Source organism: Thalassospira sp. UBA4513, from assembly GCF_002388495.1.
Classification (GTDB): domain Bacteria; phylum Pseudomonadota; class Alphaproteobacteria; order Rhodospirillales; family Thalassospiraceae; genus Thalassospira; species Thalassospira tepidiphila.
Window position 1 is genome coordinate 20,336 of sequence record NZ_DGMR01000011.1, and the last position, 57,671, is coordinate 78,006.

General features: G+C 53.8%; 49 protein-coding genes (1 of these 49 cut by a window edge). 22 read left to right on the forward strand and 27 right to left on the reverse strand.

What is annotated here, in order from left to right:
• Positions 1–476, forward strand: a 476-nt coding sequence (locus B2T33_RS04380; protein WP_286791243.1) for a methyl-accepting chemotaxis protein, incomplete at its 5' end; no start/stop codon positions are given.
• 253 nt (positions 477–729) lie between these two features.
• Positions 730–2,430: a methyl-accepting chemotaxis protein gene (locus B2T33_RS04385; protein WP_197145149.1), complete on the forward strand. Its 1,701-nt coding sequence runs from the start codon at positions 730–732 to the stop codon at positions 2,428–2,430.
• A 95-nt stretch (positions 2,431–2,525) separates the two neighbouring features.
• Here B2T33_RS04385 and B2T33_RS04390 read toward each other — a convergent pair whose 3' ends face one another.
• The 7 genes from B2T33_RS04390 to B2T33_RS04420 form a co-directional block, all read right to left on the reverse strand.
• Positions 2,526–3,104, reverse strand: coding sequence for a YceI family protein (locus tag B2T33_RS04390; RefSeq protein WP_197145150.1), 579 nt, complete (start codon positions 3,102–3,104; stop codon positions 2,526–2,528).
• 1 nt (position 3,105) lies between these two features.
• The gene (locus B2T33_RS04395) at positions 3,106–3,660 is read right to left on the reverse strand and encodes a cytochrome b (RefSeq protein WP_197145151.1); all 555 of its coding nucleotides are present in this window, start codon (positions 3,658–3,660) and stop codon (positions 3,106–3,108) included.
• A 105-nt stretch (positions 3,661–3,765) separates the two neighbouring features.
• On the reverse strand, positions 3,766–4,359 hold the full coding sequence (locus tag B2T33_RS04400; protein ID WP_197145152.1) for a YceI family protein: 594 nt from the start codon (positions 4,357–4,359) through the stop codon (positions 3,766–3,768).
• Between the two features lie 300 nt (positions 4,360–4,659).
• Complete coding sequence (locus B2T33_RS04405; RefSeq protein ID WP_120224964.1) at positions 4,660–5,109, reverse strand: DUF2155 domain-containing protein; 450 nt, start codon at positions 5,107–5,109, stop codon at positions 4,660–4,662.
• An 8-nt stretch (positions 5,110–5,117) separates the two neighbouring features.
• Positions 5,118–5,360 carry a hypothetical protein gene (locus B2T33_RS04410; RefSeq protein WP_008891461.1) on the reverse strand — a complete coding sequence of 81 codons (243 nt, stop codon included), beginning with the start codon at positions 5,358–5,360 and terminating at the stop codon, positions 5,118–5,120.
• A 132-nt stretch (positions 5,361–5,492) separates the two neighbouring features.
• Positions 5,493–5,945 (reverse strand): outer membrane lipid asymmetry maintenance protein MlaD, encoded by a 453-nt coding sequence (mlaD, locus tag B2T33_RS04415; RefSeq protein WP_008891460.1) that lies wholly within the window; start codon positions 5,943–5,945, stop codon positions 5,493–5,495.
• 201 nt (positions 5,946–6,146) lie between these two features.
• Positions 6,147–6,509 (reverse strand): NADH:ubiquinone oxidoreductase subunit NDUFA12, encoded by a 363-nt coding sequence (locus B2T33_RS04420; RefSeq protein WP_008891459.1) that lies wholly within the window; start codon positions 6,507–6,509, stop codon positions 6,147–6,149.
• Between the two features lie 949 nt (positions 6,510–7,458).
• Here B2T33_RS04420 and B2T33_RS04425 point away from each other — a divergent pair.
• From B2T33_RS04425 to B2T33_RS04435, 3 genes are all read left to right on the forward strand, one after another.
• Positions 7,459–11,163, forward strand: coding sequence for a vitamin B12-dependent ribonucleotide reductase (locus B2T33_RS04425; RefSeq protein ID WP_008891457.1), 3,705 nt, complete (start codon positions 7,459–7,461; stop codon positions 11,161–11,163).
• A gap of 98 nt (positions 11,164–11,261) precedes the next feature.
• The gene (locus B2T33_RS04430; protein WP_286791244.1) at positions 11,262–11,831 is read left to right on the forward strand and encodes an isochorismatase family protein; all 570 of its coding nucleotides are present in this window, start codon (positions 11,262–11,264) and stop codon (positions 11,829–11,831) included.
• 130 nt (positions 11,832–11,961) lie between these two features.
• Complete coding sequence (locus B2T33_RS04435) at positions 11,962–12,171, forward strand: DUF3185 family protein (protein ID WP_286791245.1); 210 nt, start codon at positions 11,962–11,964, stop codon at positions 12,169–12,171.
• An 87-nt stretch (positions 12,172–12,258) separates the two neighbouring features.
• Here the strand turns inward: B2T33_RS04435 and B2T33_RS04440 are convergent, their stop codons facing one another.
• Positions 12,259–13,311, reverse strand: coding sequence for a helix-turn-helix domain-containing protein (locus B2T33_RS04440; protein ID WP_286791246.1), 1,053 nt, complete (start codon positions 13,309–13,311; stop codon positions 12,259–12,261).
• 300 nt (positions 13,312–13,611) lie between these two features.
• Here B2T33_RS04440 and B2T33_RS04445 point away from each other — a divergent pair, with 300 nt between their 5' ends.
• Both B2T33_RS04445 and B2T33_RS04450 read left to right on the forward strand, forming a co-directional pair.
• On the forward strand, positions 13,612–14,439 hold the full coding sequence (locus B2T33_RS04445; RefSeq protein ID WP_286791247.1) for a DODA-type extradiol aromatic ring-opening family dioxygenase: 828 nt from the start codon (positions 13,612–13,614) through the stop codon (positions 14,437–14,439).
• Positions 14,440–14,486: 47 nt separating this feature from the next.
• A complete protein-coding gene (locus B2T33_RS04450; RefSeq protein ID WP_197145156.1) occupies positions 14,487–14,909 on the forward strand; it encodes a secondary thiamine-phosphate synthase enzyme YjbQ in 423 nt (140 codons plus the stop codon).
• Between the two features lie 18 nt (positions 14,910–14,927).
• Here B2T33_RS04450 and B2T33_RS04455 read toward each other — a convergent pair whose 3' ends face one another.
• From B2T33_RS04455 to B2T33_RS04465, 3 genes are all read right to left on the reverse strand, one after another.
• Positions 14,928–15,548, reverse strand: a complete 621-nt coding sequence (locus tag B2T33_RS04455) for a TetR/AcrR family transcriptional regulator (protein ID WP_286791248.1) — start codon at positions 15,546–15,548, stop codon at positions 14,928–14,930.
• 86 nt (positions 15,549–15,634) lie between these two features.
• The gene (locus B2T33_RS04460; RefSeq protein ID WP_286791249.1) at positions 15,635–17,305 is read right to left on the reverse strand and encodes a phosphoethanolamine transferase; all 1,671 of its coding nucleotides are present in this window, start codon (positions 17,303–17,305) and stop codon (positions 15,635–15,637) included.
• A 90-nt stretch (positions 17,306–17,395) separates the two neighbouring features.
• Positions 17,396–18,289: a DMT family transporter gene (locus B2T33_RS04465; RefSeq protein ID WP_286791250.1), complete on the reverse strand. Its 894-nt coding sequence runs from the start codon at positions 18,287–18,289 to the stop codon at positions 17,396–17,398.
• 269 nt (positions 18,290–18,558) lie between these two features.
• Here B2T33_RS04465 and B2T33_RS04470 point away from each other — a divergent pair, with 269 nt between their 5' ends.
• Complete coding sequence (locus B2T33_RS04470; protein ID WP_286791251.1) at positions 18,559–19,023, forward strand: RidA family protein; 465 nt, start codon at positions 18,559–18,561, stop codon at positions 19,021–19,023.
• Between the two features lie 65 nt (positions 19,024–19,088).
• Here B2T33_RS04470 and B2T33_RS04475 read toward each other — a convergent pair whose 3' ends face one another.
• Positions 19,089–19,943, reverse strand: a complete 855-nt coding sequence (locus B2T33_RS04475; RefSeq protein WP_286791252.1) for a LysR family transcriptional regulator — start codon at positions 19,941–19,943, stop codon at positions 19,089–19,091.
• A 152-nt stretch (positions 19,944–20,095) separates the two neighbouring features.
• Here B2T33_RS04475 and B2T33_RS04480 point away from each other — a divergent pair, with 152 nt between their 5' ends.
• Positions 20,096–20,719, forward strand: coding sequence for a LysE family translocator (locus B2T33_RS04480; protein WP_286791253.1), 624 nt, complete (start codon positions 20,096–20,098; stop codon positions 20,717–20,719).
• 85 nt (positions 20,720–20,804) lie between these two features.
• Complete coding sequence (locus tag B2T33_RS04485) at positions 20,805–21,722, forward strand: NAD-dependent epimerase/dehydratase family protein (protein WP_286791254.1); 918 nt, start codon at positions 20,805–20,807, stop codon at positions 21,720–21,722.
• A gap of 5 nt (positions 21,723–21,727) precedes the next feature.
• On the opposite strand, the gene B2T33_RS04490 is transcribed toward B2T33_RS04485, so the two are convergent.
• Entirely contained in the window at positions 21,728–22,054 is a 327-nt protein-coding gene (locus B2T33_RS04490) for a DMT family transporter (RefSeq protein ID WP_062957772.1), read from the reverse strand.
• Between the two features lie 265 nt (positions 22,055–22,319).
• On the opposite strand from B2T33_RS04490, the gene B2T33_RS04495 reads away from it, so the two are divergent.
• A complete protein-coding gene (locus B2T33_RS04495; RefSeq protein WP_286791255.1) occupies positions 22,320–23,510 on the forward strand; it encodes an FAD-dependent oxidoreductase in 1,191 nt (396 codons plus the stop codon).
• Between the two features lie 222 nt (positions 23,511–23,732).
• Here the strand turns inward: B2T33_RS04495 and B2T33_RS04500 are convergent, their stop codons facing one another.
• The 3 genes from B2T33_RS04500 to B2T33_RS04510 all read right to left on the reverse strand — a co-directional run bounded on the left by B2T33_RS04500 (position 23,733) and on the right by B2T33_RS04510 (position 27,455).
• The gene (locus B2T33_RS04500) at positions 23,733–25,307 is read right to left on the reverse strand and encodes a DUF5677 domain-containing protein (protein WP_286791256.1); all 1,575 of its coding nucleotides are present in this window, start codon (positions 25,305–25,307) and stop codon (positions 23,733–23,735) included.
• 67 nt (positions 25,308–25,374) lie between these two features.
• Positions 25,375–26,787: an ATP-binding protein gene (locus B2T33_RS04505; RefSeq protein ID WP_286791257.1), complete on the reverse strand. Its 1,413-nt coding sequence runs from the start codon at positions 26,785–26,787 to the stop codon at positions 25,375–25,377.
• A gap of 8 nt (positions 26,788–26,795) precedes the next feature.
• Complete coding sequence (locus tag B2T33_RS04510) at positions 26,796–27,455, reverse strand: response regulator (RefSeq protein WP_286791258.1); 660 nt, start codon at positions 27,453–27,455, stop codon at positions 26,796–26,798.
• A 162-nt stretch (positions 27,456–27,617) separates the two neighbouring features.
• Here B2T33_RS04510 and B2T33_RS04515 point away from each other — a divergent pair, with 162 nt between their 5' ends.
• Positions 27,618–27,920 (forward strand): PepSY domain-containing protein, encoded by a 303-nt coding sequence (locus tag B2T33_RS04515; protein ID WP_286791259.1) that lies wholly within the window; start codon positions 27,618–27,620, stop codon positions 27,918–27,920.
• Positions 27,921–28,067: 147 nt separating this feature from the next.
• Positions 28,068–28,601, forward strand: a complete 534-nt coding sequence (locus B2T33_RS04520) for a cytochrome b/b6 domain-containing protein (protein ID WP_286791260.1) — start codon at positions 28,068–28,070, stop codon at positions 28,599–28,601.
• Positions 28,602–28,743: 142 nt separating this feature from the next.
• Here the strand turns inward: B2T33_RS04520 and B2T33_RS04525 are convergent, their stop codons facing one another.
• Both B2T33_RS04525 and B2T33_RS04530 read right to left on the reverse strand, forming a co-directional pair.
• Positions 28,744–29,298, reverse strand: a complete 555-nt coding sequence (locus B2T33_RS04525; RefSeq protein ID WP_286791261.1) for a sugar O-acetyltransferase — start codon at positions 29,296–29,298, stop codon at positions 28,744–28,746.
• A gap of 134 nt (positions 29,299–29,432) precedes the next feature.
• Positions 29,433–30,401 (reverse strand): alpha/beta hydrolase family protein, encoded by a 969-nt coding sequence (locus B2T33_RS04530; protein ID WP_286791262.1) that lies wholly within the window; start codon positions 30,399–30,401, stop codon positions 29,433–29,435.
• A gap of 179 nt (positions 30,402–30,580) precedes the next feature.
• Between B2T33_RS04530 and B2T33_RS04535 the strand changes: the two genes are divergently transcribed.
• Positions 30,581–31,213: a TetR/AcrR family transcriptional regulator gene (locus tag B2T33_RS04535; RefSeq protein WP_286791263.1), complete on the forward strand. Its 633-nt coding sequence runs from the start codon at positions 30,581–30,583 to the stop codon at positions 31,211–31,213.
• A gap of 18 nt (positions 31,214–31,231) precedes the next feature.
• Here the strand turns inward: B2T33_RS04535 and B2T33_RS04540 are convergent, their stop codons facing one another.
• Both B2T33_RS04540 and B2T33_RS04545 read right to left on the reverse strand, forming a co-directional pair.
• Complete coding sequence (locus B2T33_RS04540; protein WP_286791264.1) at positions 31,232–32,278, reverse strand: patatin-like phospholipase family protein; 1,047 nt, start codon at positions 32,276–32,278, stop codon at positions 31,232–31,234.
• 106 nt (positions 32,279–32,384) lie between these two features.
• Positions 32,385–33,515: a LysR family transcriptional regulator gene (locus B2T33_RS04545; protein WP_286791265.1), complete on the reverse strand. Its 1,131-nt coding sequence runs from the start codon at positions 33,513–33,515 to the stop codon at positions 32,385–32,387.
• A gap of 166 nt (positions 33,516–33,681) precedes the next feature.
• On the opposite strand from B2T33_RS04545, the gene B2T33_RS04550 reads away from it, so the two are divergent.
• Complete coding sequence (locus B2T33_RS04550; protein WP_286791266.1) at positions 33,682–35,091, forward strand: hypothetical protein; 1,410 nt, start codon at positions 33,682–33,684, stop codon at positions 35,089–35,091.
• 1 nt (position 35,092) lies between these two features.
• Here B2T33_RS04550 and B2T33_RS04555 read toward each other — a convergent pair whose 3' ends face one another.
• Complete coding sequence (locus tag B2T33_RS04555) at positions 35,093–36,046, reverse strand: LysR family transcriptional regulator (RefSeq protein WP_064780688.1); 954 nt, start codon at positions 36,044–36,046, stop codon at positions 35,093–35,095.
• A 200-nt stretch (positions 36,047–36,246) separates the two neighbouring features.
• Between B2T33_RS04555 and speB the strand changes: the two genes are divergently transcribed.
• From speB to B2T33_RS04575, 4 genes are read left to right on the forward strand one after another with little or no spacing between them, the layout of a single operon-like run.
• Positions 36,247–37,263, forward strand: a complete 1,017-nt coding sequence (gene speB, locus B2T33_RS04560; protein ID WP_286791267.1) for an agmatinase — start codon at positions 36,247–36,249, stop codon at positions 37,261–37,263.
• Positions 37,264–37,322: 59 nt separating this feature from the next.
• Entirely contained in the window at positions 37,323–38,300 is a 978-nt protein-coding gene (locus B2T33_RS04565) for an ABC transporter substrate-binding protein (RefSeq protein ID WP_008891428.1), read from the forward strand.
• Positions 38,301–38,340: 40 nt separating this feature from the next.
• A complete protein-coding gene (locus B2T33_RS04570) occupies positions 38,341–39,135 on the forward strand; it encodes an ABC transporter permease (protein ID WP_063087223.1) in 795 nt (264 codons plus the stop codon).
• A 14-nt stretch (positions 39,136–39,149) separates the two neighbouring features.
• Positions 39,150–39,950 (forward strand): ABC transporter ATP-binding protein, encoded by an 801-nt coding sequence (locus tag B2T33_RS04575; protein WP_197145182.1) that lies wholly within the window; start codon positions 39,150–39,152, stop codon positions 39,948–39,950.
• A 335-nt stretch (positions 39,951–40,285) separates the two neighbouring features.
• Here B2T33_RS04575 and B2T33_RS04580 read toward each other — a convergent pair whose 3' ends face one another.
• The 3 genes from B2T33_RS04580 to B2T33_RS04590 are packed head-to-tail and all read right to left on the reverse strand — an operon-like array spanning position 40,286 to position 48,650.
• The gene (locus B2T33_RS04580; protein WP_286791268.1) at positions 40,286–40,753 is read right to left on the reverse strand and encodes a hypothetical protein; all 468 of its coding nucleotides are present in this window, start codon (positions 40,751–40,753) and stop codon (positions 40,286–40,288) included.
• Positions 40,746–46,967, reverse strand: a complete 6,222-nt coding sequence (locus B2T33_RS04585) for a DUF637 domain-containing protein (RefSeq protein WP_286791269.1) — start codon at positions 46,965–46,967, stop codon at positions 40,746–40,748. Before B2T33_RS04585 ends, B2T33_RS04580 begins: the two co-directional genes overlap by 8 nt.
• 15 nt (positions 46,968–46,982) lie before the next feature.
• Positions 46,983–48,650 carry a ShlB/FhaC/HecB family hemolysin secretion/activation protein gene (locus B2T33_RS04590; protein ID WP_286791270.1) on the reverse strand — a complete coding sequence of 556 codons (1,668 nt, stop codon included), beginning with the start codon at positions 48,648–48,650 and terminating at the stop codon, positions 46,983–46,985.
• Between the two features lie 779 nt (positions 48,651–49,429).
• Between B2T33_RS04590 and B2T33_RS04595 the strand changes: the two genes are divergently transcribed.
• Positions 49,430–52,537, forward strand: a complete 3,108-nt coding sequence (locus B2T33_RS04595) for an FAD-binding and (Fe-S)-binding domain-containing protein (RefSeq protein ID WP_286791271.1) — start codon at positions 49,430–49,432, stop codon at positions 52,535–52,537.
• An 8-nt stretch (positions 52,538–52,545) separates the two neighbouring features.
• Positions 52,546–52,854, forward strand: a complete 309-nt coding sequence (locus B2T33_RS04600; RefSeq protein WP_286791272.1) for a Dabb family protein — start codon at positions 52,546–52,548, stop codon at positions 52,852–52,854.
• Positions 52,855–53,098: 244 nt separating this feature from the next.
• Here the strand turns inward: B2T33_RS04600 and B2T33_RS04605 are convergent, their stop codons facing one another.
• The gene (locus B2T33_RS04605; protein ID WP_286791273.1) at positions 53,099–54,226 is read right to left on the reverse strand and encodes a hypothetical protein; all 1,128 of its coding nucleotides are present in this window, start codon (positions 54,224–54,226) and stop codon (positions 53,099–53,101) included.
• A 309-nt stretch (positions 54,227–54,535) separates the two neighbouring features.
• On the opposite strand from B2T33_RS04605, the gene B2T33_RS04610 reads away from it, so the two are divergent.
• The gene (locus tag B2T33_RS04610; RefSeq protein WP_286791274.1) at positions 54,536–55,885 is read left to right on the forward strand and encodes a hypothetical protein; all 1,350 of its coding nucleotides are present in this window, start codon (positions 54,536–54,538) and stop codon (positions 55,883–55,885) included.
• 124 nt (positions 55,886–56,009) lie between these two features.
• Here the strand turns inward: B2T33_RS04610 and hydA are convergent, their stop codons facing one another.
• Complete coding sequence (gene hydA / locus B2T33_RS04615; RefSeq protein ID WP_286791275.1) at positions 56,010–57,413, reverse strand: dihydropyrimidinase; 1,404 nt, start codon at positions 57,411–57,413, stop codon at positions 56,010–56,012.
• Positions 57,414–57,429: 16 nt separating this feature from the next.
• Positions 57,430–57,671, reverse strand: the final stretch of a protein-coding gene (locus B2T33_RS04620) for a cysteine desulfurase-like protein (RefSeq protein ID WP_286791276.1). Its footprint extends 1,009 nt past the window's final position; 242 of the gene's 1,251 nt are visible here — the last part of the coding sequence; the start codon falls outside the window, past its right edge; the stop codon is at positions 57,430–57,432.

The following is a 57,671-nucleotide window of genomic DNA, read 5'->3' on the forward strand; positions in this document are numbered from 1 at the left end:
CCAACCTGCTGGCCCTGAACGCCACCATCGAGGCGGCACGTGCCGGTGATGCAGGCAAAGGCTTTGCCGTGGTCGCAAGCGAGGTCAAAAACCTTGCCAACCAGACCGCCAAGGCGACCGAGGAAATCAACCAGCAGATCCTCTCGGTTCAGAATGAAACCGGCGAAGCGGTTGAGGCGATCCGCCTGATTTCAGAAACCATCGCGCAGGTCGCCGATAGCTCAACCGCAATTGCGGCTGCTGTCGAAGAACAGCACGCCGCGATTGGCGAGATTTCGCGTAACGTTCAGCAAGCCGCTGATGGCACCAGCGAAGTCTCCCAGCGGATCGAGACCGTCAACCAAAATGCCGGTCGCGTATCGTCTGGTACCAGCCAGTTGGCCCAGTCGGCCGAAAAACTGGTCGACGAAGCAAAGTCGCTTGATGAGGCGGTTGAACACTTCCTTGCCGATCTGCGCAAACGCGCAACCGACTGATCCGCATCAACACGCAAACCATCCGAAAGGCTAGGGCAGAAATGCCCTAGCCTTTTTTGATGGCTCCGAAACTTATAAAGGACATTCAGTCAAAAACTTAAACCAATATTACCCGCCCATCAGTAAGTGCCATTTCGACGTTTCACTATCCGCACAACTACACTTTTGGCTAATCTCTCTTGCATGCAGATCAAAAGCACACCAATATATTCGTATATTTTGATCAACAAGCCGCGTCTGGCGGAGGAAACACATGCTTGGCAATCTAAAGATTGGTTACAAAATCGTCATCTTGTCTGTCATCGCGCTTGTGGGCGTCATCGTCGTTGGCGGGCTTCAGCTCTCCACTCTGCGCGATGCACTCCTTGAAGATCGCAAGGACAAGATCCGGTCCACCACCAACTACATCACTTCAATCGCGCAGTCCTATCAGGACAAGGTTGATGCTGGTCTTCTTAATCAGGAAGACGCGATCAGCCAATTCTACGAGTTGGCCGGTGCTGGCAAATATGACGGCAAGATCGGATATTTCTTTGTCTTTGCGACCAACGGCATAACCGAGATGCACGGCGCCAATCCAGCACTTGTCGGCAAAAGCCTGAACGACGCACAGGATTCCCAAGGCAATTATTTCATCCGCAATCTGATCGCGTCCGGTAACAAGGCAGGCGGCGGTTTCTCGTCCTACTACTGGCCCAAACCCGGTGAAGATGAAAAACTGACCTTCGAAAAGCTGTCCTTTGCCGAACCCCTGCCATGGGGCTCAATCATCGGTACGGGTATCTATATTGATGACGTCGATGCGGCTTTCCGTGAACAGGCAACATTTGTTGTCATCATTGGCGGTGGCATTCTGTTGATCCTGACCCTGGCCGGGCTGGCCATTGGTCGCGATATCACCGGCGGACTTAAAACCCTTTCCGCCCGGATGCGGATTATCTCGTCAGGCGATCTCGAAGGCGAAATCGAAGGCCAGGGCCGCAAGGACGAAGTCGGCGACATGGCACGCACCGTGGTCTCCTTCCGCGAGCAGGCGCTTGAAAACCGCAAGCTTCAGGAAAATCAGCGTGCGCTTGAAGAACAAGCCGAAGAAAATCAGCGTAAAGCCGTGATGGAAATGGCCGATTCTCTTGACGTCAAGGTCAAGGGTCTGATCAGTTCGATCTCCAGATCGATCAAGGACATGCAATCGGCCACCGATGAAATGCGCAGCGCAACCAACATGAACAGCGAATTGTCGGCTGCTGTTGCCTCGGCAACCACCCAGACATCAAGCAATGTTCAAACAGTCTCCGCCGCGACCGAGGAACTGTCCGCATCCTCCGATGAAATCGCCCAACAGATTGCAACCTCGGCAAATATCGCCAATCAGGCCAATGAACAGGCGACCCGCACCAACCAGACCGTCACCGGCCTGTCCGAGGCCGCCCAGCGGATCGGCGACGTCGCAAGTCTGATTGGTGACATTGCCGAACAAACCAACCTGCTGGCCCTGAACGCTACCATCGAGGCCGCCCGTGCGGGTGATGCAGGCAAGGGCTTTGCGGTTGTGGCAAGCGAAGTCAAAAACCTTGCCAACCAGACCGCCAAGGCGACCGAGGAAATCAACCAGCAGATCCTGGCTGTTCAGAACGAAACCACCGAGGCGGTTGATGCCATCCGTCTGATTTCTGAAACCATCGCCCAGGTCGCTGACAGCTCAACGGCGATTGCGGCTGCGGTCGAAGAACAGCACGCCGCCATCGGCGAGATTTCACGCAGCGTTCAGCAGGCAGCTGACGGCACGCGCGAAGTATCCGAACGCATCGAGACGGTTAACAGCAACGCTGGCAAGGTATCTTCGGGCACCAACCAGCTTGCCAGTACGGCCGAAAAACTGGTCTCCGAGGCAGTCGCCCTTGATGACGCTGTTGAGGCCTTCCTTGATAACTTGCGCAAAAGCGCAACCAAATAAACGCACACACCAAGTAATTCAGGACACGTGCAAAAAAGCCGCCCCGGAGCATCTCCGGGGCGGATTTCTTTTCGGATGGTCAAGCGTGTGCCCAGTTACGGACGCGTGGCCTCGATCTCGATTTTGATGGTCACAGCGTCACCAACCTGTGACGTGTCCTGCCATTGGCCCTGCCCGACACCAAAGTCCGTGCGGTTAATCGTCACTGTCCCTTCGGCTTCGGCTTTGTTGCCTTCGATCTCAAGATCAAACGGCAAGGTCACTTCGCGGGTGACATCACGGATCGTCAAATCAGCAACCGCTTCGTACTTGCCCGGCGCAATTTCGCTAAAGGACTTGGTGGCAAACCTCGCAGTCGGCCATTGTGCCGCATCAAACCAGTCTGGCGAGACGATTTGACTGTCACGGTCGCCATTGCTGGTATTGACCGATGCAATATCAATCAGAACCTCGACCGAGGACCCGGCAAGGTCATCGGTTGAAAAAACGATATCGGCTTCAAAGGATTCGAACTTGCCTTCAAACTCCGCACCAAGCTGGGTTCCGGTAAATTCAATTTCGCTTTCGTTGGCGTTCACCACCCATTGGTCGGCGGCCAGTGCTGCCCCGGAAAAACCGGCGATGGTCGTGGCAAGTGCCAATGCAGGCAGCATTTTGCGTTTCATCTGAAACATGTCAGTTTTCCTCGAGTTTGCCGGGCAACATACGCCGCAGTGTCGCGTCGCGATCCCAAAAATGATGTTTGAGTGCCGCCAGAAAATGAACACCGACCAGTCCGGCAACCGCCCAGGACAACAACCAGTGCACTGTGCGCAAGGTTTCAAACAGTTCCTGATTGGGCGACACAAGATTGGGCAAGGTAAACAGGCCAAAGACGCTGACAGGGAAGTTCGCGGCCGACGACATGGTCCAGCCGGTCAACGGCATGGCAAACATCAACAAATACAATCCCAGATGTCCGGCCTTTGCCGCCAGACGTTCGATCTGAAGTTTGCCAAGCTCATGCGGGCTTGGTTCACTTACGCGCCAGATAACGCGCAGGATCACCAACGCCAGAACCGTTATGCCAAGTGACTTGTGGCGCGATATCCATTCCAGCTTTTCCATCCCCAGCGGCAGGAAATCCATGTACCAGCCAATCGAAAAAACGCTGATGACAAGAAGCGCCATCACCCAGTGAAAGGTCTTGGTCACCGCGCCAAAGGCTTGCTTCGTACTGCGAATTGTCATAACCGGCTTTCCTTGCTGCCTGCCCATGTCTTGCCCGGGTCTGAAATGTGATGTGCGCCGCAGCAAATTTGCCACAGCGCACACCCGAAATCCAATAAAGCCGGATTACTTCTGCTTCAGGAATTCCGAAGAAATCTGAAGCGTTACTTCGTCACCAACGCCCGGCACGAGGAAGTCCATGCCGTAATCCGTACGGGTCACAACACCGTCTGCCGAGAAACCGACAACTTCATCACCGGTCATCGGATGGGTGCCTTCACCGCTAAGGCTAACGTCAAGAACCAGCGGCTTGGTTTCGCCAAGAAGGGTCAGGTCGCCCGTGACGGTTGCCGCATTGTCACCAACCAGCTCAACCGAGGTGCTGGTAAAGGTCGCGGTCGGGAACTCTTCAACATTGAAGAAATCGGCAGTTTTCATATGGTTATCAAGCGCCTCGACACCGCTGTCGATCTGGTTGAGATCAATCGTGATGGTAGCAGATGATGCCGACGGATTTTCGCGATCAAGGGTCAGCTCGCCGGTAACACCGTTAAAACGGCCCTGATAATCGGAGAAACCAAGATGGTTCACGATGAACAGAACACTGGTGTGGGTCGGATCCAGTTTATAGGTGTCGGCCGCCTGGGCCGAGAAAGCCGCACCGGAAAGACCGGCAACGACTGCCAGCGTTGCGCCAGCTTTTTTAATCGAGTTAAACATTTTGAATTCCCTCATGTTCACAAGGTGCAAAGGCTCATTGCACCGCAATAAATCGTGATGTGAGGATGACAGGCCTACCCTGCGCTCTCAAGCCAACGAAACCGCAACACATATTTTCGGTTTTGGAAACAATGGCAAAAACATTCGCCATATTCTTGACAATATAGTCCCAATCTCACCGAAACGGCTGGCCGCGATACCGTTGGTTTTTCGCCAATCCTGCAAAATCATGCAGCCGCACCACAAAAAAAGCTGACCACATTTGCGGTCAGCTTGTTGCCAATCTGGATATGATCGGATTTATGGCTGCTCCGGGGCGGCCTGGCCTTGCGGGGCGGATTCGCCACCGTTGGCATCGCCCTCGGCCGGATCAAGACATTCTTTCAGCCATACATCATAGACCGGATGTTCAAGGGCCGACAAACCGGGACTTGATGCGAACATCCAACCGGAAAACAGATCTTTGCGGGGTGTATTGCCATCTTCGCGAATGTCGGCAATATCAAGGAACGTCGCACTTTCTGGCAGTTCTTCCGGGGGTGTTCGATAACACGCATCCACCCGGATTTCGAGTGTACCGAAACGCGCAACCTGCCCGACTGGCACCTCAAAGGTCGAAATGCGGGCAGTAATTTTATCCAAGCCCTGCAACTGGGCAACCGGGGCCGGGCGATAATCAAGCGCCGAAGACGCCGTTCCGATCATTGCACATGTCGAACAAATCGCGGCAATCGCAAAGGATCGTTTCATTGTGGTCTTCAGTCCTGTTCGTCGCTTTTGTTATAGGGATTATGCAGTTCGGCAACCAGATCGCGCATCACATTACGGAACTGTTCTTCGTCACAGCCCATCAGAAGCGCATCTTCAAGCGCGTCCTGCATGATCTCGCGCAGTTCGCCGAAATTGTCATTGAGAACCTTGATCTTTTCCACGCATGAAAGCGGCGAGCCATCGCTGGCCTGCCAGGTGGGAAAGTGATCAACATTTCCGGTCTTTTTCATCAACCGCTCCGACATTTGAGGCAAGGCAGGTCTCTGTTTGACTTTGACCGACGCCTTGCTGCGTTCTCTGCGTCGCACCTTGCTGTGCAATCCCGGCAAAATCATGGCCGCTTATCGCCGGCCTCTGATCAATCAATTATCGCTGTTGGTCGAAGAATAGATAACCTGACCAATAAGATCTTCAAGGTTTACCGACCCTTGGGTGAACTCAATTTCGCCACCGGCCTCGATCATGTCGATATCCCCGCCCGGCTCAAGCGAAACAAATTTGCCACCCAGCAATCCGTCAGACGCAATCTTGGCAGAACTGTCCATCGGCAAGGCCAGATCGGATCGCACCGACATCTTGACGACCGCCATATATGTATCGGGATCAAGTTCCTGGGCGGTCACCGTTCCGACGGTAACACCCGAAACACGAACGTCATTGCCAACAACAAGACCATCAATGCGATTGAAGCTGGCCATGATTTCATAGCCTTCCACCGTACTGATCCCGGCGCGTGAATAGGAATAGGCCGCAAATCCGACCGCAACAGCGATCACGGCAGCACCGGCAATGGTTTCAATCAGTCTGTTGCTCATCGACCTTATCCGTTCTGTATCTCTTTGAGACTTAGGGTCAGGACCCTATACTGTATTGCCCCGCCCCGAAAAACAACCACCCAAAAGACAACCGCCTAAAACGGGTCATCGGGAAACAGAATTCAGGCAAAACATATCGAAAACACAAACGGGCGCGAGTTGCCCCGCGCCCGCCTGTTAATCGGTATTCTTTTGGATCAATCAGCCTTCCGGCGACCAAGCCTGATAGTCACCGGTCGCCGGTGCACGCTTGCCACCACTATATTCGTGGCCCTTCGGACGATAGGCATGCTTGGTGCCCGTCAGGTTCGGCTGGTGTTCTTTCTGCCAGTCATAACGGTCTTCGGCCTTTTCAGACAGCGGCGCATCAAGGGTGTAATGCAGCCAGGCATGCCATTCAGCCGGGACCTTGGATCCTTCGACGACACCTTTGTAAACAACCCAACGCTTGGTGCGACGACCCTTTGCCGGAGTCTTTTCGGTGTAATAGGTATTGCCGAAACGGTCTTCGCCAACGCGCTTGCCAAACAGCGCAGTATAAATACGGGTGCCGACGGTGGCCATGTTGGGTCTCTCTCCAGATCTGGTTTGTCCGCCTGCTTTACGCGATGGCGGCAAAAGGCAGTACAGCGTGTTTGGTGATACACCCTGTCAATCAAGTGACTTATATGTCGTGATGTTCGTGGAAAGTCAATGTTTCAGGGCCCCGCAATCAACAATCCCAAGACAATTTATATCTGTTGGCAAACCGGCTCCTCGCCCTGCCCCGCGCACGAATAAATCAGCGCCGGCCTTTCATGGAAATTTCCGTCTAAAAACAACCCACAACTGCTTGTGGGGCGACGACTCTTTGATCCATCTACATCTGGGGGCTTTGTCCACCTCCTTATCCACAATGCGCCCCATATATGTAGTAGGCCGCATGGCTTGCTCCCCTTGCCTTTTCACACAGATCCGAAACAAGACTTTCATATAAATATCAAACTGTTATCATTGGTTTCCATGCTACGAAAAACCATGTGGTGCCTAATTTTCAGCTTGGCACTGGAAATGGAATGAAAACGGCGTTAGCTTGATCAAACGTTGGGTGGGTTTAATGCGTTCCCACACAATATGTAGTCCGAGTCTTAGGACCGACACACAATCGCGCTGCGAAACAAATCGCAGTTTTCCGGGCCTCCCGGACCGATTCAGAGATTGTTAACGAGAATCCCACCAGCATCGAATCAACAAGACAGCAATCAACCCACTACATGTTGTGGTAAAAATTACTGTCAACCACAAAGATTAGTGGACTGTGGCGAAATTTTGCCATTATAGTCTTTCCCACGGACCGGATGGTTCCAAGGGGGGACCAAACCACCGAATACCCATACCTGCGGGCTCTGGAAATGCTGGAAAATATCGGCATCAGGGGCAGCGCAAGAGCATTGAGCAAACTATATAAAGTCAGGCGATGTTGGCGCATCACCAGATAGCGCCCTGTTACGTCTGATCAGAACCGGAGCAGACCATGCGGATTACCAGAAAATTCACTCAGGAAGGTGTCAGCCCTTACGCCGACATCGAATTTCGTAAGTTATCATCTGTCATCAAAAACCCGGATGGTTCCGTTGTTTTTGAGATGAATGACATCGACATGCCCGCCTCCTGGTCACAGGTCGCGAGTGACGTTCTGGCACAGAAATATTTCCGCAAGGCCGGTGTTCCGGTTGCCCTTAAACCGGTCAAGGAAAAGGACGTCCCGTCCTGGCTCTGGCGTAAGACCGCTGACACTGCCAAGCTTGACAAAATGCCGGCTGAAAAACGCTACATCAGCGAAACCAGCTCGACCCAGGTCTTTGACCGTCTGGCAGGCACCTGGACCTATTGGGGCTGGAAAGGCGGCTATTTTGACGCCGAATCCGATGCGCAGGCTTTCTTTGATGAAATGCGCTATCAGCTCTCCCACCAGATGGGTGCGCCGAACTCGCCGCAGTGGTTCAACACTGGTCTGCACTGGGCGTACGGCATTGATGGCCCGGCACAGGGTCACTCCTATGTTGATTTCAAAACCGGCGAACTGACCAAATCGGCAAGCTCGTATGAGCATCCGCAGCCGCATGCCTGCTTCATCCAGTCTGTTGCCGATGATCTCGTCAACGAAGGCGGCATCATGGACCTGTGGTCACGTGAAGCCCGTCTGTTCAAATTCGGCTCCGGTACCGGTTCTAACTTCTCCAACGTACGTGGTGGCGGTGAAAGCTTGTCTGGCGGCGGTCGTTCTTCCGGCCTGATGAGCTTCCTGAAAATCGGTGACCGTGCTGCTGGCGCCATCAAATCGGGTGGCACCACCCGTCGTGCTGCCAAAATGGTTGTCGTTGATATCGACCACCCGGACATCGAAGAATATATTGATTGGAAAGTCGTCGAAGAGCAGAAAGTTGCTGCCCTCGTCGCCGGTTCCAAACTGGCTGAAAAGCACCTGACAGCTGTTCTTGCTGCTTGCACCAACTGGGACGGTGCCGCTGACTCCGAGGATCGCTTTGTACCGCGCGCCAACCCGCAGCTCAAAGAAGCTGTCTTGGCTGCCCGCGCTGTGATGATCCCGGATTCCTATATCAACAAGATCATCGAATTCGCCCGTCAGGGCTTCACCGAAATCAGCTTCAAGACCTATGACACCGATTGGGACTCCGAGGCATACCTGACCGTTTCGGGTCAGAACTCGAACAACTCTGTTCGTGTGTCGAACGATTTCCTTCAGGCTGTTCTTGATAACGGTGACTGGGAACTGATCCGCCGTACCGATGGCAAAGTTGCCAAAACCATCTCTGCCCGCGATTTGTGGGACAAGGTCGGTGAAGCTGCCTGGGCGTGCGCTGATCCGGGCATCCAGTACGACACCACGATCAACGAATGGCACACCTGCCCGAACTCGGGTCGCATCAATGCGTCCAACCCGTGCTCGGAATACATGTTCCTTGACGATACCGCATGTAACCTCGCATCGCTGAACCTGATGAACTTCCGTTCTGATGACGGCGGCGTGGATATCGAGGCCTATGAACATGCTGTCCGTCTGTGGACGGTTGTTCTCGAAATCTCGGTTCTGATGGCGCAGTTCCCGTCTGACCGTATCGCAGAACTCTCCTATCGTTACCGTACCCTTGGTCTTGGCTATGCCAACATTGGCGGCCTTTTGATGAGCATGGGCATCCCGTATGACAGTGACGAAGGCCGTGCGATTGGCGCGTCCCTGACCGCGATCATGTGTGGTGTTTCCTATGCAACCTCGGCTGAAATGGCCAGCGAACAGGGTGCGTTCCCGGGTTATGCCGACAACGCGGCTGAAATGCTGCGTGTCATGCGCAACCATCGCCGTGCCGCTTACGGCGAACAGGAAGGCTACGAAGGCCTGTCGATCAATCCGGTTCCGCTGGTTGCGGCTGACAGCCCCTATGCCGACCTTCCGGTTGCCGCCCGTGCAGCCTGGGACAAGGCGGTCGAGCTTGGCGAAAAGCATGGGTATCGTAACGCCCAGACCACCGTTATCGCGCCGACCGGCACCATTGGTCTGGTCATGGATTGCGACACCACCGGTATCGAGCCTGACTTCGCACTCGTGAAGTTCAAAAAGCTTGCTGGTGGCGGTTACTTCAAAATCATCAACCGCACCGTTCCGGTTGCGCTTGCAACGCTCGGCTATACCGAAAACCAGATCCGCGACATTGAAAAATACGCGGTTGGTCATGGTACCCTGGTTGGCTCGCCGTCCATCACCCATGATGACCTGAAAGCCAAGGGCTTTGACGACGACGCCATTGCCAAGGTTGAAGGTGCTCTGAAGAACGCATTTGATGTCAAATTCGTCTTCAACAAATACACCTTCGGCGATGATTTCTGCGTCAACCAGCTTGGTCTGGATGCCAAGGCAATCAACAGCATGGACTTTGACATGCTGGCCGCCCTCGGGTTCGATAAAAAACAGATCGAACAGGCAAACACCTATGTTTGCGGTGCGATGACCCTTGAAGGTGCCCCGCATCTGCGCGACGAAGACCTTGCTGTCTTTGATTGTGCAAACCCGTGCGGCCGTATCGGCAAGCGTTACCTCTCGGCTGAAAGCCACATCCGCATGATGGCCGCGGCACAGCCGTTCATCTCGGGTGCGATTTCCAAAACCATCAACATGCCGAGCAGCGCAAACATCCAGGATTGCAAAGACGCTTACATGCTGTCCTGGCGTCTCGGCCTCAAAGCCAACGCGCTGTACCGTGATGGTTCGAAACTCAGCCAGCCGCTGAACTCTGCCCTGGTCGAAGAAGACGATTACGCTGATCAGCCGACCGCTGCCAAGGCAGCCCAGGCGTCCGAGCAGATCGTTGAAAAAATCATCGAACGCGTCATTCGTGGCGACCGTCGTTCCCTTCCGGGCCGCCGCAAAGGCTACACCCAGAAGGCGACCGTTGGTGGACACAAGGTTTACCTGCGCACCGGTGAATACGAAGACGGCAAGCTTGGTGAAATCTTCATCGACATGCACAAGGAAGGCGCTGCTTTCCGCTCGTTGATGAACAACTTCGCAATCGCGGTGTCCATCGGCCTGCAGTATGGCGTGCCGCTCGAAGAGTATGTCGAAGCCTTCACCTTCACCCGTTTCGAGCCGTCCGGCATGGTTTCCGGCAACGATGCGATCAAGATGGCAACCTCCATCCTTGATTACATGTTCCGCGAACTTGCGATCTCCTATCTTGGTCGTAACGACCTCGCCCACGTTCAGCCGTCCGACATCCTTCCGGATGCCGTTGGCGAAGGTGTCAGCGAAGGCGACCTTGGTGAAGAAGCCAAGAAAACCGGCGATCAGGCGATTGAAACCATCCGCAAGGTGGCATCAAGTGGCTTCGTGCGTCGCAACCTCTATGTGGTTGATGGCGGTGTACAAACCGAAGAACGCGTCGTGGAAGTCAAATCCACCGGCACCGACGGTCATGGCCACAGCCACGAAACCACTGCAAGTGCGACCACCGCTGCACCGTCGGCACCGCAGAACAATGCGATCCTGACCACCAGCGAAGAAGTCATCGCCAAAACCGATGCCAAGATGGAACAGATCCGCGAAGCCCGCATGAAAGGCTACGAAGGGGATGGTTGCCCGGATTGCGGTAACTTCACCCTGGTGCGCAACGGCACCTGCCTGAAATGTGACTCTTGTGGCGCGACCACCGGTTGCTCCTAAGGGGTCTGTCCCTTCCGAACATCTGATGTGATCAGCAGACCGGCCGGGGATTTTCCCGGCCGGTTTTGTTTTGGCCCATTTATTGACGGAGTGTCCCCATGTCCCTGCCCATCCTCGACAACGACACCGCCCTAATCGTCCTTGATGTGCAAAAGGCCATTGATGATCCGCGTTGGAATTCCAAAAACAATCCCGGCTATGCCGATGTGATTGCAAAACTGTTGTCGGAATTTCGCGCAAGAAACCTGCCCGTCATTCACGTGCGCCACGAAGAAGCCAACCCGGCCTCAAGCTTCTATGTCGATGGCCCCGGCCAACCGTTCAAGGACGAAGCATTACCCATCGACGGCGAAACCGTCATTGCCAAACAGCAAAACTGCGCTTTTGTCGGCACATCACTTGAAAAACATCTGCATGACCGCGGCATCAAACGCCTGATCTTTACCGGTGTGGTTATCCATAATTCCATGGATGTCACCATCCGCATGGCCCATTGCCTTGGTTTTGAAAACTGGCTTGTGCTAGATGCCACCACCGCGATCGATGTGACGGACGCCAACGGCAAGACCTTCGCGGCACAGGACGTGTTTGATCTTTATGCCGCTGTACTGGCCTCGGAATATTGTTCGCTGACCCAGAGTTCTGATGTGATTTCCGCATTGTCCTGATTGAACGTGCTCCGTCGGGAACAAGCATCGGGATCGTGCGTTATCTTTTCTGTTCAATATGTTGGCGCCTGCCATGCCCCCTTGCACAGGGCGGTGCCAACCAAAACAGATAAAGACAGGAGCAAACATCATGTCCCTTGGCCGTATTCTGGGCGTTGTCGCCCTTGTAGTCGGTATTGCCCTTTTGGTGACGGGCTATAACGCATCCGAAAGTGCTGTGGATCAGCTTTCGGAAACTTTCCTTGGCCGCTATACCGACGAAACGGTCTGGTATCTGATTGGCGGTATTGCCAGCGCGATCGGTGGCTTGCTGTTGCTCATCATGGGTGGCAAACGATAAGATTTCCGCCACTGTCCACGGCACAGGCCCGTGGGCAGTGGCAACAATTCCCAGCCTATCCCTCTCTATCTTCCTCAGACCGCCGCATTACGCCAGCGTATGCAGCCAGTGCTCATAGCGCTTATCAACACCATCACCAGCATGGTACGCATGCGGTCGATGTCCGGCCCTGACATCACCTGGCGTGACACCATATTTCGCGCGAAACGCCCGGATAAACCCGGCATCGGTTTCATAGCCACATTCCAGCGCAATGTCATACATTGACCGCCGCCGTTCTTTGGGGTCGCCCAGCAGTTTCAGGGCATGGCGCAACCGCATTTCACGCAGATAGTTTTTAACCCCGCCATGTTTTTCAAACAGCTGATAAAGGCTTGATCGTGACAGGCCAAGGTCATTGGCGGCCTTGTCCGCGGTCAATTCCGCAGCAAACAGATTTTGCCGAAAATATCGCCGGATCATCACACCTTTTTCGATATCACGGCGCATTGCATCGGTGGAACGGGTCCCTCCGTCTGCGGCATTCAGGCAGGCCGACAGCATCATGACGATCGTTTTCTGCAACACAGATATTTCATGATCGGCAAGCTCGTTGATATAGCGATTAAGCGCCAGAATTTGCTGAAACAGGATGCTGACCAGCGGGTCACGCTCTGACAGAAAACGCAGATTGTGATCATCAGGATGGGTCAGATGATCCTCGACCAGATGCCGTGGCAAAAACAGATGCATCGATTTAAAGCCATCGCTGGTCTGTGCCTCGGTCCGCTGCGAAAGATCAAGCAGCAGCAACCCACCGGGTTGAAGAACATCCCCGCCAATGCCGATCTCGGATTTTACCCCGCCATCGGTGTAAAGCTGGATGTTGTAATGATCCATCCCGTCGGCCGCGATCATTTGCGATGTGCGCGAAAAACTTTGTGAACAGCTTTGCGCCTCGATCATCAGAAGGTCGCGATGCCGCCATGAATTAAGGTTGGCCACAAAACCTGCCTCGCGGGTTTTGCGATCCATTTCGACACTGTAAATACAGTTGATGCTTTCTTTCCAGATCTCGAACTGTTTTGCTCTTGGCAGCTCGCCAAGCGAAAAACGCGACCTTTCAAGCAGCGCAGACTTGGGGTTTGTTTGATGCGTCATACCTTGACAGCCATATGTGGAAAACTCTTCCTGTTTTTACCCTGCGCCTATTTCTTTCGCTTTTCAATGGGCTTCTTATGCCAACGCATAGGGTCACCCTACTTTGCACCCCTTCCCAAATATCCCTGTTTTCCAACGCAAGACCGCAGAAAATATGGCTTAAAGGCCCCTTTCAGTGTTTCCCTGAAACAAACAAAACCGGAAAATGGCAACAGACTGTTGACGAACGGTGACTGGTCAAGGCCAGATGCGACACGCATATTCAATTCAAATGGTTGAATAGCCCGATGAGGTATTCCAATGACTGATCCATCAGCAAACACCGACAGCACGGCACAAAGCCTGGCGCCAATGTTTATTTCCCATGGCTCGCCAATGCTGGTGGCGCGTCAAAGCACCCCGGCTTTCCATTTCTTTGTCGATGAGCTGTCGAAACTGACCGATGGCGTGCGTGCCATTGTCATGATCTCGGCCCACTGGCAGACCGAACGCCCGACGATCTCGACCGCGCAACGCCAGGAAACCATTCATGACTTCTATGGTTTCCCGCAGCCGCTTTATCAGTTGCACTATGATGTGGCGGGTGACCCGGAACTGGCAGAACAAATCGCCGCGCAAATCGGCAGTGAGACCGATGCAAAACGCGGGCTTGATCACGGGGCCTGGATGCCAATGATCCTTGCCCGCCCGAATGCAGACATTCCGGTCTTTCAGCTTTCCATGCTGGGTCACGGTGGCCCGCGCGAACATTTCGAGCTTGGTAAAAAGCTGCGCGGTTTGCGCGATCTGGGTGTTCTGGTGGTCGCAAGCGGTGCGATGACGCATAATCTGCGCGCGCTTGATCGCAACGAAGGCGCGATTGACCCGTGGGCAAAGGAATTCACCAACTGGATGGTGGAAAAGATCAAGGCACGCGATATCAACGCCCTGCTTGATTACAGAAGCCTCGCCCCCCACGCCGCCATGGCCCATCCGGACGACGATCACCTGATGCCCTTCTATGTTGCGCTGGGTGCTGCATCGGATGATTTCGAACCCGATCTGCTTCATGACAGTTACGAGTTCGGCAACCTTGCCATGACCGCCCTTCGCTTCTACGATCCGGGTGAGCTCAAAACTGCGGCCTGACGGAATTCGATATTGCTCCCGTCCGGCTGCCAAGCCGGACGGATGTCATGCTTTCTCAAGATCAGATCACTCTTGAAATCACCACCAGCGGTCAGGGATTGTACGAAGTCACCGAACCGATCCAGTCATGGGTGGCCGGGACCGGTCTGGCGCGCGGGCAGCTGACCATCTTTGTGCGCCACACCTCGGCCAGCCTGACCATTCAGGAAAATGCCGATCCGGATGTGCGCTTTGATCTTGAAACCTTCTTTGGCCAGTTGGTGCAGGAAAATCCCAGCCTTTATCGCCATACCTGCGAGGGTCCCGATGACATGCCCGCCCACATCAAGTCGTCCCTGACCGATGTGTCGCTGACCATCCCGGTATCCAATGGCCGGGCCGTGCTTGGAACGTGGCAGGGGATCTATCTGTTCGAACATCGCCGTGCGCCCCATCATCGCAAGGTCACCCTGCATCTGATCGGCGAATAGGCTTACGCGCTTATGTCGTTATGCCGCCAAGTGCGGCTCGGACGCCCAAAGCCCTCTGACCTGCACTTCAAGCAATTCACGCAAGGTTCCGCACATATCCTCGCAGTCAAAGTTCTGCGTACTGAAATGTTCGTGGATGGTGAATAAAAACAGCGACATCAGGGTTTTCTGGATCAAAACCGGTGGCAAGTCACGGTTGAGCTCGCCTGAAAGCTGCGCTTCCTCGATCAGGGCCTGAATGGCTGCAATCAATCCGCTGCTTTCCATAACGGCATGCACCGCCCCTTTTCTTGGTGAAAAGACAATCTGCTGCATGATCACCTGCCACAAGCCGGGATTAAGCCCCACCTGCGTGAAGCGATAGGACGCAACATGCATCATCTTGTCCACAAAGCACCATTCCGGGTCCATCGTATAAAGACCCTTTTCAATCGCCTCTGCCATCTGTTGCCCAACGCAGCAGATCAGAAGATCTTCCTTGGTCGGGAAGTGATTGAATATCGTCCCTTCGGCAACGCCGGCACGTTTTGCAATCTCTCGCGTGCTGACAGTGTCAAATTCCCCGGCACAGAAACAGTCACGCGCGGCATCAAGGATCTTCTGGCGCGTTTCTTCACGTCGCGCAGCTCGAATATTCATCAACGCCTCCGATTTAAATGAGCACACTCACTGAGTACACTCATTTAAATTACCGGATCAGGCATGTCAATTCCGGCTAAACGCCCTTACCGGCGTGCGGCGTGTATTACCGGCGCCCGACAGGCGGCAAAGATGTCTGTTTCCGGGCGATAAAGTCCGGTTGCAACATGCATCGCGCCCAGCACGGTCGAAAACAGATTGTCATGCGAAAAGCGGCCCGTTTGCGCCTGCGCTGCCAAGCAATCCCGCTCGATCCGGTTGGCATCGGCATAGCCATCCGACATCCAGATCATCATCGGCACCTTGGTTTGCTCCGAGGGGGCGAGCATGTAGGGCGCGCCATGCAGATACAACCCGCCCTCGCCCAGGGACTCTCCGTGGTCCGAAACATAAAGCAACACCACGTTGTAATCATCCTGATAGGCTTTCAGGTGTTCGGTCAGCTCGGCGACAACATAGTCGGTATAACGGATCGTATTGTCATAGGTATTGATCAGCTCTTCGGCGCTGCAATTTTCAATGTCACTGCGCGGGCAATCGGGGACAAAGGCCCGATGCTCGTCAGGATAACGCTTGTAATAGGTCGGCCCGTGGCTGCCCATCAGGTGAAAGGCAATCAGTTGATCATGCGGTTCACCGGATGCGACTTCCCCCTCAAGGCCGCGCAGCATCACCGCATCAAAGCACGTCCCCAATGCACAATCTTCGGGGAAATCATCGGGTGATATGTCGATATGGCGCACCCGGTCACACACCCCTTTGCAGCCCTCGTCATTTTCCTTCCACAGAACGTCAACACCGGCATGTGCCAGCACATCCATCAGGCTTTCACTATGGCGTGCAACGTCGCCGTCATAACCGGCATGATCCATCGGCGAAAACATGCACGGCACCGAAACTGCGGTTGCCGTGCCGCACGATGAGACATCCTGAAACGCCAGCATGCCGTCAATCTGGCTGGTAAAGGGCGATGTCGGGCGCGTGTACCCATTAGCCGCAACACTTTGGGCGCGTGCGGTTTCACCGATCACCAGAAACATCAAAGTCGGCTTGTTATCGCCGTCTGGCGCGACCTTGCGGGCATCCTGCCCGATGGTTTGAAACGGCATGTCGGCATAAAGATAGCGCCGCTTTACCAATTGGATCGTGCCGGCAATGTAGTTCGACGGCACGATCTCCTTACCCAGCACCTTGTGATTGCGCCCGACCGATGCGTAATCCTTGAAATAAAGCGATCCGATCCCGCCCAACACCAAAAGCGGCAAGATCATCAAAACCACCCGCTGCCCGATCCCGCGCAAAACCGTTTTCGGGAATTTAAGCGGCACAAGGATCAGCATCGCGGCCGGCAGAAGTCCGGTCACGGTAAACCACAATCCAGCCTGCAAATTGAAATATGAAAGCGCCTCGCCCTGATTGGTCTCGACCACGTTTTCGATCATGCCGCGATCAAACACGATGCCGTATTTCAACATCGCATAATGCGCCAGCGCACCCGTGATAATCAGAAAAACAAAGAACGGCTTGAACAGATAGCGCCAGGAAAACGGCGTAAAAACCACGAGTGATGCACAGATCAGAACAAACGGCGCACTGATCGCAAAGCCCATGTCATAATCGCCAAGGCCCGCCAGAATACCGTAAAAGTGGCTAAGGACCTTCCAGTTCAGAACCAGCGTGAAATAGACCGCGAGTGTTAAAAGGCCAAATCGATAATCAATCGGTGAAAGGTGCAAAAGGGAACGAATTCGACGCATCCGGGCATCCTTGGGGCAATGAACCATGCCCCTCGCATACCGTGCGAAGCTGACAACAAGCTGAAGTCACCCGGATTGCTTGCGGATCCGTCAGGCCGCCGCCCGCGCCCGCTTGCTGGCGCGCAGCCCCAAAAGGCTGTGAATGACAAGGGTGGTGATCACCACCGTCCCGCTGATCAGTGTCATTTCGTCGGGCACTTCATTGACAAACACCCAGACCAGAAACGACCCAAGGATCGCTTCATTAAGCATGATCAGGCTGACCTCGGCGGCCGGAATTTTGCGCGATGCATAGGCAATCAACAGGAAGGACACCGGCAACACCCAAAAGCCCAGCATCAAAAGCCACACCCAGTCCAGACCAATTGGTGATAACGGTTCGGCACCGGGCAGAAGGATCAGGGTGACGAGAAACGCACCAAACAACATGCCCTTCAGCGCATCAACTTCGGGCTTCGCCCCCAGCACATTGAAATAACCCGCCATACAGATCGCAGCCCCAAGGGCCAACATATCACCCAGCGCGTTTTTCCCGCCAAACCCGGCACTGAACATGCCAAGCAAGGCCACAAACACCACGACCGAGGCCACCCATGTCCGGATCGGCTGGGAACGTTTAAAGATAAACACGCCAATCAACCCGGCCAGAAGCGGCGTCGCGGCAATAATGATCAGGGTATTGGCGGCATCGGTATTGCGCACCGAAAACATGAAAAGCGTACAGGTCCCGCCGTAAAACAGACCGGTCAGCATTTCAAACCCGTTGGGCCGGATCGATTGCACGATGCCTTCGCCCCGCTTGGCCCCGTTCCAAAGGGCCACCAGCAAAAGCGCCACGGTCAAAAAGCCCAGCCGCCAGAACGCGGTTGTGAAATCATCGGCCGCAATCAGACGCAGCAAAAGCGCATCGGGCGACAGGATCACAACCCCCAAAAGGGCAATCCAGCCACCATGAACACTCCCGAACCGATCCCGCAACGTCATCTCACCCAACCCCTACGCGGTTTGCACCGCATCAAAATCCCAAAAACAAGGCAGCAGGTTTTCGCCGTGCTGCCAATAGCCCATTGTTACGGGCCTTTCCCCTTATGGCAATTCGATTTTATTCAACTGTTTGAAAGGATCGCGCAAACACTTGCCGCAACGCCCCTGCGCCCGATTGCATCGATACAAAGAAACTGTTTTGTTTGCCCCGCAACCCCGATAAATTGGGGGCAAATTTGAACATCTGCCAAGCAAAAGGATGGATCATCATGGCTGGTAAAATCGACGCTCATCTTGCCGATCTCGGCATCACCCTGCCGACTGCGACCGCACCGGTTGCGAACTATGTGCCCTATGTCATCTCGGGCAAGCTGGTTCATATTTCCGGTCAGATCACCATGGAAAATGGCGAGTTGAAATTTATCGGCAAACTCGGTGCCGAATATGACGTCGAAACCGGTCAGAAGGCCGCCCGCCTCTGCGCGCTCAACCTTGTTGCGCAACTCAAGGCCGCGATTGGCGATCTTGATAAGGTCACCCGCGTTGTCAAACTGAACGCGTTTGTCAATTCCGCCCCCGACTTCACCGATCAGCCAAAAGTCGTCAATGGCGCGTCGGACACCATGGTCGAAATCTTTGGCGATGCGGGCAAACATGCGCGCTCCGCTGTTGGCGTCGCCGCCCTGCCGCTGGGTGTTGCGGTTGAAATTGATGGCATTTTCGAAGTCGCCTGATCTTTCAATCAGCCGCCTCAATGCAACACCGATCAGCATCGCTGGTCGGTGTTTTCTTTTGGCCGTTACAACTGGTGAAAATGGGTTCGCACCATCTCGGCAAACACATCGCGCACTTCGTTATGCGCGCCGGTCTTTTCCATCAGGCTGATCGCGAACTTTGGTAATTCCGGCAATGCATCATCACGGCCCAGTGCTTCAAGATCATCGGGGATCGTGCCGACCAGAAACGCCGTGATCGACAAATCTGATCGCACCGTTGCCGCCGTTGCTTCGATATTGCCGCTTTCAAATACGCTGCGCCAGGCAATCCCCGCCTGATCAAGCGCATCAATCACCGCTGGTCGAAACGCACATTCACGACTAACCAGCGACACCGGCAGCGGGCGTTTTGTCTGGGCCTTGCCCGATTTTGCCCCGACCCACACCAGCGGTGCAATTTTAAGGAAATCACCCGTCATCTCCCCGACCGGCTCCTCAACCAGGGCAATATCAATCTCGCCACTATTGACCATGCTCCGCAGCTCCTGGGAGCTATGACACCGCAGTGAAAGCTCGATCCCCGGATAGTGATCGCAAAATTTGCGAAGTGGTGTGCGCATAAACGTGCCGACAAGATCATAAGGAATGCCGACGGTAAGCTTGCCGACATGACCCGCCCCGGTCATGTCCTGCCAAATCTCGTCATTGAGCAAAAGCATCCTTTGCGCCTTGCGCAGCAATTGCTCCCCATTCTGGGTCAGGCGCAATCCCTTGCGTGCGCGCTCAATTAACCCGCAGCCGAATGCGGTTTCAAGCCGCTTGATCTGCTGGCTTACCGCCCCTTGCGTCAGGTTAAGCACCTCTGCCGCACCGGTCATGCTGCCGGTTTCGGCGACCGTCACAAAGGCGCGCAACACCGCCACATCAAGGTTTCGCATGATATCCCCACCGATCCGGCCACAATATGATCAACACCAATTGCATTAACAAACGTAATGCCATCTATAATGAACATTCGCTTTTCTGATGCAAAGAATTGTTTTCTGATGTCCCCTGCCGCCCGGGCAACGCGCCACCACAGGACGATAGAATGATCGAAACACTGCTGCCGGTTTTATCCTTTACCTTGGCCGCGGCTCTGTCGCCCGGCGGGGCAACGACGCTTGCCACCGCATCGGGTGCGCAGTTCGGCTTTCGCCGTTCGGTGCCGTTCATCATGGGTATTTCAATCGGCATGCTGACACTGGCAGCCGCCGGCGCGCTTGGGCTGGCAAATCTTGTGCGCGCCTTTCCGGCGATTGAGCTCATCACCAAACTGATCGGCACCAGCTATCTGGTGTGGCTGGCCGTCAAGATCGCCATGGCTCCGCCACCACCCACCTCTGCGATTGCGCGCAACCTTGATCAGGACACCCCGACAGACAGCAAACCCATCCCGTTTCTGGGCGCCTTTGGCCTGCTGTGGCTGAACCCGAAAGGCTGGGCTGTCACCATCGGCGCGGCGGCGTCCTTTTCTGCCATCGCACAGGATCCGACCGAACTTGCAGTTATTCTGGGCAGTGCCTTTGCCTTTTCCGGCTTTTTGTCGATGGCGCTTTGGTGCGCATTGGGCTTGAGCCTGTCACTGTTACTGACATCGGATTGGCAGTGGCGCACGGTCAATGTGACGCTCGGCGTGCTTCTGATCGCCTCGATCATTCCGATGTGGCTTTAGAGCGCGACGCCTTCTAAAACCCTCTTGACCTCAACCCCGGTTCAGGTCGGACAAGGATCGCATCACATCCATATGGGGAAACAGAATGCGCGTCTTTGTCACAGGTGGGACCGGCCTGATCGGATCGGCCATCGTTGAAAAACTGATCGCTCATGAGCACGATGTCCTGGCACTTGCCCGATCACGCGCCAGTCACAAAATGCTGGCCGACCTCGGCGCAACGCCAATCCGGGGCGATATCACCAAGCCGACCGCCTGGGTGAACGACCTGCCCGATGTTGATGCCGTCATTCACACGGCCTGTGATTTTTCCGATCAGATGCCGCGCATTGATGCCAATCTGCTCGATCACTTGATCCCGGCCCTTCATCGCATGCCAGGCATGGTGCGCTTTCTCTATACCGGCGGCGTCTGGAGCTACCCGCAAACCGAACCGGGACAGATCGGCGACGAAACACTGCCCTTTGCTGTTTTACCCGAATTTGACTGGATGATTGCCGGGCTAAACCGCATTCTTGGCGATGAAAAACTCCACGGCATCATCATTCATCCGGGATGTGTCTATGCCACCGGCCGCCGTGGGCATACCGGCCTGTTTGAACGCGCCATCACCTCCGCCCAAAGCAGCAAGGTGATTACCATTGTCGGCGGCGACCATATTGATCAACCGATGGTCCATACCGATGATCTGGCCGATCTTTATTACCGTGCACTGACCAATGCCACCCCCGGTTCCAGCTATATCGGGGTTGCGATCAATGGTGTTTCAAACGACGCCGTTACCAAGCTGATCGCGAGCCACTTCGCCATTGAAGACTGCCAGTTTGAAACGATCAGCACACAAACCGCGATGAGCCGTCTTGGGAATTGGGCAGACGGGCTTGGTCATCATCAACATCTCAGCAGCGCGAAGGCCATGCGTGAACTGGGCTGGGACCCCAAACACCTTGATATCGAACAGGACATCAAGGCGTGTGCTGCTGCAATGATGGCCAAAAGTTAACGCCATTAACTTTCCGTGCTGATGGTCTTGAGCCCGACCACCCCGCCAATGATCATCAGCAACAATACCGCCTTAACTGCGGTCATCGGTTCCTTCAGGAACAACCAGCCAATCAGGGCGACCGATGCCGTGCCAAGCCCGGCCCACACCGCATAGGCGGTTCCGACCGGAATGATGCGCAGCGTCATCGACAAAAACCAGAAGCTCAGCCCATAGACACCAAGGCTTAATACCGTAAAGCGCCAATCGGTAAATCCATCCGAGAATTTAAGCGATATCGTCCCGATCACTTCAAGACTGATCGCAATAAACAGATATACCCAGGCGAGCATGATCTTATTCCTTGTTTTTGGGGTGGCGGCGGAAGGCGCTCCTCGCGGAAGGCACTCCCAAAATGGCCCAATTTTCCTTATGGGGCAATCCCCGCGCCCGCCTTATCGCCCCCCACCAAAATCGCCTTGCCGTAATCTGGATCAAAACGGATGGCAAAATCGTTGCGTATAGTGACCCAACAGGGCACATTGCCCGCAACGATTTGCCGGTCACGGCCGCACAGATGTGCGCGCTATCTCGGGCCAGAGAATGGGATAAACAGTCATGATCGAAACCGATATTCTGATTGCAGGCGGCGGGATCGCCGGAATGAGTGCCGCGGCGCGTTTTGCCGCCGATGGCCATCAGATCGTGATTGTCGACCCGGCCCCCTCTGACATCGGCGAAGGCACGGATTTGCGCACCACTGCCTTTCTAGAGCCGGGCATCGAGACGCTTAAAAAAGCTGGCGTCTGGGATGCCATCAAACCGACCGGGGCGGAACTTCGCGTCATGCGCATTGTTGATGCCGGCGGCACCGAACGCACCCCGCGCGAAACCGCCGACTTTGATGGTGCTGAAACCAAAAACGGTTTCTTTGGCTGGAATGTCTCAAACAAGGCGGCCCGTGTCGCCCTGATGGCGCGCCTGGCCGAACTTGATAATGTCGATTTCCGCTTTTCCACCACCGTAACGGCGTTTAAAGGCACCTCGCGCTTTGGTGAAGTAACGCTTTCGGATGGCCAGACCGTACGGGCCAAAGTCGTCATTGCCGCTGATGGCCGCAATTCATCGCTGCGCGACATGGCCGGGATCAAACACAAACGCTGGGCCTATGATCAAAGTGCGCTGGTGTTTGTCGTCACCCACAACAAACCGCATGACAACATCTCGACCGAAATCCACCGCACCGGCGGTCCGCTGACACTGGTCCCCATGCCCGACCTTGATGGCAAGCCCTGCTCGTCCGTCGTCTGGATGGTGCCAGCTGCCCGCGCCGATGAACTGAATGCCATGAGTGACGAAGCCCTGTCGGCCGAAATCACCCACGACACCATGAACCTGTTTGGCCCGCTGACCGTCGCAAGCCCGCGCGCCGTCTGGCCGATGATCTCGCAAGTGCCGTCGCGCCTGATTGCCGCCCGCCTTGCCTTGATTGCAGAATCCGCCCATGTCGTCCCGCCGATTGGCGCGCAAGGGCTTAACATGAGCCTGCATGACATCGAAACCCTGGCCGAACTGATGGCCAAGGCCAAACTGCATAATGAGGATATCGGCGCGACCCCGCTTCTGAAATCCTACGAACGCCGCCAGCTGCCCAAAACCGTCATGCGGGTCGGCGGCATTGATTTGCTCAACCGCGCCTCGATGTTCGAACCTAAAACCCTCCGCGACCTGCGCTATGCCGGCCTCACCGCGATTAACCGCATCGGCCCGCTCCGCAAACTCGCCATCAAGGTAGGGGTGGGCAAATAACCAAGCTCTGTCGCCCACCGTAATGTCTGGGCATGAACTACGGAGCCTCAACGGCAACACGCCGGCCATCCGCGCACGGTGCGAAAACTGTTCAACTGATACAGCTAAATTCTCCACACATCGAACATCACGAAGGCAAAACTTATCTCTGGTTAAATGAACTATTCTCCATGCAAACCGAAAAACCATCGAAGAAGACGTCCATACCAAAGAAAAATTAGTTCAAATTGAACTGTCAGCATCAGTACTTCTGTTATGCCATTTAATTCTGGATTTTATCGTTGGATAAAGATGATTTAGGTCCTCGAGAGCACGGTTACAAATCTTGCAACCATCGACAAGTATTGATGGCATTGCTTCGTTCGGAAATGACGGAATACGGTGATAACGGTGCAGAGGGTTAAGGCAGTTAGTAAAGACTGAATCCCTCACAGCTCCCCATTGCCCATGAGAAAATCCAGAGGTCCAGCCGTAGTAATTATCATATACATCTTTACATGCTGCATCTGTTGCCATCTTTCTCAAATCTAACGAAGCCCAGTTTCCTAGATCGATACTTTGGAACTCTAACCACATATCCTCGTTGGCTAAGTACTCCATCACTTGCATGTCTATAAAATCTGGAACATCCGTTTCTTTTAAATACTTTAAAAATGCCAACTTTGTTTGACCTGCACCATATTGACGAAACTTGTTCCACAAAGTCGGATCATCTTTAACCGTCAAATAATGCAAAGTTATATAAGTTTCAGCCATAGTTCTCAGGAAAACACGCCCCTCCGGCCTAGAGGAGGAGTAACCAACCGCCGAATTTAAGAGAAATGTAATTGCGTACAGCACCAACCCAAAGGCGCCGTCGTGCCTAGGGTCAATTGATGTAGTAGACATTGTCTCGAAAAAGTGGCTATCGACCTTCTGAAAAATCTCTAGTAATTCTTCAGACAGCTCTCTCGGACCATATTCTATTTTGCTTCCTTTCGGAACCGATACACAAGATACTTTACTTAAGGTTTCCGACCAAAAATCATCTGCGTGAAATTTTGGTATTTCTAATGTGTCTTCCTCTCTAATCTTCCCGTCGAGAGACCCATTTTTGTCCAACTCGCGAAGAGAAATCTCCATCGAACGTATAGTTGGACGGACGGAACGCATATCTCCGAAATCAGGGTAAAGACGAAGTGACTCTCCAATATCGCTGCCCTCAGGCAGAAACACCTGCTCCCGACAAAGCATTACAAACATTAGCTTGAACCAACGAATATCCGTAGCTCTTTGCGATTGATGATCGTAGTTGTCTGCCACTGCGTGGATCAAAATGTTCCAGTCTGCTTCTTGATCCGGTTCAGCAAGATGTCTACGCCAATGGTGGCCGTCAGGAAGACAATCTAAAAGCAACAAGCCTTTCAGCCAAATTACCGCTTGCGGGTGCTCAAGCACTGGTTGCATTAAACGATCAAAAATATCCTCATTCATAGCGCCAAGAAAATTATGAGTAATATGCAGAGATTTTCTTTCTGCTATATTTTCCCTGGCATTTATAACAATTGATCTGAATATATTGAGGTAGTCCTTCTGCTCTAAAAATGATGTTAAAATGCACGACCACAGCAGATTGGGTATGCTTTCATCCACCCACGATGTGAATTTCAAGTCACTCGGCAAAGAAGAGAATGCACTTCCTATAGTTTTTCCGCTCTTCTTAAGATCATCGACAGAAGTAATATTCCTATCTCGGAAATCAGGATGAACAGGAAATTTCTTTCCTGCTTTCTTTTTTACCTTATTCCTTTTCTTCATTCTTCCCTCCCTATTCACCGACACAAGAAAACACTGCAACTTATACTCACAAGTACTCAACCAGCATTCAACTCTGATGCAACCGAAGCTCGACCATAAAGCCGTCGCTGTGATCCGGTCGTGGTGAATAAAGTTTAAGCTCTGCCTTGGTGTTGCGTGCAATCGCCTCGACAATCGCAAGGCCGAGGCCCGAACCATCGGCCTTGTTGCTGGATCGTTTGAAGCGGGTCGTCAGTTGCGCCAGTTCATCAGGGCTGACCGGCGCGCCGCCGTTTGACACCTGAACGATGTGATCCTCGATCACGCGGATATCGACGGGCTCTTCATCGCCACCATATTTCAGGGCATTTTCTATCAGGTTGCGCATGCAAATCGCAAAGGCATCAAGGTCAATATTGGCCGATAATGTCGTCAGATTTTCCGTATCAAAGTGGATCTCCGCCCCTTCCATTCCGGCCCGTTTGAGGTCTTCAATCACCAGATTAAGTGTCGGGCCAAGATCCTGATTATGCCCCGTCGGGCTGAAGCCGCCACTTGATTCCGCGCGCGCCAGCTGCAAAAGCTTTTCCGAGAGCCGCGACAGGCGTTTAAGCGCCTCTTCGGTCTGGACCGCCCGTTTGCGGGCTGCGTGACCTTCGGGCAGCTCCGCCAAAAGCCTTTGCGTTTGTGCCAGCGCCACGGCAATCGGGGTGCGGAGTTCATGCGCGCTGTTGGCGGTAAAGCTGCGCTCGACACTAAGTGCCGCCTCAAGCTTTGCCATCAACCGGTTGACCGCCGTGACAATGGTGCTGATTTCTTCTGGTGCTTCGTCCTGCTCAAGCGGTTGCAGATTGCCTTCGCCGCGTTCCTCGATTTCGTCACGCACGCGTTTGATCGGTTTCAACCCGCCGCGCAGCACGACAATCAATTGAATGATCACCACCGGGATCAAAAGCGCAATTGGCAGGAACTGCGCCAGCACACTTTCCATCAGCGCCTCGCGCCGATGTTCAAGCGGCTCTGCCACCTGGATCACCCTCTGCCCGCCCAGCAGGACCGCACTATAAATGCGGAAATCTTCCTCGTTATAAAACCCCTCGACCAGGGGGGCTTCAAACGGTTCTTCCTCGGCGTTGAACGACCGCAGCAAAAGCCGCCCGCCGCCATCACGCACATGATACATCAGGTAATCTTCGCCAAGCTCGTCATCATCGTCGCCATCCCCGTCACCATCGCCGTGATCATCGGTCAGGATCTCCCCCATTGCCGGGCTAGGCAGGACTTCTTTCGGGCTGCCACCCTTATGATCCTTAAGGTACTCATCAATCAGCGGGGCATAGCGATAGGCCGTGGTGACAAGGCTGTTATCAAATGCTTCCTGCATTTCATGATACATCGTCATCGCCGCAAGAACCGAGCCCGCCAGCCAGAACACCCCCACCGTAAGCGTCAATCGCCGGGTCAGGATCGCTTGCAAACTTCTGTTGGGATTTTTGCCCATGGCGTTGCTTATCCCTCAACCCGATAGCCGACACCGCGCACGGTTTTGATAACGTCTTTTCCAAGCTTGCGGCGCAAACGGCTGACATAAACCTCGACCGTGTTGCTTTCGATCTCGGCACCAAATTCATAAAGCGCTTCTTCAAGCTGACGTTTAGATAAGGTCTGGCCCGGCCGTTTGACCATCTGATCAAACAGCGCCCATTCGCGCGATGTCAGGTCAACCTGCGCCCCACCCCGCAAAACAGACCGCCCGGCAAGGTCGACCTCGACCCCGCCATCCAGCTCGACAAACGGATTGGGGTTGCCGCTATAGCGCCGCGATACGGCGGCCAGGCGTGCAGATAACTCATTGAGGTCGAACGGCTTGACTAGATAATCATCCGCCCCGGCATTCAAGCCCTCGATCCGATCCGAAATCTGATCCTGTGCGGTCAGGATAATACACGGCGTTGCCGATCCCTTGCGGCGTAAATCGCGCAACAAATCAAGCCCCTTGCCATCGGGCAGGTTCAGATCGAGCAGCAACACATCATAATTGGTCCCGCGCAGCATGATCTCGGCATCGACCACACTTGCGCTGTGATCAACCGCCTCGCCGCTTGCCAGTAAATGATCGCGCACCGCGTCTGCCAGCATCAATTCATCTTCGACCAGAAGAATACGCACCCCAACCTCATCGCAAAGCTTTGCACAATCGGCCTTGGTTAAGGGCGTTTCCTGACAATGTGCTGAACGGTGAAAAATATCCGGTTCAGGTTGCTGTCAGGGAAGCACGCCATACTCCGCATCGATCATGACATATCCCCTATCTTATGAAGGAACCGAGCCGTGAAAAACACTGTTTTGAAGAAAGCCGCCTTTGGCACCTTTGCCGCCACCCTGCTGGCAACTGCCTCCCTTGGCCTGACCGCGCACACCGCACAGGCCAGTGATGATTATTGCAACGTGCCGAAATCCGAATGGCAGAGCATGGATGCGCTCAAGGAAAAACTGACCGCCGAGGGCTGGGACGTCCGCAAGATCAAGGAAGATGAAGGCTGCTACGAAGTCTATGCCGTCAAGGCCGATGGCAAAAAGGTCGAAGCCTACTTCAACCCGGCGACCTTTGAACTCGTCAAGGAAGACGACTGATTTTAGTTGCGCCTCCCTCGGGTGAGTGCGGCTTTGACCGAAAGTCTGTCCCCCGGCTCCGTGCCTGCCTGCACGGGTGTCCTCGGTCAAAGCCGCCTCTCCGAACCCGCCATCTGAAAACGCATTCAACAGTCAGGAGCACGCATCATGTCTGTCAAAGTATGGGACCCGTTTGTCCGCCTGTTTCACTGGGGCCTGGCGGCAAGTTTCGTCATCGCCTGGATCACAGCCGATGAATGGGACAGCCTGCATCACTGGGCGGGTTATGCCGCGGGTGCCTTGATTGCGCTGCGCCTGATCTGGGGCCTGATTGGCACTCGTTATGCCCGCTTCACCCAATTCATCAAAAGCCCTCGGGCAACACTTCAATATCTTGGCGATATCCTGCGCGGAACCGAACCCCGTTATCTCGGCCATAACCCGGCCGGGGCGGCGATGATCATCGCCCTGATGCTCGCCATGGCCGGTTGCGCGCTGACGGGCTGGATGTACACCACCACCATGTTCTGGGGTTCTGAATGGGTGGAAGAAACCCACGAGGCCTTGGCAAACGGCCTGTTGTTCCTGGTGCTGCTGCATGTTGGCGGCGTGTTGCTCGCCAGCATCCGCCATCACGAAAATCTGGTGCGTGCCATGATCACGGGGCGCAAACGCCACCCGGCAACGGACGACGTCGCCTGACCGGACTTTACAACCTTCACGACCTCAATGCTTCCCTGTGACACCCTGCAAAGGTTTGTCCCAACTTGGAGCTCGTCACTCGCTCCATGGCAACCGCGTCCACCCCTGGCCGGTTGCCTCTTTTTTTCTGGGGATACAGTCCTTAGCGTGCAGTCGGCTTGGCCGGGTTCCCAACAACCGTACTGCCCGCCGCAACATCGCGCGTCACCACGGCCCCGGCGCCAATGATCGCATCATCCCCGATGCTGATCCCCGGCAGAATAATCGCCCCGCCGCCGATCCAGACATTGTCGCCAATCGTCACCGGCCGCCCGATTTCAAGATGCTGTTTGCGCAGTTCCGGATCACGATGATGATCGGCACAGTAAATCTGCACATTCGGGCCCAGCATCGAATGCCGCCCGATCTTGACCGGTGCTGTATCAAGGATCACGCAGCCGACATTTAAAAACACGTCGGAGGCCAAATGGATATTCACCCCATAGGCACAATGAAACCGCGCCTCGATCCGCACATCATCAGCACACGATGCGAACAGTGCGCGCAGTTTCGGCCCGATATTGCCGCGCTCTGCCGGATAAAGCACGCTATGCTCATGGCACGCCTCAAGGGCGCGATGGCGCATCACGGTGAGTTCCGGATCAAGGCAGGAATACCAGTCACCGGCCTGCATTTTTTCAAGTTCGCTTTGGGCCATGATGTTCAGGGACGTTGTTCAAGGACGTTGTTCAGGACGGTCTTCACGTTACGCCCGATTGCGGGCAACTGCAATCTGCACCGCACCCCACTGCTAACGCCGCCGACACCATGGCCCACAAAGCAGGTCGAAATTTACTTGCCCGTCACATGCGCCAGTTCCGCGCCATGGGTTGCCAGCGCATCACACGCCTTGGCCCATGCCGGGTCGCTGTCATCAAATGCGCTGCGCAGATAGGCCGCACTCATCCGCTGGGTCACGGCAAGGCGATCGGGATCTTCATCATCGGCTTCCTTGGCATCGTAACCTGCAATACCACCCAGCCCGTGTTTGCCGCCTTTAAGGGTCAGCAAATAATCACCACCCGGGCTGCAATGGAACGGGTCGGTGTGCCATGCTGCCCCGCGTGTGGTCAGGTGCGGGTTATCGTCTTCATCCCCCGCCACAACAAGGGTCCGTGTCGTCATATGGGAAAAATCGGGGTTAAGCGCGGTATAGTTCGCGCGCGCATGCTCGCTGAGGCTCTCCCCGCCATTGCCCGGCGCTGCCAGCAACACACCGACCTTGATCCGCGGCTCCAGAAGGTTGACATCCTGCGCATCCGGATCGGCGGTATCGGTCAACCGCGCGCCAAGTAACATCCCAACCGTCTGCCCGCCAAGCGAATGCCCGACTGCCGCAATCCGGTCATGATCAAGTCGCCCGTCAAGGATCGGGTGGGTGGCTTCGATATCGGAAAGATGGTCAATGATATGTTTGAAGTCCTCCACCCGCGAGCGCCAGAAAAACGGTGCCCCCGGCGCGTCCGGTCCAAACCCGGCAACTTTCGAATTGCCGTGGGTCGGCTGGATCACGGCAAAGCCCTGCTCGGCATAAAACTGTGCCAGCGGGCCATAGCCATTCATCGACGGAATATAAAGCGACGGCCCATGTCCGTGCGACAACAGGATGATCGGGAAATGATCCCCCACCGCAGGCAGGGTAATCCGCATTTCAATCGGCTGCGGCCGATCAGCAACCGGCAAGATTACCGGGCAGATCGAAAGGGTCGGCACCGCATCCCGAACCGGAATATGACGGGCACTGGTGATCAGATTGTTCATGAAAAGCATCCTTGTTTTGCTTGGCGAAACCGTCGATTTCGCCTATAAACCAACAAACGGAACGACGTTCCTGTTGCCGATTCAAATACGGAACAATGTTCCGTTTATCAAGCATGAATTTCAACACCCGGACTCCGTCCGCGTGCGATCACGCTGACTTATTGTAGAAAAACAAAGCGATGCAGGAAGAAACCACCGGCACAAAAAAACGCATCCGTGCTGATGCCGCCCGCAATGAAGACGCGGTGCTTGAGGCCGCCAAGACGGTTTTTGCCACCGCGGGCGTCGATGCGCCGGTGCGTGAAATTGCCAAAACCGCCGGGGTTGGGGTCGGCACGCTCTATCGCCGTTTTCCCAAACGAAGCGACCTTGTCGTTGCCGTGTTCAAGCGCGAGGTTGATGCCTGTGCCGCCGATGCCAAAACGCTGGCAAATGACCACCCGCCGGGCGAGGCCCTGTCGCGCTGGCTCAGGCGCTATTGCCGGTTTATCGTCACGAAAAAGGGATTGGCCTCGGCCCTTCATTCCGGCGATCCGGCCTTTGATGCCCTGCCCGATTACTTCCGCAGCAACTTTGAACCGGCCCTGCAAAACCTGCTTTCTGCCGCGGCCAAGGCGGGCGAAGCCCGATCCGATATTGATGCCTATGATCTGCTGCGCGCCATTGGCAACCTTGCCAGTGCCGGAAGCACATCAGGGGGCAAAGCAGGCGGCAATGCGGGTGACGATCCCGAACATCATGAAGGCATGCAACATACCTATCGCATGCTGGATCTGATGATTGATGGCCTGCGCCACGGCAAACCGGGCTGACGGGCCGACGACAACGCCCTAGACGTAATCCGGCGCAAACTGTTCAAGATCAAGCGTCGGGGTTTTGCCGATATCGCCGCGATGTTTTTCAAGGAACACGCCCGCCGCCTCGCGCCCCTTGTCACGCAGCATGGTCATGAAATCCCATTCCGCATTCATCTTGGATGTATGATCAAGCTCAAGCATCACGTCACTGGCAATCAGATGCATGCGCATGGTGCCCCAACTGCTGGCTTCGCATTGATGGGGCGGCATGTCCCTGCGGATCACCGACATCATGCGCAGTTCCTTGACCAAGCTGCTGTTAAACGAAATCTCGTTCAACCGGCTTGAAATCTCGTGCGAGGTTTTCGGGATCCCCGGCCGTTTCACCGGATTGATTTGCACCAGAACCGTGTCATTGGCCGAACATTCCCGCACAAGCGGGCCAAGGCTGGGATTGCCGGAATATCCCCCGTCCCAATAGGGCACGCCATCAATCTCGACCGTCTTGTAGATATTGGGCAAACAGGCCGATGCCAGCAAAACATCAAGACTGATATCGGGGTTGCGAAACACCCGTGCCTGCCCGGTTTCAACATTGGTCGCGGTAATGAAAAGCTTGGTCGGGCTTTTGTTTAACAACTCAAAATCGACCACATCGGCCAAAAGCGCCGCCAGCGGATTATCCCCCGCCGGATTAAGGTCATAGGGCGAAAACAGTTTCGCACTCATATCCAGCCACTGATACATCGGCGAATTGCCAAGCGACCAGTTGCCAAACAAAACATCAATCGGCGATCGCTGCAGCGGACTGAACCGCGCGGCCTCTGAAACCGCCGACCAGAACCGCTCAAGATCCTCGCGCGCCCCGTCATATTTGCCCTTGCAAAAGCCCGACGTCACCACGGCGGCATTCATCGCCCCGGCCGACGTGCCCGAAATCGCCTCAAGCTCGATCTCTTCATCCTCAAGCAACCGGTCCAGAACGCCCCAGGTAAACGCCCCGTGCGATCCCCCGCCCTGAAGGGCAAGGTTGATCTGTTTGCGGTTGGTCGCCGTCGATTGCTTCGCACGCTCGCTCATGCCATCTCCTGCACCTGGGTCATAATGTTCGGATCACTGGTCATGATATGTCGCAAACAGCACACACTGCCAGTAATGATATCAAATGGCCGAAAACGACCCCGGCTCAATACCACGTCAAACTGGCCGGAAGGTCCTGCTTGGGGGCGAGTGCGATCACCTGATCAAGGAACAATCGCGCAATCGGCGACAGGCTTTTGCTTTTGCGGGTAATCACACCGATATGGCGATGGCGTTCCGGGGTGGTGAGTGGCACAAACACCAGCTTTTCGGGTGCCGCCATATCCGAAACCTTTGCTGCCAGTTCCGGCAGGACGGTGATCCCCACCCCTTCGGCGACCATGGCCGCCAGCGTGATGGTGTTGGATGTTTCAACAATCGGACGCGGCAGGATCGGGCCGGTTGCGCCCAATGCGATATCGCTGCCTTCTTCTGCACTGCGGGCGTCCGGATCGAGTGATCGCAGCACCTTTTCTTCCGCCCGCATCGCCTTTTGCGCCCGCGCCAGAACCGTTTTCGCCGCCGGAATACCTGCCGCCACCGCATCACGCACGGCGGGGCTCAGGACCGGCATGGTGTCCGATGACAGGTCGCTGGTCACACCGGGCTGCGCCATCAGCGCCCCGGTCCCAGATTCCGGCCCCAAACCGACAAGTTTCTCGCCGGTCAAATCCGACCAGCGCAAAACCGACTTTTGGGCAAAGGCATGATCAGCCCGGCACAGCACGCCAAACCGGTCGGAAAACAGCGGACGAAAAGCAATATCAGGAAGCGCCTGCCACTCCCCGGCAATGCCGAAATCGGCGGCATTATTCGCCACCGCCTCATGCACCTCACCGGCATTGCGTTCGTCCAGACGAATGCGCGCATCGGGATGGGCCGCAACAAATTCGGAAATCACGGCGGGCAAAATACGCGTCAGAACCGATGGGGCTGCAGCAATCGTAATCTTGCCCCCGACGCCCTTGGACAGCGCATCAAGATCGCCAAGCGCCTCTTCAAAATCGGCCAACAACCGCCTGGCAATCGGCAGGAACCGCTCCCCGGTCTGCGTCAGCGCCACCTGCCGTGTCGTGCGATCAAAAAGGGCCGCCCCCGTCACATCCTCGAACTGGCGAATGGTCGCGGTAACCGCAGGCACGCCCAGCCCCAAAACCCCGGCCGCAGCCGTAAAATTCCCCTGATCGGCAACTGCGACAAACACACGCATATGACGGATATTAAGCGATGACAGCATGGTTTTCGATGTCCGTTCCGGTTAACTCCCCTGCCCGATCAAGAGCATAGCGCCCAATCAAGGTATGGGCAAAAGCCTATTCAGGTTTTATATCGCCAATCGCTACTTTTAAGGGCATTCTGTTGTGCGACTGCACCTGTGCGAAACAGAGAATGAATATAGGGCCATGACGGAAGAAGTCGAACAGGAAAGACGAACGTTGGAAGGCGAAGCAGCCCTCAGACTTTGGCGTCAAGGTCAGGAAGCTTGGAACAGTTGGATTGATGAACATCCGGGTTGGAATATCAGTTTTGCCGGTATCGATTTCTCAACTGAACGGGACATTGAGGATAAGCTATCCTTCGCAGGATATAATTTCGGAGACGGCTACGTGGACTTCGCCAGAGCCACTTTCAGCGATAGTCACGTGCACTTTACTAAAGCCATTTTTGGCCTCGGCGCAGTCTACTTCTCTAGAACGACTTTCAGCAACTGCGATGTGTTCTTCGCTGGAGCTACCTTCGGCAATGACGACGTAACCTTCGCTAAAGCTATTTTCAGCGATAGCAACGTGTATTTTTTTGGAGCCAATTTTGGCGACTGCGACTTTTACTTCCACGAAGTCGCTTTCGGCAACGGCAACCTATACTTCTCCGACGCAACTTTCGGCAACGGCAACGTCTATTTTGATCAATCAACGTTTCGCAATGGCAAAATAGGCTTTTTTAGAGCGACATTTGGTAATGACGAGATAACCTTTCATGGAGCCACCTTCAGCAACTGCGCAATAAGCTTCAATCAAGCACAGTTTAATGACTTGACCTTTGATCCTAAAACCATTGAATCAAGCCATATTGAGGCCGAAGGATTATCAATAAAGGGTCGAGCTATTTTCTACATTTGTAGCTCGAACATCGAATTGAAATCCTTCAATTTCCACAGCGCATCTTTTGACGGGCCACTCACTATTAAAGGCGACCTAAACATCATCCCAGATCTGCGCGCCACCCGATACTCGCACCAGGTTGACCTCAGCGACCTGAAAGTCAAACTCCCGCGCATATCACCAAAACTTGGCTGGCCACCAAAACTTTCCCGCGTGGCAGAATCCAAACACGACGGTGCAAGACTACGCCGCCTCAAAGAAATCGCCGAAACGAACAAGGATCATCACGCCGCGTTACGTTTTTCTGCCGATGAAAACAAAGCTCGCCGGTGGATTGAAACCTCGTGGTTTGGCTCGGTTCTGGACATGGCCTTCAGTGCGTGCAGCAATTACGGTCAGAGCATTCTGCGGCCTTTCGTTGCTCTATTCTTTGTCGCCGTCGCCAGTATGGGTCTCTATAAGAAATTAGCAGCGGCAACATTTACAGCGTTGTGGACGGAACCAGGCTGGGGTCAATCGTTGCTCTTATCAGCCGGCAACAGCCTCCCCTTCCTACCGCAATCCCGCAGCCTACGCGACGACGCGATAAAAGTGCTCTATTCAAATGACCCAAGCTTGCTCGTCGACGCCATCATGATCGGTCAAGGCGCCCTAAGCTTCATATTCCTGTTCCTGATCGGCCTTGGGTTGCGGAACCGTTTCCGCCTCTAACTCATTTCTTGTCCAGCGTCGGCGGCACAGTCTTGATTGCGGTCACCGTCGGGTGCACCTCAATCAGGCATTCGCGGAACACACGCGCCATGCGTGACATCACCGATTGCGGGAAGTTGGCGACACACATGGCGATCTTGAAGCTGAGAAGATCCGGACGAAGGGCGCGCATTTCGCCGCGCTCCACCCATTGCCGGGCAAAGTGGGTTGGCAGGAAACTGACGAACTTGCCACTTCGGATCAGATAGGCCAAGCCTTCCATGTCATAGGCCGTCGCACTTGGCGGATGTTTGAACAGCGACTGGAACGCCAGTGCTACCGAATAGCCGCGCCGGGCATATTTCTGTTCGGCCAGTTGTTCGATTGGCATCTTTTCATGGGCCTTTTCAAACAGCGGATGCTCCTTGCCGCAATACATTGTCTGTTCTTCGTGAAAAAGCTGCTGCATCTGCACAGCTGCATTCATCGGCTGGTTGGGCATGACGGCGATTTCCATCTGCCGACTGAGCAACGCGTTTTCAATCTGGTTGGGCGACACCACGACAAAGGTCGGATGCACGCCGGGTGCGCGTTCATGAAACAGCGCAATCGCCCGATCCAGTTTGCAATTGGGGTTTTCGACCATGGCATCGACGACGCCAATGCGAAGCTCGCCGACCATATTGCCGCGAATGGCCCCGACCTCGGCCCTAAATGAGTCGGCCGCGGCAAACAGCTTGATCACTTCGCTATAGATTTTTTGCCCATGTTCGGTCAGCGAAAAGCCCGACCGCCCGCGCCGACAAAGCTTGACCCCCAACCGGGTTTCAAGGGCGGACATCTGGGTGCTGATGGTCGATCTTGAAATGCCAAGCTCGTCCTGGGCGGCGGTGAAACCGTTGCTTTCGACAATGGTCCTGAAAATCCGCAACTGGCGGAAATCGACATCACTGAGCGGCGGAAGTGTTACTGACATCGGCGCTTGACCTTCGTGAAAGCATTACGTTGAAAAAATCAGACGTTTAGTTTGAAAGTTTCATATTATTGAACACGTCGCCGCGTGGCAATCTTCGTCCAAGCTTTTGAGATAATTGCCGTGTCCGCGCTCACCCCGCCCGACCGCGACGGCATGCCACCACCATCGCCACCATCGCCACCGCGCTAGGACCTGCCTTCATGCCCAACGCTGCTGACAAAACCGATACTGCGTCCGCTATTTCCTTTGTTCCGCCTTCGGCGATGACCCTGCCGCGTTATGCCGGGGTCGCAAGCTTCATGCGCGCGCCGCATCTGTCGATTGAGAACCCGGTCTTAAGCGAAGTTGATATCGCCATGGTCGGCGTGCCATGGGATGGCGGCACCACCAACCGTCCGGGTGCGCGGCACGGCCCGCGCCAGCTGCGCGATCTTTCCACCATGATCCGGCCCAAACACCCGGTCACCAGCCAGAACCCGTTTGAAGACCGCAACATAGCCGATCTGGGCGACGCGCCGGTCAATCCGGCCGACATCATGGATACGCTGGAAAGTGTGACGGGCTTTATCGCCAAACTGAAATCAAAGGGCATCACGCCGCTCAGTGCCGGTGGCGATCATTTGCTGTCCTATCCGATCCTCAAGGCACTGGCATCCGATGGCCCGCTCGGCATGGTGCATTTCGATGCCCATACCGACCTTTTTGACAGCTATTTCAACGGCTTCAAATACACCCACGGCACGCCGTTCCGCCGCGCGATCGAGGACGGTTACCTTGATCCCAGGCGCGTGGTTCAGATCGGCATTCGTGGCACGATGTATGACGGCGAAGATGTTGAATGGGGCCTGGCCCAAGGCGTTCGCATCATCCGCATGGAAGAAGTCATTGATCGCGGCATCGACGATGTTATGGCCGAGGCGCGCGACATTGTTGGCCGCGATAAAACCTATGTCAGCTTTGACATTGATTCTGTCGACCCGGCCTTTGCACCGGGCACCGGCACGCCGGAAATCGGCGGTTTCACCAGCCGCGAGGCGCAAAAAATGATCCGGCTGTTGGCCGGTCTAAACCTTGTGGGCGCAGACCTTGTCGAGGTCTCGCCCCCCTTCGATCCTTCGGGAGGAACAGCCTGGCTTGGCATTTCGCTCATGTATGAATTGCTGTGCGTCCTGGCCGGGTCAAACGCCACCAGAAACCCGAACCGAAAATCGGGCTAAGGCCAAATCAAAGAAACCAAATCTAGTTCAGAGAGCATCTCACACCGGAGACACCACCTATGAAACGCATTCTTTCGAAAATCTGCCTGTCGGGTGCGGCCCTCGCAACCGCCTTCTCGCTGTCCACCGCCGCCTCGGCCGAGGAACTCACCATCGCGCATTCAACCTGGGTTGGCTACGGCCCGCTTTATATCGCCCAGGACGAGGGCTTCTTTGAAGAAGAAGGCCTTGATGTCAAACTTGTCGTGATGGAAGACGTCAAAACCCGCATGCCGGCCTTGGCCGCAGGCCGGATTGATGTTGCGGTGACCACGATTGATACCGTGCTTGGTTTTTACACCGACGATCATCCGCTGACCTATCTGTTTGCGCTTGATGATTCACGTGGCGGCGACGGCATTGTTGCCAATGCCGACATCAAAACCATCGAAGACCTCAAGGGTAAAAACGTCGCCTATACCGAGGGGTCAGTTTCGCAGTTCTTCCTGAGCGTCCTTCTGAAGGAAGCTGGCATGAGCCTTTCTGACGTCAATTCGATGAACATGTCGGCTGGCGATGCCGGTGCGGCCTTTGTCGCCAAGCGTGTTGACGCCGCTGTTACGTGGGAGCCGTGGCTTACGCGTGGCAAGGACACCGAACATGGTCATCTTCTGATCGACAGCTCCAAGGCACCGGGCCTGATCACTGATATCGCGGTGACGACCGAGGAAACCCTTGAAGCCCGTCGCCCGGAAATGGAAGCGCTTTATCGTGCATGGGCCAAGGCGATAGCCTGGCAGAAGGCCAACGAGGAAGCCGCCGACGTGATCATGGCAAAGGGTGTTGGCGGCTGGCTTGAAGATCCGGCGGTCTTTGCGGAAACCCGTGCGGGCATTGCGTTTTATGATGACGCAATGAACAAGACCTTCATGGATCCGGCCAACGAAGACGGCATTGTCGGCACCATTGCCAACGCCATGACCCTCGGCAAGGAAAGCGGCCTGATCACGCTCGAAGCTGATCCGAAAAGCCTGCTGGCTGCGGACATCGTGAAATAACAAACGTCACCACGTTCAAAACTTAAAAAGAGCAAGCATCATGTGGACCAGATCCCTCTTCTCGCCCAAGACCGATATCGACAAGGGAACCTATGTCACCCTGTCGCTGATTTCGGTTGCTGTTATCCTGGCCCTGTGGTGCTTGCTCACCTATGGCGGGATCACGCCCCGGGACTTCCTTGCCGCCCCGCATGAGGTGGTTCAAGCCGGCATCAAGCGCATGGCCAATATGTCTTTATTTGAACATATGTGGGCAAGCCTTGTTGTCATCCTGTCGGGCTTTATCCTCGCCTCCATCTTTGCCGTTCCGATCGGCATCCTGATGGGTAGCTTCCGCGCGGTGCAGGCGCTGATTGAACCGATCACCGGTTTCATGCGCTATATCCCGGTTTCGGCCCTGATCCCGCTTCTGATCCTGTGGATCGGCATCGGGATCGAACAGAAAATCATGGTGATTTTCCTCGGAACCTTCTTCCAGCAGCTTATTCTGATTTCCGATGTGTCGGCCCGGATTTCCAAGGATCTGATTGATTGCGCCTATACGCTGGGTGCTGATCGCAGGCGGGTTGTAACGCGTGTTCTGGTGCCGGCCTGCATGCCCGGTGTGATGGATAACCTGCGCGTCACCATGGGCTGGGCCTGGACCTATCTGGTGGTGGCCGAACTGGTCGCGGCCGATACCGGCCTTGGCTATATGATCCTGAACGCCATGCGCGGGCTGTTTACCGATGTGATTTTGCTTGGTGTCTTTACCATCGGCATTCTGGGCCTGATCACCGATTTCTTCTTTAAATGGGCACGCCGGCGTTTGCTGCCCTGGTCTGCTGATTTTTAAGGGGCGATACAGTCATGAGCATGCTTTCCCTTCGTGACATCACGGTACGGTTCGAACCCAAGGGCAAACCACCGGTTCTGGCCCTTGATGACGTCTCGCTTGATGTTGCCAACGATACCTTTTCCGTCATTGTCGGCCCGTCGGGCTGTGGCAAATCCACGTTGCTGCGTCTTGTCGCCGGGCTTGAAACCCCGACATCCGGGCGGCTTGAACTCGACGGCCAACCGATCAACGGCCCGTCGGCCGATCGCGGCATGGTGTTTCAAAGCTACACCCTGTTTCCCTGGCTCACGGTTCGTGAAAACGTCATGTTCGGCCCGAAGCTCAAGGGCCTTTCAAAATCCGAATGCGAAGACATCGCCGATGATCTGATCAAGGCGGTGCATCTTGACGGGTTTGAAAAATCCTACCCCAAGGAACTCTCGGGCGGCATGCGCCAACGTGTGGCGCTGGCCCGGGCCCTTGCCAATGATCCACGCATTTTGCTGATGGATGAACCGTTTGGCGCACTCGATAGCCAGACCCGCCAAATGATGCAGGAACTCCTGCTCGACGTCTGGCAAAGCCGTCGCAAGACGGTTTTGTTCATCACCCACGACATTGACGAGGCGATCTTCCTGGGCGACGAAGTGCACGTGATGTCGGCGCGCCCCGGCCTGATCAAGCAGTCGCTTGATATCAGTATCCCACGCCCACGCCATATCGATGCGCTCACCAGCCCGGAATTCATGGATTACAAACGCACCATCCTGTCGCTGATGCATGACGAGGCGATCAAAGCCGAAGACGCCGCCAACCAGCGCAAATCGGCCTAAAGCCTCGCAAACAAAGCGACAAAAACAAACACCTGCCTGACTTGCCACCACCCGACAGGCTCAGGCACAGGGAATGTGCGGCTCACAGCAAATCCCGCACATTCCCGACTTTTGTATAAAAATGGAACTAATTGAAATAAGGGATGAAACCCTTTTTATGCGCTGCACGATGGTAATGAGTAAGATTGGGCAAGCGAGGCATCTGACAGCGGACATGTCTAACCGGCTTGTCTTGATTTGCAGCTAATATACATAACCTGCTAAAAAATTAAATCTGCCCCCTTCTCTCGAAAGTTCGCGTCTACCCTTTTTTTCTCATTTCTCATCTTTGACTATCACCCTATCAGGGTAACTTTTTTTGCTGTTTCCAAGTCTTTCGTTCGATAATGCTCTCTAATTCTACTTGGGACATTTGATAGATCAATTTGCAATTCTTCTTCGGAAAGAATTTCGAACTGCCTACTTTTCTCATGCGCCATAGCAATACTAAATGCCATAGGCCCTCGCAAAAAAACTTTTAAGTAGTTTTTTGTGTCTTGATTAAATTTTTCTACCTGCTCAAGCTTTTCCAGTGATATTTCAAATTCTTGAATTGCTTCACTATATTTTTTGGCCTTGTACTTTATGTAACCTCTCATTATGTGGTGCTCAGGAAAGGGATTCCTGTAAATCAAAAACAACTCATCTATTTCCAACTCAGATCTACACACGTCCCCTTTCGACAAATACGCCCATGACTTATTAAGCCTGAAAGTAAACGATAATGATTTTATTAATTTTGATATTAATTTCATTTTATTCATTCATGTTCTTAATGAAATCAGATATTTGAGCAATATTATAAACCATTTTATTCCATTTTCCTTTCAGAATTGGGTCTTCAACGTTTTTACTGAATTCCTCAGCGGCTTTTAATTGATCGTAGAACTGCTGCTCGTTCCATTTTGTATCAAGAGTACTTGATGATGTTCCGTCAATAGGACTCTTGCCAAACACATACAATTCTCCATCTACATCTGCTGTGATGATAAAGTTTCCAAAGTCTGATTTTACTTCGAAAATTTCACCTGATGTGTTGTCAGCGATGGAACCTGAGTTCGATCTCGACCATGCCCCCTTGATATTCGGCGTTGCAGACTTCAACAAAATTGCAAGATCGGGGCTTTGGACGAGTTTTCCTATTGCTTGTACTGTTTTTGCCGAAAGGCCAACTGTCGCGCCGAACGCACCACTTGCGTAACTTGCAATCTCTGCCTGCGCCTCTCCAAAGGCTATAGAACCACCACGAACATCACCCTCTGCGTAGAGCGAATTGGCCTGCTGGAACTTCTCCTGCAAGCCGTTTGCGATGGTTTCGGGCAGCTCATCTAGATTAGCCATCAACTCAATGAAGCCTTCGACACGTTCCTGGTTGCGCAATTGCGCTGCGCCGTCACCAAGAAGTGGCCCTGTCACTGCATCACTGAGGAACTGGTTAAGAGCTTGCGCCCCCTCAACAATGAATTTAGCCCGCCCCGTATTTGCTCCCGAAAGGGCGATCCGACTAATCCCCGATGCAATTGAGTTTGATGTTGATTCAAGGCCCAGCTGCAGTTTGAGCAGTTGGGTTTGTTGGATGATAAGGGTGTCGCGCTGCGCATCAGTAAGGGTCGGATCCGCAAGCTGGGTTTCGACATCAGACAGGTTGTCGCGGATGTCGGCATAAACTGTACCGGCTTGCTGCGTTGTTGCCGTCAGTTCCAGAATACGAGCAATTTCCTGCTCGCGCGGGATGACCGCACCACCACCACCAATAAGTTCATATTGGGTGTATTGAAGAGCATCGGCCAGCGCCAGCGTCGATGGACGCAAAACACCTTTTAGGGCTTCGGCGCCAGCCGGCGCATAGTCCGCCAAAACCGTGTCATAGAAGTCACGGTTTTGGGTGATTTCTCGGGCATATAGTGCCGAGTTGTTGAATTGATCATCTTTCTGAAGAAAATTGATCTGATTACCAAGATTATCGACGAACGATGCACCGTGCTGGGCAATCATTCCATCAAAGACGTCAGCAATGGTCTGGGCAATTGCTGCATCCGACGGCAATCCCGGAAGCTCGTAGCTTTTGTCAGCATCGACACGACGCAAAGCTTCTGTCCCGAGCACTTCGAGCCATTGCGCTTCGGTCATACCGTTTTGACCGGCAAGCTCTTTGGCTTTCTGTTGGATGGCTATGATTTCATCAGTATGAAGCTGACGGTTATAGGTTGCGGCCTGTTGAGCCGTGAAGGCTGCGGCATTTACCGCATCGGCATCTCCACCCGTTAGGGCTACCGCAATCGCACCAGCCAAACCGGCCAATTGAATACGGGTATCAATGTCATCACTGATGTTTTGAAGACTATCCCCCAGCACCTCCTGCAACCCGGCACCAATCGCGCCCGCGGCACAGCTCTGACTTGAAAGCTGCCCAACGCCACACCCGGCAACCGCATGCATGACGACTTTACGGATGTCACCGTCTTCAAGGTTCCACTGATCGACACCTGCCAGATCGCCGATCTTGGTTGCCAATTGGGCGGAAGCGATGCTGGCAACCGCACTGATCAGATTGGATTTTAAAGTATCGCCAATATCCGTACCGTTGATCGCAGCATTGGCGACGGTATTTGTCAGTGCCCGGATCGATTGATAGGCAATCTGGTCGCTAATTTCAGCCGTTTTTCCAATATCAATTACTGTGCCGTCAGCGTTGATCGTGCCAAGAATTCCGGCTGTAACGCCCGCGGTCACCATGCTGGTGGCAAGGGAGCGCAGGGTGGCAGAGGAACCAAGCTCTTTCAGAACAGCACCAAGATCGCCTTTGTTGTTAATCATTGAAATGGCCGCCGTGCTAGCCAGTGCTGTAAAGCCCGCGGAGACGGCGGCGGTAACAACGCCGGAGGCAACAGCCCCGGCACCCATGCCCTGGGCTGCCATTGCGCCCAAGGCGGCTCCTGCGCCTGTACCCATGCTAATCGCTGTAACTGCAATCGCAATGACTGCTGCACCTGCACCACTCAGGCCTTCAGCCTTGTAATCCCAGCTTCGATGAACTTCTTGAACCGCGTGCCATGTGGCGTCATCACGCGCCATCATCTCGCCCATCCATTCAAGGCCAGGCGTTGCTGCAAGGGCTGTGACGGATTCCTCAAGATTTCCGGTGTCACGATATTCAATCACAACGCCGTTTCCAGCATTGACGATCAAGCCGCCATCGGCGGTGATTTCCGTCATGACAACGGTTTCATCGATATGACCGGTGTCGCGATTACTGAACCATGCGAAGTTTGATGATTCGCGGATTTTATGTTCGTAAAGGGAATCCGTGTTCGAGAGCAGCGCAACCTGGCCTTCTTCTGCCGAAAGCGTGGTTTGCTCCCCACTGGACAGCTTTGATGCCTTGATCAGAACATCGCCATTTTCTGAAACGACGTTCAGAGCTCCACCAGCCTGCAGGGACGAGATGACAGATGTCAGGGCCTCGCGCGTGCCGGAGTTGAAGGAACTACTTTTGCGTCGTTCGCTGTGCTGGTATTCGTAATCCTGAAGAGCAACGACCTGTATGTTGCCATCTGCTTCAAGATCAAGGTTCGCGCCTGCTGAAATCTGGCTTCCGGCAACCGTAATGTTATCGCCAGATTTGATTGCAAGGTTTCCACTAATATCAACATTGGAGCCCTGATTATGCGTGCTGCGTTGCTCAAGGCTGAAACCCGGAACCTCATAGTCAACATTGCGCGAAATCTCGGTCGCCGTGAAGGCAACATCCCCACCCGCGTCAAAGGTAGCATCCCCACCAGCGGAAATATCCGCTCCTTCGTTCAGAATATCCCGGCCGGCCTCAATGGACAGTGAATTGCCCGCTGAGATCTTGCCTCTGGACAGCAACATGTCCTGATATCCAAGGCTGCCGGTTAGGCGATCAGTGGCCGACATATTGACGACATCACCTGTCGCCGCGACAAGACGCAGTTCGTTCCCTGCGTTGATCGTCCCGCCTGCATTGATGATCGATCCTAATGCAGTAAGCGACGTGTCATCGGTCGCCGTTATTTTCCCGGAATTGGCAATTGAATCAGCGAGAATATTGACGTCGGCGGCCGCAATAAGTGCGCCTTCCGCTGTTATATCTGCCTTGTCGCCTCCCGCCAGATAAAGCTTGGGCACAAGGACTGTCTGTCCGTTCACCTCTTCTTCAACATACCAGACGATGCTCTCGGTCAGGGCCGCAATCTGATCGGCAGACAGCGCCGTGCCAACGCTCAGGCCAAGCCCCTGTTTCTGGGCTGCCGCGGCCTCGATAAGTTGACGCATTTGGGCGGCATCATTTTCTGTACTATTGAGGAAACGCTGACCGGTTTGCGCAATAACTTGCTCGCGGACCAGGCGTGTGTCGAAGAACGCGTCACCAAGACGTTTTGGAAGATCCTCAACGACTGATTGGTCAAAGCCAATCTGATCAAAGAAATAGTCAGACCCATAGAACGTACCGAAATCGGTATGTTCAAATCGCGTTTCATACACATAGTTTCGGTCTTCGGGCGCTTCTGTAAAAAGACCCGGTGTCGGGGGCACATAAACACCACCGTTCGGTACAGTCGTAACAGGAATATTTGCCGGGTCGGGTATTGAATTGACCAATTCATCGACATAGGAAATGCCGTCCGATGGCAGGCTAACCGCCCCCTGAACGATTGTGGTGTTATTTACCTGTCCGGTAAACGAGCCACTGAACGTTCCGCCCGCAACGATTTGAGCGTCATGACTGTCGATGATGTCTGATTCAACAAGTTTACGCGCATTGGTAAACTCGAACCACTTGCACGGACCGCCATAGCATCTAGTGAAGCCATTTGATGCCGAAGCTGTATGGTAAAGCCTTCTTGTAATTTGCGCGCCAACATTAGCAAGAGACGTGCCTGTAAGCTCAATATCCCGACCTGCTTGGATCTGGCTCTTGTCGTTGCTTATCGTTCCGCCCGTGACGAATAGATCGCGGCCAGATGAAATAACAGACTCCGGAGAATCCTGACTAACAACGTCCTGATAAACCTCTACCAAAATACCGTTTGAACTACTTTCAGTAGAGTAGTAGCTGGTATAATTGCTTTTCCACGGATGAGGGACATGAGCAACACCGCTTCCAGGGAAATAGGCGCATCCTTCGGGGCTTATTCCAGCACCAGGAACTGTATTACAACCCGGATGCGTCGTTTGATTGGCGGCATAACGCTGTTGAAACGTTCGCTGGCTCGATGTTGAAAAAGCAACTTTACGATTAAGCAACTCATCGGTCTTGATCCGAATATCGCCTTCAAGGCTTTCAATCGTGGCAGAGGCATTGTCAAGCAACGCCATGTTTCCATCATCAAGGCCAACCAGCTCGATATCGCCACCGGCAATCAGGGTTCCTTGGTTATTAAACAGCGTGTCACCGACCAAAAATGACAAATCACCTGCTGCAAAAACGATATCTCGGTTTTCGAAGTCTGAGGTGACGCTCAGGGCCAGATTTTCAGAAACCTGAATCTCGCCATTATTGACCAGGGTTTTAATTGTTCCACCAAGATCACCGGCAATAGAAAGCTTGCCATTATTTATTAACTGACCACCAACAGTCAGCTCCGCAAGTCCGGCTGAGTAAACCTCTTCACTATCGACCGTCAGATCATTTGCCGCACTTAACCGCAGCCCGCCACCGCCAACAAGTCTCCCCCCAACGACAAGATTGTTCGTGCTGGCAACATCGAGTTTTCCCTCGGCTTCAAGCCCCCCCTCATTCGTCAAATCAGTTTGAATAATGATGTCGGCATCAGACTTGATAAGACCGGAACCAAGATTATTGAGTGTGTCCGAAACAACAGAGACACCACCATTTCCGATGATTGTCCCGGTATTTTCGATATGGCTGGTCTCAATATTAGTTTGCTGACCGCCCTTGATCTTGCCCTGATTTTCAAGCCGCGCCGCTTCGATCTGCAAGTGATCTCCACTTACAGAAGCTTCGCTCTGCACTTCAATTGCGTTATCGGCCTTGATCTGGGTAGTTTGCGATGCCTGAACGGTTCCTGTTACCGTAACGCTTTCCGCAGCGGACGCGACCGAGATATTTTGTGCCGAAGTCAAGTTATTGACGCTGATCTTGCCATCAGCGGATATCGTCAATTCGCCGCTTGACGCAGCAAGATCACCCGCAACCTTAACCCCCACGCCCTGTTCCGTACCGACCAGCCGAATACGATTGGCATACATGCCGCCAAGTAAACTTGAATCGATCGAAATACTTGGCTTTTCAGGGATATCTGATTTCGCAACGGCCTCACGAGAAGCATAATTTACCGTATTCCGTCCTGTGATTACGGACAGATCTCTCGCATGCAGATCTGCATTGATTTTGGCGGTACGGCTGATGATGTCGAAATAAGGAACGTTTGCGGCGTTGAGACCCGCCCCGTCGATCAGAATATCGCCAGTATCAACATCCACCCCCAGAAAGTCACCACTGCTATCGAACTGCGGAAGACCTGTGCTGAATGTTGCCCGCGGAGTATTGATGAACCCGCACCCGTTACAGGTTATGCCATTGGGGTTGGCCAGAACATATTCAGCACTTTGTCCAAAAATCTCCTGATAGCCAAGCAGATTGGACCGGCTTGCACCCGTGACCTCGTTCAGGATCAGTCGCGCAGAACCTGACGTCAGATTTGCATTCCCCGCGATCACGCCACCCAGTTGGGATTGTCCGACACTCCTGCTGTTATTCAGGATAAGACCTTCAACGCCAACGTTGAAATCCTTAAACTTGTTATGCGAAACGCCAGCGCCATTCGGATTGGCAATGTTTACAATCGGCACACCATTACGTGCCGCATCAAGGGAGGCCTGATTGTTTGCTGCAGCCTGATTATCCACAACAACCTGCGCCATTACCGGCTGGACAACAATGACAGCACTAAGTGTTACGCTGAGAATTTGTGTAGCAAACGACTTGAGCATGTTCCCAGCCCCCCCTTAAAACGCCACAGTGGCGGAAAAATAAACTTCGGAATTGCGATGATTGACGAATGAAGGTGCATCAATCGCTTGGGCATATGTCAGGGAGAGATTGAGGTTGGGTCCACGAATTTTAAAACCTGTCGACCAGCCCGACAGCCGGCCACCTTCGAGGGGTTCCGAAACATCCTGGGAAATCACACCATAATCAAACCCGACAAAAGGCTGGATTTCGCTAGCCACTCGGGAGACTTCGGGCTGGGTAACCGGAATACGAACCGCGATCTCATTGCGAATAAAACCGCCGATATCTCCGCTGATTGAACTTTCCTTGAAACCTCGAACCGTACTGAGACTTCCGACAGAGATGCGTTCCGTGCCATAAAGGGTATCCGGGCTCCACTGACCGCGGGCACCGGTTGTCACGCTCAAGGGCGTATCCAGAACGTCAAAATTCTGAATGACAGTGAGGTCAGCGGTGTATTTCTCGAACTGGGCTTCAGGTTCGTCAATACCCCTGTGATCATCTTCCTTTGCGCCAAGAACCTTGAGCCCCGCCTCATAACCAACCGACGCAGAAACCAAACCTTTCCCAAAACGGCGACTATGATTGACGTTGAGTCCAAGAATGGTCAGACGACGACTACTAACTTCGAGCAGCACATCCTCAATATAGTTTTTCGTTTTTTTGTAAGTGAAAGAGGAAGAAAGCGTGGTTTTACTTGTTTGGTCTCGATGCAGCACGCGATCAACATCCGCGCGCCATGTGGTTGACCTGCCTGAGCTCTTAAAATCCTGAACCGATCCTTCTATCTGGTTTCGGTAGTCAAATTGATTGGCAGACAACGACAACAACCAATATCCATACGGAACGGACAAAGATACGCTCTTGCTTCTGCTGGCTTTAAGGGTGGATGCGGGTTCGGTATCCTGACCGTAAGACAGGCTGATCAGATCATTTATTCCAAACCAGTTATAGGTTTCCCCACCGTAGGATTGCTGTAATTCACCAGTAGCTTCGCTGCCGGAGTTATTAAGCCCTGCGCTGGCTCGCCAGCTTTTACCGACCTGATTACTGATAACAGCGACGGATTTCCCCTGCTCTGAACCAGGCTCAAATTCTACCGTTGCATTAGAATTCGGCAGTCGGTTGATCTGGTCCAGTCCCTGTTCAAAGTCCCGAAGATTAAGACGCTTTCCCTGCAAACCTGGGAAAGCAGAAAGCATTTGTCCGCGTGTTAAGGCCTCGCTTGCGGATGGAGATATATCCTCAACCGTTCCCTCAATCACGATCAGCTTAAGAATACCAGAACCAAGATCCTGCGCCGGAACATAAGCTCTTGTCGTCACAAAACCATGTTCAACAAAATAATCCGTCAGAATTTCAATTATTTTGTCGATGTCGGATTTACGAATACATGTCTTTTCAAATCTAGATACCAATGGTCGAAGGTCTGTGTCCCAACCTTCAATTTCGATATGTTGTAAATCGAAACACGGTGCATTCTCTTCGCTATCAGGGATATCGGGAAGAACCGGCTTTTCATATCCGGGAGGTAACTGACGGGGAATCAACGGATCCTCAGACCGGAACTGTTCCTGTTGCTGCCGCAAAATCTGGTCTTGCTGGCGAATGATTTCATCACGCTGAGATGGTGTTTGGGCCTGCGCCGTAGTAAAAGACATGCAAGCAAAGAGCAGCCCCCCTCCCCATATGCAGCAACGAACAAAATATCGACGCGCGGAAGAGTTAATCCGATTAAACTTGCGGATTGGCTGTTCGGTCTGCCGACCACATTTAACGGCGTTTGACTTCATCGTACTTAGCGATTGCACTCAGATCAAAAAATGAACGGCAACATCAGATTTTTCTGATTTAAATGACTGTGCGTCATTTTTTCTTCGCTAAGACAAAATGCAGAAATCGAAAGTGACGAGCGTCACAGAAAGTTGAAATCGATTGATAAAGAAGACGCCAACAATAACCATAGGTTTCTGTTAGCTATACTCTACGGGTAAAACCTACTCCAACGAGGTAATCCCATTGAATGTTTTGTGACCACCGTTCGTCAACTGATCCCCCACTTAAGCGTGAAGACTTGAGTGGGCAAAAGAAACAACCGGAGAGAGGAGACAGCGGGAAAAACAACAAAACGGCCCCTCTTTCCACCCGCCCAAACTACCGCGCCTCTTGCAAGATAATCGGGGCTGGGTTTCAGATCTGAAGGCAATTGTATGAGGATTGAAAATGCGCCATCGCGGTGCATTTTGACCGGCGGTTCTGAGCACCCTGCCCGGCGTTTTGATTATTCACTTATTTTGAATAATCTTTCGGAATTTTCGATTTGTCTATTCAATCGCGATCAGGTCAAATGGGTTTGCATGCCAGATCGGGGTGCCGGCCCGCACCGGAAAAAACCCGATAAACGCATATGATATTATCATACGAGTATTGAGAGAGCCTGATGTCCGTCCCTGCCCCGGCTGCCACCCCGGTTACCAATCCGGCCACCAATCCGGTTACCAACGCTTCGAACAAAAGCGTGATCAAAAAGCTGCCGGCCCTCACCCCGGATCGGTCGCTGGACAGTTTGACGCTGGGGTTCCTCAAAACGCTGGAGGCCGAGGGCAAGTTTGCGGGTGAAATCCATGCCGATTTCCCGACCCGCCTGATCCATGCCACCGATAACAGCGTCTATCAGGTGATGCCGACCGCCGTCCTGCAGCCCAAGACGCGGGGTGACATCAATGTCGTGATGGAGCTTGCGGGGCGCGAGAAATTTTCCGAGGTCAAAATCACCCCGCGGGGTGGCGGGACCGGCACCAATGGCCAGTCGCTCAATAACACCATCATTCTTGATACCTCCAAACACCTGAATAACATCCTGGGCTTCGATGCAGAGCGCGGGCTTGTGCATGTCGAGCCCGGTGTGGTGCTGGATCAGCTTAATGCCTGGCTGAAGCCATACGGCTATTTCTTCCCGCCAGCGGTGTCGACCGCAAGCCGCGCCACGGTGGGCGGCATGATCGGATCGGACAGTTCGGGCAAGGGATCGCGGATTTATGGCAAGACCAGCCATTACATTCATGACATGACCACGGTCCTGATCGATGGCACGGATTTCAATACCCGCGCGATGACAGCGACGGAAGCCAAAGACACCATGGAACGCGCCGACCGGGTTGGGCAGCTTTATAAAATGGTCCATGACGAAATCGCGCCCCGTCGCGATCAGATCAAATCAACCTTCCCGGAAATGAACCGGGGGCTTACGGGCTATAACCTGAAGGAAGCGGTAACTGACACCGGGGACATGAACCTGTCCTTTCTGATTGCCGGGGCCGAGGGCAGCCTTGGCATGGTCAAGGAAATTACCTTCCGCGTCATCCCGCTGCCGAAATTCAAGGCCGTCACAGTGGTGCGCTATGACAGCTTTGACAGTGCCCTTCGTCACGTCAAAACGCTGGTGCAGTTTGACCCGGTGGCGATTGAAAGCATCGATGACAAGGTCATGAAACTGGCCGAGCAGGATGAGAGCTGGCACATGCTGGGCAAGCTTCTCGGCACGGAAAACAGCAATACACCCACACGCGGCTTTAACGTCGTCGAGTTCGTCGGCGAGAGCGAGGCCGAGGTCGCGGCCAAACAGGCGGAGCTCAAATCCTACCTTGAGGCCAACCCGACTGAAGACTTTGCACCGATTGGCTTTGTGCAGGCGACGGACCCTGCGCAGATCGCCGCCATCTGGTCAATCCGCGCCAAATCGGTGGGGCTTTTGGGGAACCTTGAGGGCAAACGCCGCGCCACACCTTTTGTCGAAGATACCGCCGTTCCGCCGGAAAACCTTGCCGATTTCATTGCTGAATTCCGCGCAATCCTTGATGCCGAGGGGCTTGATTACGGCATGTTTGGCCATGTCGATGTCGGCTGCCTGCATGTCCGTCCGCTGCTTGACATGATGGATGAGGAGGATGAAGCCCGCATCCGGCGCGTTTCGGACGCGGTGGCGGACCTCACCAAACGCTATAACGGCCTGATCTGGGGCGAGCATGGCAAGGGGTTCCGGGGCGAATACTCCCCCGTCTATTTCGGGCCGGAGCTTTATGATGTTCTGCGCCGTATCAAGGAGGCCTTTGATCCCGAAGGGCAGCTTAACCCCGGCAAGATCGCCTCGCCCTATTCCAAAAACACACCGATCACAGCCATCGACGAAGCCCCGATGCGCGGCCAGTTTGACCGCCAGATCGAGGATGCGCTGCGTGATGAATATCTGAACGCGACGCGGTGTAACGGCAACGGGGCGTGCTTTAACTGGGATCTGATGGATGCCATGTGCCCGTCCTATAAGGTCACGCGATCGCGCGTGCATTCGCCCAAGGGCCGGGCCGGGATGATCCGCGAATGGATCCGCCAGCTTTCTGTAGGCACAGATCCGATGAACAAGGATCTGGCCGTCATCAATGGCCGGGATTTTTCCCATGACGTGTATGAGGCGATGGCCGGTTGCCTGTCGTGCAAGGCGTGCGCGGGGCAATGCCCGGTCAAGGTCGACATCCCGGAAATGAAATCCCGGTTCCTTGAGACCTATCACACGCGCTACAAACGCCCCATCAAGGACCATGTGATTGCCTCGCTTGAAAACATGGCACCGCTTCTTGCAAAGGCGCCGGGACTGTTTAACGCGCTGCAATCGATCCCGCCGATGCCGTGGATCTTCAAACGCTTCATCGGCCTGACAGATCTGCCGAAACTCCATCGCCAGAGCCTGAAATCGGCCTTGCGCCAACGCGGCATTGGCAAGTTCAAGCAAGGGGAGCTTGAGGCCTTAAGCTCGGAAGAAAAGGCCAAGTCGGTGATCCTTGTGCAGGATTGCTTTACCACGCATTACGACACCCATGTGGTGCTGGCCCATGTCGACCTGTTGCAACGCCTTGGATATCGCGTTTTCGTGCCGCCCTATCGCCCCAATGGCAAGGCGATGCATGTGAAGGGGTTCCTCAAACGCTTTGATTATCAGGCGACGCAAAATGACATCGTGCTGGGCAAAATCGCCAAATCCGGCATTCCCATGATCGGGATCGAGGCCAGTGTGACCCTGACCTACCGGCAGGAATACGCCCAGCGACTAAGCAACCGCCCGGATTATCGCGTGCATCTGTTCCATGAATGGCTGGCGGGCGAGATCGAGCACGGCCGCCTCACCCCGCCCAAAATTGATAACGGCGTTAACATGGGCGCGACTGATGCCCCGGCAAGCCTGTTCCCCCATTGCACGGAAAAGACGTCCATCCCAGATGTTGGTGTCAAATGGCAGAAAATCTTTGATGCGTTCGGCCTAAAGCTCACCACGGAAAAAACCGGCTGCTGTGGCATGGCTGGTGTCTATGGCCACGAAACCCGCCACCAGGAAACCTCGCGCGAGCTCTATGACCTCAGCTGGAAAAAGAAGGTCGATGCGACGGGGCTTGAGAACATGCTGGTAACCGGCTATTCCTGCCGCTGTCAGGTGGACCGCTATGAAGGGGTCAAGCCGCAGCATCCGGTCGAATACCTTGCCAAACTTATTGCATAGGAAACCCCATGATCCGTCACATCGTACTGACCAAATTCAAGGCCGAGGTTACCAAAGCCGAAATCGACAGCCTGTTTGCCAAGCTGGCAGACCTGAAACCGCTCATCCCCGGCATGCGCGGCTTTGATGGCGGCGTTTCGGTCAGCCCGGAGGGCCTGGAACAAGGCTTCCGGCACGGATTTTCAATTGATTTTGACGATGCGGCAGCACGTGATGCCTATCTGGAACATCCAGAGCATAAAGCCCTGGGCGGGCAGTTGGTTGGGCTGCTTGAGGGTGGTGTCGCCGGGTTAGTGGTGTTTGATCTATCCATTTAAACGACGACTTATTTAGTACTCATTTTCGTACGGCAGGAAATAGTGACTGCAAACGACTGGATCGCCCAAGCGATTAGCCTGCGGCTAAAAATCATGCAATCTTTGTGTGACGGAGGTGGCTGTGACCAAAATAAACAGTCACGGCCACCCAACCAAGATCGACGGGCAAAATAGAACCTGATCAAGGACTGCACTGATGGCGCTTAGGTTATCCTGCCTTGAACAGTGGTATATGGATAGCCCCCTAATTCTTGTCTTTGATTTCGCCGAGAATGGTCTCTTTCGAGTCTTCGAGCGCGCTTGCAATGACTTCAAGGACCTTACTTTTGTCTTCTGCCTCAACTACCAGCGCATAAGCATTGAATTTTTTCTGGTACTCCGTGTCGTCTTCATATTCATCTTCGGCAATTGTTGAACCGTCTGCACTGTCTGTTATTTTTATTTTCGTATTTTTTGTTTCAATATGCTTCATATCCAGCACCATAGCAGCTTCTGGGAACAATGCCGGGTCGTTGTAATATTGCCCTGGTTTAAGCTTACCAAAGTCCAAAGGAAGGACGAACTCTGCGCCCTTGACAACGTCATCCTGCGTGTCTTTGTCGGTTGGAGATGACCTCAGGACAAGAACAATGCCAACTTCCTTCTCATTGTATGGGTACGTCTTGGCAGCGCTTTTGCGGAACAAAACGTAGTTCGTCTCAACGCCGATTTTTTTTATGGAGACAGTTCTTTGCGTGGAGACCGTTCTTTGCCCGGAGACCGTTCGTTGTTGACCGTCATCCGCCGTTAGCTGAACTGTGACCGCTGTTGTCTCAACTTCGACCGGTGATTTTATGGGACCTAGGATACTCGTGGCCTTTTTGCCCTGAACGGATTTGGAAACATCTTTCATTTTGAGCTCAACCGCAAACTCAGGCACAGCAGAGACCTTGATTTTTTTCAAAGTCTCGAGATCCAACTTAAAGTCTTTGACATCATCCTTTGAGAGGTCACTGTTCGTCGAAAGTTGTGCTCTCAAGATGGTTATACACTTTCCATCCCCAAGCTCCCCTACACCTCGTGCAATGTACCTTGTTGTTTTTTCTTCGTTAAATTCTCTGATTTTCTCAACACCCAAGTCAATGACATTGCCGACGACTGACGTAAGCACTGCCCCCGCTATTGCGGTTTCAATGAATGGTGCCGGGCCTTTCCCAGTTGCCGGCTTTGCCGGTTTTGCGATGCACTTATCTGAGACAAACGTCGCCATCCGGGTCTCTTGCTTCTCGATAGAAGTGTTCAGAGAGTTATCAAGATTGGTGAAAAATCCGCACCCCGACAGCATTCCTGTCACGGCGACTGCCGCAACGCCCTTTAACAAAATTCTGTTCATGTCGATTATCCCCACATTTTCCAAAACCCCAAATTGATCACCCTGCCTAACGCTCGAACACAAGCAACCAACAAATATCAATTATAAGTTATATAGAGCACCATATAACAGCAAGACATTATTTACGCGCCCTGATTGCCATGATCGCGACAAAGCCTCGAATTAATCCACATTCTGGTGCATTTTCACACCAAAAAATGCCCCACCCATCACAACCTAGAATCGTAAATACCTGATTGAATTAGGGTTACCTCATGTGATATCTTATCAATTATAGGTTTATTTTCATATTCAAGGGCGGGGCGAGGCATGGAGCGGCCAAAATTAACGGCATTGTGGAAAGCAGCAATTTTGTTTGCATTAACGGGGTGTACGTCACTTCCGTACGATGAACCGGCGTTTGATGCAGGATCGGACGTCGTAAGCTTTGATGATCCGTCTGTAAACTTTCCAGGAATGGCCGCCTCTGTCGGAGGCGGCAATAGAACGCTCGCATTTTTCACACACGGGATGTGCCCCCGCTCATGGTCATGGGTCGATCATCTAGAGCAAAACCTGGAACGTTCGCTGGGACAGTTAGATTTAACCGAGCCCAAACCAAAACCATCATCAACAGCGAAGAGCCTCACAGAAGGCATTGTTTATCGCAGGAACATCACGACACCGACGGGAAGCATTGAAGGAACATTTTACCTTTATTCACCCATGATCGAAATTTATCGACAGACACTAGGCTTCGATTGGGACTATTCGGGCCCCCTCGGAGCTGGTGAATTTCGGTATGAAAGAGCCAAGTTAAACAAAAGCTCCAAACTTAGATTGATGAATGACTGCCTTGTCGATGCTGTTGTCGCATCCGGAAAGAATGGTGAAGCTATTCATGTCGACATGATGAAAAAGCTTTGCGCTTTCTTCGGTGGAAGCCTTGCAGAGCAAGGTCCGACATGTGCATTGGGCTCGGAAAAAACAGCTACAGTGCACCGGACACTTTATTCTGAAAGCCTTGGCAGCCAAATCATGACCCAAGCCCTTCTCAGCTTGCAACCGGCAAACGGTCAGGAAGATTTATTTGCTGCTCGTCTGGCGACCGTCGACCAAATATTCTTAAGCGCAAACCAGATCCCATTATTGCAAGTCGCAAATATGGAACTCTCGACATCTGACATCGAGATATACAAAAAAACAACCCCACCCAAAACAGGCGAAACCAGTCAGGAGATGCGATCGAAGCGCCAAGAGCTAATTGACCGCATTGCGGGAAGACAGCTTATGCTTTTGGAAGAAAAACTTCGGCCTAAGACCACAAACAGGCCAAATGTAGCTGCGCCTTTGAGGATAATTGCGTTTACCGACCCAAACGACCTGCTTAGCTATCGCCTTCCAACCGGGTTTATGGGAACAGCAAAAAGCAAAGATACCACAACAGAAATCAAACTGGATCTGATCAACGTGATCGTGTCAAATGCCCCGACATATTCGGTGCCGTTTTTCCCAAAGCTGGAAGTTGAACTACCGAATAAAGCCCATTGCGACTATGACACAAACCCAGATGTAATCGCCCTGATGATCGCAGGAAATGACGTTAACGGCCCATACAATTGGCGTGAGGTTCGAGAGCGCTTGACGAACACACAAGGCAACCCTGATTGCACCTTCTGATGGTTGATGGCCGAATGCCGTGCTGTCTTGGTGATCAGGGCAGACACTAACAAAGAATGCGGTGTATCAAACGCCGCATTCTTTATTTTCGATCATTGACCAGATCAGCGATTGAGGCCGGTTCCTATGTCACCAAATTCGATTTCTGCCGTGGCAGGTATTTGCCGTCGCCCTTTTGGCCGGTAACTTCGCCGTCCTTGACCACGGTTTTGCCGCGCACGATGGTGTGGACGGGCCAGCCTTTGACCTCCAAGCCTTCATAGGGGCTGTAGTCGCAGCCCTGTTGCAGGATGTCGTTGGTGATGGTGACGTTTTTATTGGGGTCCCAAAGGGCGAGGTCGGCGTCCGAGCCAATCGCAATCGTGCCCTTTTGCGGGTACATGCCGTACAGTTTGGCGTGGTTGGTGGCGGTCAGGGCGACAAAGCGGTTGAGGTCGATGCGGCCCTTTTGCACGCCTTCGGAAAACAGGATTGGCAAACGCGTTGCTACACCGGGGATGCCATTGGGGATCCAGCGGAAGCTTTTCTTGCCCTTTTCATTGAGCTTGCCTTCCGGGTCGTTAAAGCGGAACGGGCAATGATCGGATGAGAACAGGTCAAACACGCCGCGTTCCAGACCATCCCAGCAGGCGTCCTGACTTTCCTTGTCACGCGGCGGCGGGGAGCAGACGAATTTCGCCCCTTCGAGTTCATCCTGATCAAGGTCATCAGCCGTCAACATGAGATATTGCGGGCAGGTTTCGCCGACGACCTTGGACCCGCGCACGCGGGCACGTTCGATTTCTTCCATCGCCTGCCGGTTCGACACATGGACAATCACGATCGGGGTATCGACGATTTCGGCCAGTGACAGCGCGCGATGGGTGGCTTCACGTTCTGCGGCAATCGGACGGGTTGTGGCGTGGGATTTGGCGGAGAATTCGCCGGCGGCCTCGTGCTGGCCGATCAGGAAGCGAATGGCGTCCTCGTTCTCGCAATGCACCAGAACGAGTGCGCCGGTATTGCGGGCCGCATCAAGGGTATCGAGGATTTCATCATCGCGCAGACGCAGGTTTTCATAGGTCATGAAAACCTTGAAAGAGGTATAGCCGTCCTCGACCAGGGCCGGGAGTTCCTGACCCAGAACGGACGGGGTCGGGTCGGTGACGATCAGGTGGAAGGCCACATCAATATGGCAATTGCCATCCGCCTTGGCATGATAGACGTCAAGCGAATGACGCAGGCTGTCGCCCTTTTCCTGCATGCAGAATGCGAGGATCGAGGTGTTGCCGCCGATGGCAGCTGATCGGGTACCGCTTTCGAAATCATCGGCCATGACGATGCCATCGCCGGATGGCTGATCAATATGCACGTGGCTGTCGATGCCGCCCGGCATAACGTAAAGCCCGGTGGCATCAACGATGTCGTCCGCCCCGGTCAGGGCATCGGCGATGGCGGCAATCTTGCCGTCCTTGATGCCAAGATCGGCAACATAGGTGTCGCTGGCGGTGACGATGGTGCCGTTTTTGATGATACGGTCAAACTGCATGATGTGGCCTGCCCCCTTATTGATCGGTCGCGTCAAGCAGGCGGTCAAACGCCGCAGTCAGACGGTCCACCTGTTCAATCGTGTTGTAGTGCACCATCGACACACGCAAAACGCCAGCATTATCAGACAGGCCCATATATTCGACCAGACGCCTTGAATGGAAATCGCCAAAGCGAATGGCGATCTTTTCCCGGTCAATGATCTTGCAGACGTCCTCTGCATTGCGGCCATCAAAGCGGAACGCAATGGTCGGGATGC

Bases quoted from the DNA above. Each gene is read 5' to 3' on its own strand.
- B2T33_RS04470 (WP_286791251.1), top strand. From the start codon at position 18,559: ATGGCTGGTAAAATCGACGCTCATCTTGCCGATCTCGGCATCACCCTG.
- B2T33_RS04385 (WP_197145149.1), top strand. From the start codon at position 730: ATGCTTGGCAATCTAAAGATTGGTTACAAAATCGTCATCTTGTCTGTC.
- B2T33_RS04550 (WP_286791266.1), top strand. From the start codon at position 33,682: ATGACGGAAGAAGTCGAACAGGAAAGACGAACGTTGGAAGGCGAAGCA.
- speB (WP_286791267.1), top strand. From the start codon at position 36,247: ATGCCCAACGCTGCTGACAAAACCGATACTGCGTCCGCTATTTCCTTT.
- B2T33_RS04545 (WP_286791265.1), bottom strand. From the start codon at position 33,515: ATGCTGTCATCGCTTAATATCCGTCATATGCGTGTGTTTGTCGCAGTT.
- B2T33_RS04445 (WP_286791247.1), top strand. From the start codon at position 13,612: ATGACTGATCCATCAGCAAACACCGACAGCACGGCACAAAGCCTGGCG.
- B2T33_RS04420 (WP_008891459.1), bottom strand. From the start codon at position 6,509: ATGGCCACCGTCGGCACCCGTATTTATACTGCGCTGTTTGGCAAGCGC.
- B2T33_RS04400 (WP_197145152.1), bottom strand. From the start codon at position 4,359: ATGTTTAACTCGATTAAAAAAGCTGGCGCAACGCTGGCAGTCGTTGCC.
- B2T33_RS04535 (WP_286791263.1), top strand. From the start codon at position 30,581: ATGCAGGAAGAAACCACCGGCACAAAAAAACGCATCCGTGCTGATGCC.
- B2T33_RS04480 (WP_286791253.1), top strand. From the start codon at position 20,096: ATGATCGAAACACTGCTGCCGGTTTTATCCTTTACCTTGGCCGCGGCT.
- B2T33_RS04450 (WP_197145156.1), top strand. From the start codon at position 14,487: ATGCTTTCTCAAGATCAGATCACTCTTGAAATCACCACCAGCGGTCAG.
- B2T33_RS04610 (WP_286791274.1), top strand. From the start codon at position 54,536: ATGGAGCGGCCAAAATTAACGGCATTGTGGAAAGCAGCAATTTTGTTT.
- B2T33_RS04585 (WP_286791269.1), bottom strand. From the start codon at position 46,967: ATGCTCAAGTCGTTTGCTACACAAATTCTCAGCGTAACACTTAGTGCT.
- B2T33_RS04395 (WP_197145151.1), bottom strand. From the start codon at position 3,660: ATGACAATTCGCAGTACGAAGCAAGCCTTTGGCGCGGTGACCAAGACC.
- B2T33_RS04490 (WP_062957772.1), bottom strand. From the start codon at position 22,054: ATGCTCGCCTGGGTATATCTGTTTATTGCGATCAGTCTTGAAGTGATC.
- hydA (WP_286791275.1), bottom strand. From the start codon at position 57,413: ATGCAGTTTGACCGTATCATCAAAAACGGCACCATCGTCACCGCCAGC.
- B2T33_RS04570 (WP_063087223.1), top strand. From the start codon at position 38,341: ATGTGGACCAGATCCCTCTTCTCGCCCAAGACCGATATCGACAAGGGA.
- B2T33_RS04580 (WP_286791268.1), bottom strand. From the start codon at position 40,753: ATGAATAAAATGAAATTAATATCAAAATTAATAAAATCATTATCGTTT.
- B2T33_RS04565 (WP_008891428.1), top strand. From the start codon at position 37,323: ATGAAACGCATTCTTTCGAAAATCTGCCTGTCGGGTGCGGCCCTCGCA.
- B2T33_RS04390 (WP_197145150.1), bottom strand. From the start codon at position 3,104: ATGTTTCAGATGAAACGCAAAATGCTGCCTGCATTGGCACTTGCCACG.
- B2T33_RS04495 (WP_286791255.1), top strand. From the start codon at position 22,320: ATGATCGAAACCGATATTCTGATTGCAGGCGGCGGGATCGCCGGAATG.
- B2T33_RS04605 (WP_286791273.1), bottom strand. From the start codon at position 54,226: ATGAACAGAATTTTGTTAAAGGGCGTTGCGGCAGTCGCCGTGACAGGA.
- B2T33_RS04425 (WP_008891457.1), top strand. From the start codon at position 7,459: ATGCGGATTACCAGAAAATTCACTCAGGAAGGTGTCAGCCCTTACGCC.
- B2T33_RS04600 (WP_286791272.1), top strand. From the start codon at position 52,546: ATGATCCGTCACATCGTACTGACCAAATTCAAGGCCGAGGTTACCAAA.
- B2T33_RS04410 (WP_008891461.1), bottom strand. From the start codon at position 5,360: ATGAAAAAGACCGGAAATGTTGATCACTTTCCCACCTGGCAGGCCAGC.
- B2T33_RS04500 (WP_286791256.1), bottom strand. From the start codon at position 25,307: ATGAAGAAAAGGAATAAGGTAAAAAAGAAAGCAGGAAAGAAATTTCCT.
- B2T33_RS04540 (WP_286791264.1), bottom strand. From the start codon at position 32,278: ATGAGCGAGCGTGCGAAGCAATCGACGGCGACCAACCGCAAACAGATC.
- B2T33_RS04575 (WP_197145182.1), top strand. From the start codon at position 39,150: ATGAGCATGCTTTCCCTTCGTGACATCACGGTACGGTTCGAACCCAAG.
- B2T33_RS04525 (WP_286791261.1), bottom strand. From the start codon at position 29,298: ATGGCCCAAAGCGAACTTGAAAAAATGCAGGCCGGTGACTGGTATTCC.
- B2T33_RS04465 (WP_286791250.1), bottom strand. From the start codon at position 18,289: ATGACGTTGCGGGATCGGTTCGGGAGTGTTCATGGTGGCTGGATTGCC.
- B2T33_RS04520 (WP_286791260.1), top strand. From the start codon at position 28,068: ATGTCTGTCAAAGTATGGGACCCGTTTGTCCGCCTGTTTCACTGGGGC.
- B2T33_RS04435 (WP_286791245.1), top strand. From the start codon at position 11,962: ATGTCCCTTGGCCGTATTCTGGGCGTTGTCGCCCTTGTAGTCGGTATT.
- B2T33_RS04455 (WP_286791248.1), bottom strand. From the start codon at position 15,548: ATGAATATTCGAGCTGCGCGACGTGAAGAAACGCGCCAGAAGATCCTT.
- B2T33_RS04460 (WP_286791249.1), bottom strand. From the start codon at position 17,305: ATGCGTCGAATTCGTTCCCTTTTGCACCTTTCACCGATTGATTATCGA.
- B2T33_RS04475 (WP_286791252.1), bottom strand. From the start codon at position 19,943: ATGCGAAACCTTGATGTGGCGGTGTTGCGCGCCTTTGTGACGGTCGCC.
- B2T33_RS04485 (WP_286791254.1), top strand. From the start codon at position 20,805: ATGCGCGTCTTTGTCACAGGTGGGACCGGCCTGATCGGATCGGCCATC.
- B2T33_RS04505 (WP_286791257.1), bottom strand. From the start codon at position 26,787: ATGGGCAAAAATCCCAACAGAAGTTTGCAAGCGATCCTGACCCGGCGA.
- B2T33_RS04530 (WP_286791262.1), bottom strand. From the start codon at position 30,401: ATGAACAATCTGATCACCAGTGCCCGTCATATTCCGGTTCGGGATGCG.
- B2T33_RS04555 (WP_064780688.1), bottom strand. From the start codon at position 36,046: ATGTCAGTAACACTTCCGCCGCTCAGTGATGTCGATTTCCGCCAGTTG.
- B2T33_RS04590 (WP_286791270.1), bottom strand. From the start codon at position 48,650: ATGTCTTTTACTACGGCGCAGGCCCAAACACCATCTCAGCGTGATGAA.
- B2T33_RS04405 (WP_120224964.1), bottom strand. From the start codon at position 5,109: ATGAAACGATCCTTTGCGATTGCCGCGATTTGTTCGACATGTGCAATG.
- B2T33_RS04440 (WP_286791246.1), bottom strand. From the start codon at position 13,311: ATGACGCATCAAACAAACCCCAAGTCTGCGCTGCTTGAAAGGTCGCGT.
- B2T33_RS04595 (WP_286791271.1), top strand. From the start codon at position 49,430: ATGTCCGTCCCTGCCCCGGCTGCCACCCCGGTTACCAATCCGGCCACC.
- mlaD (WP_008891460.1), bottom strand. From the start codon at position 5,945: ATGAGCAACAGACTGATTGAAACCATTGCCGGTGCTGCCGTGATCGCT.
- B2T33_RS04430 (WP_286791244.1), top strand. From the start codon at position 11,262: ATGTCCCTGCCCATCCTCGACAACGACACCGCCCTAATCGTCCTTGAT.